General features: G+C 49.3%; 48 protein-coding genes, 2 tRNA genes and 2 pseudogenes (1 of these 52 only partly in view). 22 read left to right on the top strand and 30 right to left on the bottom strand.

Annotated features, from left to right (window positions below):
* Positions 1-3: 3 nt before the first annotated feature.
* Positions 4-79 (bottom strand) — tRNA-Gly (locus OGY83_RS01855).
* 196 nt (positions 80-275) lie between these two features.
* Positions 276-821, bottom strand: a complete 546-nt coding sequence (gene orn / locus OGY83_RS01850) for an oligoribonuclease (protein ID WP_286635074.1) — start codon at positions 819-821, stop codon at positions 276-278.
* A 105-nt stretch (positions 822-926) separates the two neighbouring features.
* Between orn and rsgA the strand changes: the two genes are divergently transcribed.
* The 3 genes from rsgA (at position 927) to mscM (ending at position 6,372) form a co-directional block, all read left to right on the top strand.
* Positions 927-1,979, top strand: a complete 1,053-nt coding sequence (gene rsgA, locus OGY83_RS01845) for a small ribosomal subunit biogenesis GTPase RsgA (protein ID WP_191227876.1) — start codon at positions 927-929, stop codon at positions 1,977-1,979.
* 92 nt (positions 1,980-2,071) lie between these two features.
* Positions 2,072-3,040 carry an archaetidylserine decarboxylase gene (gene asd / locus OGY83_RS01840; RefSeq protein WP_003830511.1) on the top strand — a complete coding sequence of 323 codons (969 nt, stop codon included), beginning with the start codon at positions 2,072-2,074 and terminating at the stop codon, positions 3,038-3,040.
* 17 nt (positions 3,041-3,057) lie between these two features.
* A complete protein-coding gene (mscM, locus tag OGY83_RS01835; protein ID WP_079939038.1) occupies positions 3,058-6,372 on the top strand; it encodes a miniconductance mechanosensitive channel MscM in 3,315 nt (1,104 codons plus the stop codon).
* 94 nt (positions 6,373-6,466) lie between these two features.
* On the opposite strand, the gene yjeM is transcribed toward mscM, so the two are convergent.
* Both yjeM and epmA read right to left on the bottom strand, forming a co-directional pair.
* Complete coding sequence (gene yjeM, locus OGY83_RS01830; RefSeq protein WP_286635071.1) at positions 6,467-7,969, bottom strand: glutamate/gamma-aminobutyrate family transporter YjeM; 1,503 nt, start codon at positions 7,967-7,969, stop codon at positions 6,467-6,469.
* Positions 7,970-8,183: 214 nt separating this feature from the next.
* Positions 8,184-9,161 (bottom strand): elongation factor P--(R)-beta-lysine ligase, encoded by a 978-nt coding sequence (gene epmA, locus OGY83_RS01825; protein ID WP_079939036.1) that lies wholly within the window; start codon positions 9,159-9,161, stop codon positions 8,184-8,186.
* Positions 9,162-9,485: 324 nt separating this feature from the next.
* Between epmA and frdA the strand changes: the two genes are divergently transcribed.
* The 4 genes from frdA to frdD are packed head-to-tail and all read left to right on the top strand — an operon-like array spanning position 9,486 to position 12,776.
* Positions 9,486-11,276 carry a fumarate reductase (quinol) flavoprotein subunit gene (gene frdA / locus OGY83_RS01820; protein ID WP_003830519.1) on the top strand — a complete coding sequence of 597 codons (1,791 nt, stop codon included), beginning with the start codon at positions 9,486-9,488 and terminating at the stop codon, positions 11,274-11,276.
* On the top strand, positions 11,269-12,003 hold the full coding sequence (gene frdB, locus OGY83_RS01815) for a fumarate reductase iron-sulfur protein (protein WP_079939035.1): 735 nt from the start codon (positions 11,269-11,271) through the stop codon (positions 12,001-12,003). The genes frdA and frdB overlap by 8 nt, the downstream gene beginning before the upstream one ends.
* Before the next feature lie 10 nt (positions 12,004-12,013).
* Positions 12,014-12,409, top strand: coding sequence for a fumarate reductase subunit FrdC (frdC, locus tag OGY83_RS01810; RefSeq protein ID WP_003025537.1), 396 nt, complete (start codon positions 12,014-12,016; stop codon positions 12,407-12,409).
* A 10-nt stretch (positions 12,410-12,419) separates the two neighbouring features.
* Positions 12,420-12,776, top strand: coding sequence for a fumarate reductase subunit FrdD (gene frdD, locus OGY83_RS01805; protein ID WP_003025535.1), 357 nt, complete (start codon positions 12,420-12,422; stop codon positions 12,774-12,776).
* Between the two features lie 41 nt (positions 12,777-12,817).
* On the opposite strand, the gene ampR is transcribed toward frdD, so the two are convergent.
* Complete coding sequence (ampR, locus tag OGY83_RS01800) at positions 12,818-13,693, bottom strand: LysR family transcriptional regulator AmpR (protein WP_286635079.1); 876 nt, start codon at positions 13,691-13,693, stop codon at positions 12,818-12,820.
* A 131-nt stretch (positions 13,694-13,824) separates the two neighbouring features.
* On the opposite strand from ampR, the gene blaCMY reads away from it, so the two are divergent.
* Positions 13,825-14,970, top strand: coding sequence for a CMY-2 family class C beta-lactamase (gene blaCMY / locus OGY83_RS01795; protein WP_286635070.1), 1,146 nt, complete (start codon positions 13,825-13,827; stop codon positions 14,968-14,970).
* 93 nt (positions 14,971-15,063) lie between these two features.
* Positions 15,064-15,597 carry a lipocalin family protein gene (locus tag OGY83_RS01790; RefSeq protein WP_001221666.1) on the top strand — a complete coding sequence of 178 codons (534 nt, stop codon included), beginning with the start codon at positions 15,064-15,066 and terminating at the stop codon, positions 15,595-15,597.
* Here the strand turns inward: OGY83_RS01790 and sugE are convergent.
* Positions 15,594-15,911 carry a quaternary ammonium compound efflux SMR transporter SugE gene (gene sugE, locus OGY83_RS01785; protein WP_000118520.1) on the bottom strand — a complete coding sequence of 106 codons (318 nt, stop codon included), beginning with the start codon at positions 15,909-15,911 and terminating at the stop codon, positions 15,594-15,596. The two genes, OGY83_RS01790 and sugE, sit on opposite strands and share 4 nt — an antisense overlap.
* A gap of 256 nt (positions 15,912-16,167) precedes the next feature.
* Between sugE and OGY83_RS01780 the strand changes: the two genes are divergently transcribed.
* Positions 16,168-16,767 (top strand): LuxR C-terminal-related transcriptional regulator, encoded by a 600-nt coding sequence (locus OGY83_RS01780; RefSeq protein ID WP_286635069.1) that lies wholly within the window; start codon positions 16,168-16,170, stop codon positions 16,765-16,767.
* A gap of 30 nt (positions 16,768-16,797) precedes the next feature.
* On the opposite strand, the gene ecnB is transcribed toward OGY83_RS01780, so the two are convergent.
* From ecnB to efp, 3 genes are all read right to left on the bottom strand, one after another.
* On the bottom strand, positions 16,798-16,944 hold the full coding sequence (gene ecnB / locus OGY83_RS01775; protein ID WP_016151395.1) for a lipoprotein toxin entericidin B: 147 nt from the start codon (positions 16,942-16,944) through the stop codon (positions 16,798-16,800).
* 107 nt (positions 16,945-17,051) lie between these two features.
* The gene (gene ecnA, locus OGY83_RS01770; RefSeq protein ID WP_003830568.1) at positions 17,052-17,186 is read right to left on the bottom strand and encodes a lipoprotein antitoxin entericidin A; all 135 of its coding nucleotides are present in this window, start codon (positions 17,184-17,186) and stop codon (positions 17,052-17,054) included.
* A 57-nt stretch (positions 17,187-17,243) separates the two neighbouring features.
* Positions 17,244-17,810 carry an elongation factor P gene (gene efp, locus OGY83_RS01765; RefSeq protein WP_003025478.1) on the bottom strand — a complete coding sequence of 189 codons (567 nt, stop codon included), beginning with the start codon at positions 17,808-17,810 and terminating at the stop codon, positions 17,244-17,246.
* A 41-nt stretch (positions 17,811-17,851) separates the two neighbouring features.
* Here efp and epmB point away from each other — a divergent pair, with 41 nt between their 5' ends.
* A complete protein-coding gene (gene epmB / locus OGY83_RS01760) occupies positions 17,852-18,880 on the top strand; it encodes an EF-P beta-lysylation protein EpmB (protein ID WP_286635067.1) in 1,029 nt (342 codons plus the stop codon).
* A gap of 183 nt (positions 18,881-19,063) precedes the next feature.
* Positions 19,064-19,927, top strand: a complete 864-nt coding sequence (gene yjeJ / locus OGY83_RS01755) for a YjeJ family protein (protein WP_286635065.1) — start codon at positions 19,064-19,066, stop codon at positions 19,925-19,927.
* A gap of 179 nt (positions 19,928-20,106) precedes the next feature.
* On the opposite strand, the gene OGY83_RS01750 is transcribed toward yjeJ, so the two are convergent.
* The 3 genes from OGY83_RS01750 to OGY83_RS01740 all read right to left on the bottom strand — a co-directional run bounded on the left by OGY83_RS01750 (position 20,107) and on the right by OGY83_RS01740 (position 22,693).
* The gene (locus OGY83_RS01750; protein ID WP_003025468.1) at positions 20,107-20,460 is read right to left on the bottom strand and encodes a DUF4156 domain-containing protein; all 354 of its coding nucleotides are present in this window, start codon (positions 20,458-20,460) and stop codon (positions 20,107-20,109) included.
* Positions 20,461-20,712: 252 nt separating this feature from the next.
* A complete protein-coding gene (gene groL / locus OGY83_RS01745) occupies positions 20,713-22,356 on the bottom strand; it encodes a chaperonin GroEL (RefSeq protein WP_003830576.1) in 1,644 nt (547 codons plus the stop codon).
* 43 nt (positions 22,357-22,399) lie between these two features.
* On the bottom strand, positions 22,400-22,693 hold the full coding sequence (locus OGY83_RS01740) for a co-chaperone GroES (RefSeq protein ID WP_000027827.1): 294 nt from the start codon (positions 22,691-22,693) through the stop codon (positions 22,400-22,402).
* Between the two features lie 275 nt (positions 22,694-22,968).
* Here OGY83_RS01740 and yjeH point away from each other — a divergent pair, with 275 nt between their 5' ends.
* Positions 22,969-24,234, top strand: a complete 1,266-nt coding sequence (yjeH, locus tag OGY83_RS01735; protein ID WP_286635063.1) for an L-methionine/branched-chain amino acid transporter — start codon at positions 22,969-22,971, stop codon at positions 24,232-24,234.
* Positions 24,235-24,283: 49 nt separating this feature from the next.
* Here the strand turns inward: yjeH and OGY83_RS01730 are convergent, their stop codons facing one another.
* Complete coding sequence (locus tag OGY83_RS01730; protein ID WP_286635062.1) at positions 24,284-24,760, bottom strand: FxsA family protein; 477 nt, start codon at positions 24,758-24,760, stop codon at positions 24,284-24,286.
* Between the two features lie 338 nt (positions 24,761-25,098).
* Here OGY83_RS01730 and aspA point away from each other — a divergent pair, with 338 nt between their 5' ends.
* From aspA to OGY83_RS01695, 7 genes are all read left to right on the top strand, one after another.
* Entirely contained in the window at positions 25,099-26,535 is a 1,437-nt protein-coding gene (aspA, locus tag OGY83_RS01725; RefSeq protein WP_048215096.1) for an aspartate ammonia-lyase, read from the top strand.
* 115 nt (positions 26,536-26,650) lie between these two features.
* Entirely contained in the window at positions 26,651-27,952 is a 1,302-nt protein-coding gene (dcuA, locus tag OGY83_RS01720; protein ID WP_003025449.1) for an anaerobic C4-dicarboxylate transporter DcuA, read from the top strand.
* A gap of 128 nt (positions 27,953-28,080) precedes the next feature.
* Positions 28,081-28,428, top strand: a complete 348-nt coding sequence (gene cutA, locus OGY83_RS01715) for a divalent cation tolerance protein CutA (protein ID WP_003025447.1) — start codon at positions 28,081-28,083, stop codon at positions 28,426-28,428.
* Positions 28,404-30,113 (top strand): protein-disulfide reductase DsbD, encoded by a 1,710-nt coding sequence (locus tag OGY83_RS01710; RefSeq protein ID WP_286635060.1) that lies wholly within the window; start codon positions 28,404-28,406, stop codon positions 30,111-30,113. The genes cutA and OGY83_RS01710 overlap by 25 nt, the downstream gene beginning before the upstream one ends.
* 36 nt (positions 30,114-30,149) lie before the next feature.
* Positions 30,150-30,725 (top strand): transcriptional regulator, encoded by a 576-nt coding sequence (locus OGY83_RS01705; protein WP_286635058.1) that lies wholly within the window; start codon positions 30,150-30,152, stop codon positions 30,723-30,725.
* 152 nt (positions 30,726-30,877) lie between these two features.
* A tRNA-Phe gene (locus OGY83_RS01700) sits at positions 30,878-30,953 on the top strand.
* A 197-nt stretch (positions 30,954-31,150) separates the two neighbouring features.
* Positions 31,151-32,413, top strand: coding sequence for a tyrosine-type recombinase/integrase (locus OGY83_RS01695; RefSeq protein WP_158122772.1), 1,263 nt, complete (start codon positions 31,151-31,153; stop codon positions 32,411-32,413).
* 96 nt (positions 32,414-32,509) lie between these two features.
* Here the strand turns inward: OGY83_RS01695 and OGY83_RS01690 are convergent, their stop codons facing one another.
* The 7 genes from OGY83_RS01690 to OGY83_RS01660 all read right to left on the bottom strand — a co-directional run bounded on the left by OGY83_RS01690 (position 32,510) and on the right by OGY83_RS01660 (position 39,648).
* Positions 32,510-34,183, bottom strand: coding sequence for a phosphoethanolamine transferase (locus OGY83_RS01690; protein ID WP_286635054.1), 1,674 nt, complete (start codon positions 34,181-34,183; stop codon positions 32,510-32,512).
* A gap of 65 nt (positions 34,184-34,248) precedes the next feature.
* Positions 34,249-34,446, bottom strand: a complete 198-nt coding sequence (locus OGY83_RS01685) for a hypothetical protein (protein ID WP_286635080.1) — start codon at positions 34,444-34,446, stop codon at positions 34,249-34,251.
* Positions 34,447-34,585: 139 nt separating this feature from the next.
* A complete protein-coding gene (locus OGY83_RS01680) occupies positions 34,586-34,852 on the bottom strand; it encodes a YkgJ family cysteine cluster protein (protein WP_000766272.1) in 267 nt (88 codons plus the stop codon).
* Entirely contained in the window at positions 34,849-36,420 is a 1,572-nt protein-coding gene (locus OGY83_RS01675) for a cobalamin adenosyltransferase (RefSeq protein WP_286635053.1), read from the bottom strand. Before OGY83_RS01675 ends, OGY83_RS01680 begins: the two co-directional genes overlap by 4 nt.
* A 46-nt stretch (positions 36,421-36,466) precedes the next feature.
* Entirely contained in the window at positions 36,467-37,546 is a 1,080-nt protein-coding gene (locus OGY83_RS01670; protein WP_286635052.1) for a chemotaxis protein, read from the bottom strand.
* Between the two features lie 48 nt (positions 37,547-37,594).
* Positions 37,595-38,491 carry a helix-turn-helix transcriptional regulator gene (locus OGY83_RS01665; protein ID WP_286635051.1) on the bottom strand — a complete coding sequence of 299 codons (897 nt, stop codon included), beginning with the start codon at positions 38,489-38,491 and terminating at the stop codon, positions 37,595-37,597.
* Between the two features lie 419 nt (positions 38,492-38,910).
* Complete coding sequence (locus OGY83_RS01660; protein ID WP_286635050.1) at positions 38,911-39,648, bottom strand: outer membrane protein; 738 nt, start codon at positions 39,646-39,648, stop codon at positions 38,911-38,913.
* A gap of 318 nt (positions 39,649-39,966) precedes the next feature.
* On the opposite strand from OGY83_RS01660, the pseudogene OGY83_RS01655 reads away from it, so the two are divergent.
* Both OGY83_RS01655 and OGY83_RS01650 read left to right on the top strand, forming a co-directional pair.
* Positions 39,967-40,440: pseudogene (locus OGY83_RS01655) on the top strand (H-NS family histone-like protein).
* A gap of 350 nt (positions 40,441-40,790) precedes the next feature.
* A complete protein-coding gene (locus OGY83_RS01650) occupies positions 40,791-41,999 on the top strand; it encodes an IS256-like element ISEc39 family transposase (protein WP_286635049.1) in 1,209 nt (402 codons plus the stop codon).
* 455 nt (positions 42,000-42,454) lie between these two features.
* On the opposite strand, the gene OGY83_RS01645 is transcribed toward OGY83_RS01650, so the two are convergent.
* The 10 genes and pseudogenes from OGY83_RS01645 to OGY83_RS01600 form a co-directional block, all read right to left on the bottom strand.
* Positions 42,455-42,778: a hypothetical protein gene (locus tag OGY83_RS01645; RefSeq protein WP_001406298.1), complete on the bottom strand. Its 324-nt coding sequence runs from the start codon at positions 42,776-42,778 to the stop codon at positions 42,455-42,457.
* 65 nt (positions 42,779-42,843) lie between these two features.
* Positions 42,844-43,488, bottom strand: a pseudogene (locus tag OGY83_RS01640) (hypothetical protein).
* 20 nt (positions 43,489-43,508) lie between these two features.
* A complete protein-coding gene (locus OGY83_RS01635) occupies positions 43,509-43,778 on the bottom strand; it encodes a PerC family transcriptional regulator (protein ID WP_286635078.1) in 270 nt (89 codons plus the stop codon).
* A 78-nt stretch (positions 43,779-43,856) separates the two neighbouring features.
* Positions 43,857-44,495 (bottom strand): IbrB-like domain-containing protein, encoded by a 639-nt coding sequence (locus tag OGY83_RS01630; protein WP_286635048.1) that lies wholly within the window; start codon positions 44,493-44,495, stop codon positions 43,857-43,859.
* The gene (locus OGY83_RS01625; protein ID WP_286635047.1) at positions 44,480-45,712 is read right to left on the bottom strand and encodes a phosphoadenosine phosphosulfate reductase; all 1,233 of its coding nucleotides are present in this window, start codon (positions 45,710-45,712) and stop codon (positions 44,480-44,482) included. Before OGY83_RS01625 ends, OGY83_RS01630 begins: the two co-directional genes overlap by 16 nt.
* 40 nt (positions 45,713-45,752) lie before the next feature.
* The gene (locus OGY83_RS01620) at positions 45,753-46,250 is read right to left on the bottom strand and encodes a hypothetical protein (RefSeq protein WP_286635046.1); all 498 of its coding nucleotides are present in this window, start codon (positions 46,248-46,250) and stop codon (positions 45,753-45,755) included.
* Positions 46,251-46,296: 46 nt separating this feature from the next.
* The gene (locus OGY83_RS01615; protein WP_286635045.1) at positions 46,297-46,584 is read right to left on the bottom strand and encodes a hypothetical protein; all 288 of its coding nucleotides are present in this window, start codon (positions 46,582-46,584) and stop codon (positions 46,297-46,299) included.
* Positions 46,585-46,586: 2 nt separating this feature from the next.
* The gene (locus tag OGY83_RS01610; protein WP_502873050.1) at positions 46,587-47,000 is read right to left on the bottom strand and encodes a KwaA family protein; all 414 of its coding nucleotides are present in this window, start codon (positions 46,998-47,000) and stop codon (positions 46,587-46,589) included.
* A gap of 361 nt (positions 47,001-47,361) precedes the next feature.
* A complete protein-coding gene (locus OGY83_RS01605) occupies positions 47,362-48,717 on the bottom strand; it encodes a VasL domain-containing protein (RefSeq protein ID WP_286635044.1) in 1,356 nt (451 codons plus the stop codon).
* A 54-nt stretch (positions 48,718-48,771) separates the two neighbouring features.
* A protein-coding gene (locus OGY83_RS01600; protein ID WP_021580253.1) for a hypothetical protein crosses the window boundary here: on the bottom strand, positions 48,772-48,791 show its 3' end. 286 nt of this gene lie beyond the right edge of the window; only the last 20 of its 306 coding nucleotides appear in the window; its start codon lies off the right edge, out of view; it ends in the stop codon at positions 48,772-48,774.

Raw genomic sequence — 48,791 nt, 5'->3', positions numbered from 1 at the left:
TTTTGGAGCGGGAAACGAGACTCGAACTCGCGACCCCGACCTTGGCAAGGTCGTGCTCTACCAACTGAGCTATTCCCGCAAATCTGTACTGCTTTTGTTGCTGTCGTAATTCGCATTTCTGCGTCGTTACGGGAGGCGCATTATACGAGAAATCCGTTTAGCTGCAACCCCCCTGAAAGCGTTTTTTTCGAAAATTCGTTCAAGTGATTAATTTACAATCAAGCTGAACAATTTAGCGTCAAAAACCCGGTGACGCAAGCCACCGGAGAACAAAATCAAAGATTAATAAAATGTTCGCGATAGTAAGCAAGCTCAGCAACAGATTCACGAATGTCGTCCATCGCCTGATGTGTTCCCTGCTTGGTGAAGCCCGCAAGGATTTCCGGCTTCCAACGACGCGCCAGTTCTTTGAGCGTGCTGACGTCCAGATAGCGATAATGGAAATACGCCTCCAGCTCCGGCATGTATTTAAACAGGAAACGACGATCCTGACCGATGCTGTTGCCACAGATAGGTGATTTCCCTTCCGGAACCCACTCTTTCAAAAAAGCCAGCGTGGCCAGTTCAGCTTCACGATCGCCCATGGTGCTCGCCTTCACGCGCTCCACCAGCCCGCTACCGGTATGTGTACGTACGTTCCAGTCATCCATTAATGCCAGCTGTTCGTCGGACTGGTGCACCGCAATTATCGGTCCTTCAGCCAGAATATTCAGGTTGGCATCCGTCACCAGCGTGGCGATCTCAATAATGCGATCGCGCTCGGGATCCAGACCTGTCATCTCCAGATCGATCCAAATCAGGTTGTTTTCATTGGCACTCATGCTATTTTCCACCCTTCAGCGTCACATTCAGTGTGACTACATTGATCTAAAATTGTGTGTATCATAAATGTTTTGCCCATCATGGGCGACCAGGAGCCAGTCCGATTGAGTAAGAATAAACTCTCCAAAGGCCAACAGCGCCGTGTGAACGCCAATCACCAGCGTCGTCTTAAAACGTCCACGGAGAAGCCTGACTACGACGACAACCTGTTTGGCGAAACCGCTGAAGGCATCGTAATTAGCCGTTTTGGCATGCATGCCGACGTAGAGTCAGCTGACGGTGAAATTCACCGCTGCAACATCCGCCGTACCATTCGCTCGCTGGTTACTGGCGATCGCGTAGTCTGGCGCCCGGGTAAAGCGGCAGCTGAAGGCGTGAATGTCAAAGGTATCGTTGAAGCGGTACACGATCGTACCTCGGTACTGACACGCCCCGACTTTTACGACGGGGTAAAACCTATTGCCGCCAACATCGACCAGATCGTTATTGTCTCAGCCATCTTACCCGAGCTGTCACTTAATATTATCGACCGGTATCTGGTAGCCTGCGAAACGCTACACGTTGAACCGATTATCGTGCTGAATAAGATCGATCTGCTGGATGATGAAGGCATGGCCTTCGTTAACGAACAGATGGATATCTATCGCAACATTGGCTATCGGGTGTTGATGGTATCCAGCCGCACTAAAGACGGCCTGAAACCGCTTGAAGAAGCATTAACCGATCGCATCAGCATCTTTGCCGGTCAGTCGGGCGTAGGTAAATCCAGCCTGCTCAATAATCTTCTCGGCCTGCAGGAAGAAATCCTGACCAACGATGTCTCCGACAACTCCGGCCTTGGACAGCACACTACCACGGCCTCTCGCCTGTATCATTTCCCGCACGGCGGCGACGTTATCGACTCCCCTGGTGTACGTGAGTTCGGACTGTGGCATCTGGAGCCGGAACAAATCACGCATGGCTTTGTCGAATTCCATGACTATCTGGGCCATTGCAAATACCGCGACTGCAAACATGATACCGATCCAGGCTGCGCTATCCGTGAGGCTGTAGAAAAAGGGGTCATAGCCGAAACCCGGTTTGAAAATTATCACCGCATCCTGGAAAGCATGGCGCAGGTAAAAACGCGTAAAAACTTTTCTGATACAGACAACTGACAACTAAGCTAAGCATCGCTAGAATCGTCCCCCTTTTTTCAGGATCCGGCCCACATGCCGGATCGGGAACAAATTATGGCCTGGAGGCTACCTTGTTAAACTCATTTAAGCTTTCGCTACAATACATTCTGCCGAAACTATGGCTCACTCGCCTGGCGGGTTGGGGTGCGAGCAAACGAGCGGGATGGCTGACCAAACTGGTTATCGATCTGTTCGTGAAATATTACAAGGTCGATATGAAAGAGGCGCAAAAGCCGGACACCGCCAGCTATCGCACCTTTAACGACTTCTTTGTTCGCCCACTGCGCGACGATGCACGTCCGATTAACACAGATCCAAACGTACTGGTCATGCCCGCTGACGGCGTGATCAACCAGTTAGGCAACATCGAAGAAGACAAACTGCTGCAGGCTAAAGGGCACAGCTATACCCTTGAAGCGCTGCTGGCAGGCAACTACCAGATGGCGGATAAATTCCGCAACGGTACGTTTGTAACCACTTACTTATCTCCACGCGATTACCACCGTGTACACATGCCGTGTAACGGTATCCTGCGTGAAATGATGTATGTGCCGGGCGATCTCTTCTCTGTAAACATCCTGACTGCGCAAAACGTACCGAACCTGTTTGCCCGCAACGAACGTGTAATCTGTCTGTTTGATACCGAATTTGGCCCGATGGTGCAGATTCTGGTCGGCGCGACCATCGTCGGCAGCATTGAAACCACATGGGCTGGCACCATTACCCCTCCGCGTGAAGGCGTTATCAAGCGCTGGACCTGGCCGGAAGGCGAAAGCGAAGGGTCGGTGGCGCTGCTGAAAGGTCAGGAAATGGGCCGCTTTAAGCTCGGTTCCACCGTCATCAATCTGTTCGCACCTGGCAAAGTTAACCTGGTTGAGCAGTTGCAGGATCTTTCTGTGACCAAAATCGGCCAACCAATGGCCATCTCGACCGAAACTTTCGTGACGCCAGAGGCAGAACCGGCCCCGCTGGCGAAAGAAGAGATCGAAGCAGAACACGACGCCAGCCCGCTGGTTGACGACAAAAAAGACGAAAGTTAAACATAGGAATCGCTGCTGTGCGCCTGATTATCACTTTTCTGATGGCCTGGTGCCTCAGCCTGGGGGCGTACGCTGCGACGGCCCCCGATGCCAAACAACTCACCCAGGAACTGGAGCAGGCAAAAGCGGCAAAACCCGCTCAGCCAGAAACCGTCGAGGCGCTCCAGTCCGCGCTGAATGCCCTTGAGGAGCGTAAAGGCTCTCTCGAGCGTGCCCAGCAATATCAGCAGGTTATTGATAACTTCCCCAAGCTGTCCGCAACGTTACGCGCGCAGCTTAGCAACCTGCGCGATGAACCGCGCAATGTGCCAACCGGGCTCACTACCGATGCGTTAAACCAGGAGATCCTCCAGGTTAGCAGCCAACTGCTGGAAAAGAGTCGTCAAGCCCAGCAGGAGCAGGATCGCGCCCGGGAAATCGCCGACTCGTTAAGCCAGCTTCCTCAACAGCAAACCGATGCCCGCCGCCAGCTCAATGAGCTTGAGCGACGCATTGGTACCGCCAACGGCAATTCCGCGCAGAATCAAGCGATGCAGGCTGAATCCGCCAAACTTAAAGCCCAGGTCGATGAACTGGAGCTGGCGCAGCTTTCCGCCAATAACCGTCAGGAACTGGCGCGTATGCGCTCCGAACTGGCGGAAAAACAGAGTCAACAACTCGACGCTTACCTGCAGGCTTTGCGCAATCAACTCAACAGTCAACGTCAGCGTGAAGCTGAGCGAGCGCTGGAAAGCACCGAACTGCTGGCGGAAAACAGCGCGGGACTGCCGGAAGGTATTGTCGACCAGTTCAAGGTAAACCGCGAGCTGTCTCAGGCCTTGAACCAGCAAGCACAGCGTATGGATCTGGTCGCTTCGCAGCAGCGTCAGGCCGCCAGTCAAACGCTGCAGGTGCGTCAGGCATTGAATACGCTGCGAGAGCAGTCTCAGTGGCTTGGGGTTTCAAATATGCTGGGAGAAGCGCTGCGAGCGCAGGTATCCCGTCTGCCGGAAATGCCCAAACCTCAGCAACTGGATACCGAAATGGCGCAGCTTCGCGTGCATCGCATGCGCTATGAGGACCTCCTCAACAAACAGCCGCAGCTGCGTCAGATTCATCAGGCCGATGGACAACCGCTGACCGCTGAACAGAGCAGCATCCTCAACGCCCAGCTACGCACCCAGCGTGAGCTGCTGAACTCATTGTTACAGGGCGGTGATACGCTGATCCTTGAGCTGACCAAGCTCAAAGTTTCCAACAGCCAACTGGAAGATGCGCTAAAAGAGGTCAATGAAGCGACGCACCGCTATCTGTTCTGGACGTCAGACGTTAGCCCTATCTCGCTCTCCTGGCCTGTCGACATCGTTCAGGATCTGCGGCGTCTGATCTCATTAGATACATTTAATCAGTTGGGCCAAGCCAGCATCATGATGCTGACCAGCAAAGAAACGCTGCTACCGCTGTTCGCGGCGTTGGTGTTAGTTGGCTTTAGCCTCTCTTCGCGCAAACACTTCACCCGTTTCCTTGAACGCTCGTCCGCGCGGGTCGGGAAAGTCACCCAGGACCATTTCTGGCTGACAATACGCACGGTATTCTGGTCAATACTCGTCGCTTCACCGTTGCCAGTGCTGTGGGCAACGCTCGGTTACGGATTGCAGGAAGCCTGGCCTTATCCGTTGGCTGTCGCGATCGGTGATGGCGTTACCGCCACGGTGCCCATGCTGTGGGCGGTAATGATCTGCGCCACCTTTGCACGCCCCAATGGTCTGTTCATTGCCCACTTTGGCTGGCCACGGAACCGCGTCGCGAAAGCCATGCACTATTACCTGATGAGCATCGGGCTGATTGTCCCGCTGATCATGGCGGTGATTATGTTTGATAACCTCAATGACCGGGAATTCTCCGCCTCACTGGGACGTCTGTGCTTTATTCTGATTTGCGGTGCGCTGGCGGTCGTAACCCTGAGCCTGAAACGCGCCGGGATACCGCTGTACCTCGATAAAGAGGGCAACAGCGATAACATGGTCAACAGCATGCTGTGGAATATGCTGATGGGCGCGCCGCTGATTGCTATTCTCGCTGCGGCAGTAGGTTATCTCGCCACGTCACAAGCGTTGTTGGCGCGCCTGGAAACGTCCGTGGCGATTTGGTTCTTATTACTGGTGGTTTATCACGTCATCCGCCGCTGGATGCTGATCCAGCGCCGCCGCCTGGCATTTGACCGCGCCAAGCATCGACGCGCTGAAATGCTGGCACAGCGCGCGCGGGGCGAAGAAGAACCACCGCATTCCACCAGCCTTGAAGGCGCGATTGACGTTGATGAAAGCGAAGTGGATTTGGATGCTATCAGCGCGCAATCGCTGCGCCTGGTGCGCTCAATCCTGATGCTTATCGCCCTGCTCTCGGTCATTGTACTGTGGTCAGAAATTCATTCCGCTTTCGGCTTCCTGGAAAACATCTCGTTGTGGGATGTGACCTCCACAGTGCAGGGTGTGGAAAGCTTAGAACCAATAACGCTGGGCGCGGTGCTTATCGCGATTCTGGTATTCATCATCACCACCCAGTTGGTGCGTAACCTACCCGCACTGCTGGAGCTGGCGCTGCTGCAACATCTGGATTTAACTCCCGGCACTGGTTACGCCATCACCACCATCACCAAGTATCTACTGATGCTGATTGGCGGTCTGGTTGGCTTCTCGATGATCGGTATTGAATGGTCCAAATTGCAATGGCTGGTGGCGGCTCTCGGTGTCGGTCTGGGCTTTGGTTTGCAGGAGATCTTCGCCAACTTTATTTCCGGCCTGATTATCCTGTTTGAAAAACCAATCCGCATTGGCGACACGGTGACGATTCGCGATCTTACCGGTAGCGTGACGAAAATTAATACCCGTGCCACCACTATCAGCGACTGGGACCGCAAAGAGATCATCGTGCCCAACAAAGCCTTTATCACCGAACAGTTTATCAACTGGTCGTTATCCGATTCCGTTACCCGTGTGGTGTTAACCATCCCGGCACCGTCGGAGGCTAACAGCGAGGAGGTTACGCAGATCCTGCTGACTGCCGCACACCGTTGCTCGCTGGTTATCGATAATCCGGCACCTGAAGTCTTCCTGGTTGACCTGCAGCAGGGGATTCAAATCTTCGAACTGCGTATTTATGCCGCTGAAATGGGGCATCGCATGCCGCTGCGCCATGAAATCCACCAGCTGATTCTGGCAGGCTTCCGCGAGCACGGTATTGATATGCCGTTCCCACCATTCCAGATGCGTCTGGAGAGCCTCGGCGGTAAGCAAACAGGGAGAACGCTAAGTTCTGCGGGCAGAGGCAGTCGCCCGGCGGGAAGTTTGTAGCGCATGATGTTGGCAAGAAATGCCGGATGGCGACCCGTTGGGTCTTATCCGGCCTACGAAGATGCTTCTTTGTAGGCCGGATTAGGCAGGTCGTTTATTCCACCGCCCACTCAGGCTCGTTAGCCATGCGGCGGCTGTAGTTCTGATAAATCGCCATCGCCAGCAGTGAGAAGAAGATCGGACCGCCGGTCATCCACAGTGCGCTGTTCCAGTCCCCGGCTTCAATCACCGGCTGGATGATGGTGAACACGTTAGCAAACGTCACCACCAGCACGACCACGCCCGTTGCCAGCAGCGTCGCCGCTCGGGTTTTAAAGACAACAAACGGCCTTTCCAGACCCGGACGGGATTTAAAGAACGGAAATGCCAGCGCCAGGAACAGATACGGCAGCGTCATTGAGACGTTCGCCATCAGCGTCAGTTTGTTATAGAACGCTGAAGCCGTATCGCCACCAAATGAAACCAACAGGATAAACAGGCTCACCAGCAGGCATTGTAACCACATTGCCGTCGTCGGCATCCCTACGGCATTCAGTTTGGTCATCGGTGCGGGCCACAACGCCTTCGGCGTGCCCTGAATAATCGCTTTCAGCGGTGAGTAGCTGAGGGTGAAAAAAGCGCCGGTATAGGCAAGGAACATGGAAAGCCCGGTAATACGTGCAAACCATACGCCCATCACCATTGCGGCATCAGGGGAAAGATGCAGCGCATTACCCAACGTCATTCCGAGGCTTTTCATCAGGATATAAGTAATATTCCCGAGGTTAACTGAGCTATTACTTAATACCTGTTGCCAGTTGGTGCTAACGCCCCATAAAAAGATGGCCAGTGAATAACCAACAGAAATGACAATAGCGGCAAAGACAATGCCTTTAGCAAAGTTCTTTTCTGGTTTTTCTGTTTTATCAACCAGTCCACCCACAGCTTCAATTCCGCCATAAGCAAAAATAGCAAACACAACAAATGACAACATAGCCAGCCCGGACTGATATCCCGGATTAGGCGAGGAGATGAAATTAATATCCTGTGCAAAGTGGCCACCAGTTAATAACAAAATAGCGACACTCACTAACAACAGAACTAAATTAAGACACATTACGGCAATTCCACCTACAGCCGTAATACGCGCAATCTTATTAATACCCCGGGAGGCTACGCAGGTCACCAGAATCATCCAGCCGACGGCGAGCAGTCCGACAACCTGCGTAGGCTCAAGCCCCGCGACACGCCATTGCTGCGTCATGTCTGCGCCAAACAAGAAGGTTGAAAAAGGTACCCAGACTTTCGCCGCAGTACTTACCATCCATATCACATAAGATGAAAACCACATAAACGTGCCGATAAACGCATAGCGCGGTCCAACGCTATTATTCATCCACGAATAGATTCCACCCTCTTCTTTCCGATAGGCAGAACCCATTTCCGCCATCATTAAAGCAAATGGAATAAAGAATAATAATGCAGAAAATATATACCACGGAATCGCGCTATACCCCATTAAATAGAACGCGGAGGGGCTATTAGCAAAACCGAAAACAGACGTAAATATCATGAGAATGAGACCTATCAGGCTCATCTTTTTTATTGTTTGGGTCATTAAACCATCCCTTACTCTGGCAAGCGTTTAACAAACGCCGCTCACCGGTTGGCACTGCTCTCTTTGCAGAGTTCAGCGATAAAAAAATCAACACAGAATTGATACCTAAACGATATCAAATATCCAGGTGTAAATTGTGGCTATTAGAGGGGAAATGAAAAAATATGCTACAAAGTGGCGATTAAGCCGCCACTTTGTATTGCAGAAGAATAAATTATGCGCGATCGACGGTGAATGCGATAACCTCGGCCAGGCTCTCTGCGCCCAGCGCCAGCATCACCAGACGGTCAACGCCCAGCGCCACGCCTGAGCAATCCGGCATGCCCACTTTCAGCGCTTCCAGCAGGTTGGTATCGATAGGTTGCTGCGGTAAGCCTCGTGCGGCTCGTTTGCGGTTATCCTGTTCAAACCGTTGCTGCTGTTCGCGCGCGTCGGTCAATTCATGGAAACCATTCGCCAGCTCAATACCTTTATAATAAACCTCGAAACGTTCAGCCACGCGGTGATCTTCGGTACTGATTTGCGCCAGTGATGCCTGGCTGGCCGGGAAATGATACACAAACGTCGGTTTGTCTTTACCAATATGCGGTTCAACGCCCATCGTAAACAGCAATTGCAGTAAGGTGTCCCGGTCTTCTTCGGTATCGGCAATATTGCTGAGATCCAATTTCGCCGCTGCTTCCCGCAGTTGGGTTTTATCCGCAGACAGCGGGTCTATCTCCAGATGACGCTGGAAGGCCTGCTGGTAAGAAAGGCTTTCCGCAGGTGAACAGTCCAACACCTGCTGGAGCAAATCATCCACTTCATTCATCAGGCGATACATATCGTAATGCGGACGATACCACTCAAGCATGGTGAATTCAGGGTTGTGATGACGCCCCATCTCTTCATTACGGAAGCTGCGGCACAATTGATACACCGGGCCGCATCCTGCCACCAGCAGGCGCTTCATATGGTATTCAGGGCTGGTCATTAAATAGAGATTCATTCCCTGGGAGTGTCCAGGGCCGACGAAACGCGTTTCGAACGGGAACAGATGGATGTCCGTTACCGTTGCCTGACTCATACAAGGGGTCTCAACCTCAAGCACGCCACGATCGGCAAAAAAGCGGCGAATCTCCGCTATAATTGCTGCACGTTTCAACAGATTGGGGATGGACGCGCTCGGCTGCCAGGTTGCCGTTTCGCTCATGGTTGTTTCTCCGATTTAAGACAAGGGCACGAAGTCTACTCGTATCGCGCTAACGAGACAAATTTCAGGCAGCAGTAATCAGCGCTGGCAATTGGATAAAAAAAGCGACATAGGGTGGTTTAGTAATTAAATTAATCAAATTCAATGATAATTCCCCCCTGTGACAAGCTAAAAAAATCGAACACGTCAAATTTCCCGCACATCCCTAAGACTATACTATTGTACCTATAAAGGAGCAGTGGAAACGCGTTCATAACCTGTTTGAAGCCGATGAAGCATCTGATTTCAGGCAGGGATGAAATAACAACAATCTGGAGGAATGTCGTGCAAACCTTTCAAGCCGATCTTGCCATTATAGGCGCCGGTGGCGCGGGATTACGTGCTGCAATTGCTGCCGCACAAGCAAATCCCAACGCTAAAATCGCACTGATCTCAAAAGTGTACCCAATGCGCAGCCATACCGTTGCTGCCGAAGGCGGCTCTGCTGCTGTCGCGCAGGATCATGACAGCTTTGACTACCATTTTCACGATACGGTAGCAGGCGGAGACTGGCTGTGTGAGCAGGATGTCGTGGATTACTTTGTCCACCACTGCCCAACTGAAATGACGCAACTGGAACAATGGGGCTGCCCATGGAGCCGTCGTGAAGACGGTAGCGTCAACGTACGTCGCTTCGGCGGCATGAAAATCGAGCGTACCTGGTTTGCCGCGGATAAGACCGGCTTCCACATGCTGCATACGCTGTTCCAAACATCTTTGCAGTTCCCGCAGATTCAGCGCTTTGACGAACACTTCGTTCTGGATATCCTGGTTGACGACGGTCATGCTCGCGGCCTGGTTGCCATGAACATGATGGAAGGCACGCTGGTGCAGATCCGTGCTAACGCTGTTGTTATGGCAACGGGCGGCGCAGGTCGTGTTTACCGTTACAACACCAACGGCGGCATCGTAACCGGCGACGGTATGGGCATGGCATTGAGCCACGGCGTTCCGCTGCGTGATATGGAATTCGTTCAGTATCACCCAACAGGTCTGCCAGGTTCCGGTATCCTGATGACGGAAGGTTGCCGTGGTGAAGGCGGTATTCTGGTCAACAAAAACGGCTACCGTTATCTGCAAGACTACGGCATGGGTCCGGAAACCCCGCTGGGCGAGCCAAAAAACAAATACATGGAACTTGGTCCGCGCGACAAAGTTTCTCAGGCGTTCTGGCACGAATGGCGCAAAGGCAACACCATTTCCACTCCGCGTGGCGATGTGGTTCACCTCGACCTGCGTCACCTCGGCGAGAAAAAACTGCTCGAACGTTTACCGTTCATCTGCGAACTGGCGAAAGCTTACGTGGGTGTCGATCCGGTTAAAGAACCGATCCCGGTACGTCCGACCGCGCACTACACCATGGGCGGTATCGAAACCGATCAGCACTGTGAAACCCGCATTAAAGGTCTGTTCGCTGTCGGCGAATGTTCCTCTGTTGGTCTGCATGGCGCTAACCGTCTGGGCTCTAACTCCCTGGCAGAACTGGTGGTCTTCGGTCGTATGGCCGGTGAGCAGGCAGCAGAACGCGCTGCAACGGCTGGCGCTGCAAACAGTGCCGCTCTTGATGCACAGGTTGCTGGCGTTGAAAAACGTCTGAAAGATCTGGTTAACCAGGAAGGTAACGAAAACTGGTCTAAGATCCGTGACGAAATGGGCCTGTCCATGGAAGAAGGTTGCGGTATCTACCGTACGCCGGAACTCATGCAGAAAACCGTTGATAAGCTGGCGGAACTGCAGGAACGCTTCAAGCGCGTACGTATCACTGATACCTCCAGCGTCTTCAACACCGACCTGCTGTATACCATCGAACTGGGTCACGGTCTGAACGTTGCTGAATGTATGGCGCACTCTGCTCTGGCGCGTAAAGAATCCCGCGGCGCGCACCAGCGTCTGGATGAAGGCTGCACCGAGCGTGACGATGTGAACTTCCTCAAACACACCCTCGCCTTCCGCGATGCTGACGGCACGACTCGCCTGGAATACAGCGACGTGAAAATCACCACTCTGCCACCGGCTAAACGTGTTTACGGTGGCGAAGCGGAAGCAGCCGATAAGAAGGAGAAGGCGAATGGCTGAGATGAAAAACCTGAAAGTTGAGGTGGTGCGCTATAACCCGGAAACCGATACCGCGCCGCACAGTGCTTTCTACGAAGTTCCTTATGATGAAACCACGTCACTGCTGGATGCGCTGGGCTACATCAAGGATAACCTGGCACCGGACCTGAGCTACCGCTGGTCCTGCCGTATGGCGATCTGCGGCTCCTGCGGCATGATGGTCAACAATGTACCGAAACTGGCGTGCAAAACCTTCCTGCGTGATTACACCAACGGCATGAAGATTGAAGCGCTGGGCAACTTCCCGATTGAGCGCGATCTGGTCGTCGACATGACGCACTTTATCGAAAGCCTGGAAGCGATCAAACCGTACATTATCGGTAACCCGCGTACACCGGATCAGGGTCCAAACACCCAGACTCCGGCGCAGATGGCGAAGTATCATCAGTTCTCCGGTTGCATCAACTGTGGTCTGTGCTATGCCGCGTGTCCGCAGTTCGGCCTGAACCCTGAGTTCATTGGACCGGCTGCGATTACGCTGGCGCATCGTTACAACGAAGATAGCCGCGACCACGGTAAGAAGGAGCGTATGGCTCAGTTGAACAGCCCGAACGGCGTGTGGACCTGTACTTTTGTGGGCTACTGCTCCGAAGTCTGCCCGAAACACGTCGATCCGGCTGCGGCCATTCAGCAGGGTAAAGTTGAAAGTTCAAAAGACTTTCTTATCGCTACCCTGAAACCACGCTAAGGAGTGCACGATGACGACTAAACGTAAAGCCTATGTGCGGCCAATGACGTCCACCTGGTGGAAAAAGCTGCCATTTTATCGTTTTTACATGCTGCGTGAAGGCACGGCAGTTCCGGCAGTCTGGTTCAGCATTGAACTGATTATCGGCCTGTTTGCACTCAAGCATGGTGCAGAGTCCTGGATGGGCTTTGTCGCCTTTTTGCAAAACCCGGTGGTGGTAATCCTTAACATTATCGCCCTGGCAGCAGCGCTGCTGCATACCAAAACCTGGTTTGAGCTGGCGCCAAAAGCAGCCAACATCATCGTAAAAGACGAAAAAATGGGGCCAGAGCCGATCATCAAAGGTCTCTGGGCAGTTACTGTGGTTGCGACAGTAGTCATACTGTTTGTTGCCCTGTTCTGGTAAGGAGTCCGGAATGATTAATCCAAATCCAAAACGCTCTGACGAACCCGTATTCTGGGGCCTGTTTGGTGCAGGCGGTATGTGGAGCGCAATCATTGCGCCGGTAATGATCCTGCTGGTAGGCATTATGCTGCCGCTGGGCTTTGTTCCTGATGCTTTCAGCTATGAACGCGTACTGGCATTCGCTCAGAGCTTCATCGGACGTGCGTTTCTGTTCCTGATGATCGTTCTGCCGCTGTGGTGTGGTTTACACCGTATGCACCACGCGATGCATGACCTGAAGATCCACGTGCCTGCTGGCAAATGGGTATTCTACGGACTGGCAGCTATCCTGACCGTTGTAACGGCGATTGGTATTCTGACCATCTAAGTACATGCGTTAATGATCAGGCCCGCCATTGGTGGGCCTTTTTATTTGTGCAGCACCCCGGTCAACCAACGGGAAAATTCACGCATCGCCGGTGTCTCCGGGCGCGATTGCAAACGCGTTATCCAGTAGCTTCCCAAATCAATCTGCGTTAAAAACGGCTGAACGATACGTTCACTGCTGAGTAAATGCGTGAACATTCTGACTGGTGCAATTGCCACACCAATCCCCGCCTGAGCGGCTTCCAGCATGGTGACGGACGAATCAAACACCATCACGTTGTGCGTCGGTGACGGAGGCGCCTCTCCGGCCGCCTGCATCCAAAGCGCCCATTCATCACGTCGATACGATCGCAATAATGGAAATTTCAGGATGTCCGCAGGTGCTTTAATCTGCGAAGCCAATGTTGGCGAGCACAGCGGAGACATCAGCGCACTACATAAATATTGCGCATCGGTATCGTGCCAGGCTCCCCCTCCGTAACGAATGGTATAATCCAGCCCTTCGGCAGCGGGATCCACGCGGTTATTATGGGTAGAAATATGCAAATCAATATGCGGGTAACTGCGCTTAAAACCGCCCAGTAAAGGAAACAGACACCCAACCGCAAAAGTCCCCACCACGCCAATTTTAAGTTTTTCCTGGGTCTGTTTGGTGGCAAAACGATCCAGCATCCCCGCCATACGATCGAAAGAGTCATTAAGTACAGGTAACAGACTTTCTCCCTCTGTCGTCAACATTAACCCACGAGAGCCCCGCACAAAAAGCTGACAATTTAGCTGCTGCTCCAGCGCTTTTACATGCTGACTGATGGCAGAATGCGTCACGTTGAGCTCAATCGCGGCGCGGGTAAAACTGAGATGTCTGGCCGCGGCTTCAAAAGCCCGCAGCGAGTTAAGAGGGATATAGCTACGCGTCATCATCCGGCCTGTTAGAAAAACTTATATCTGCTGCTAAATTTAACCGTTTGTCAACACGATGCAAATCAAACACACTGATTGCGTCTGACGGGCCCGGACACCCTTTCGCTTTTAATTACGGAACTGATTTCATGATGAAAAAATCGTTATGCTGCGCTCTGCTGCTGACAGCCTCTTTCTCCACGTTTGCCGCGGCAAAAACAGAACAACAGATTGCCGATATCGTTAATCACACCATCACCCCGTTGATGCAGGAGCAGGCTATTCCGGGTATGGCCGTTGCGGTTATCTACCAGGGTAAACCCTATTATTTCACCTGGGGTAAAGCCGATATCGCCAATAACCACCCAGTCACGCAGCAAACGCTGTTTGAGCTAGGGTCGGTCAGTAAGACGTTTAACGGCGTGTTGGGCGGCGACGCTATCGCCCGCGGTGAAATTAAGCTCAGCGATCCGGTCACGAAATACTGGCCAGAACTGACAGGCAAACAGTGGCAGGGTATCAGCCTGCTGCACTTAGCCACCTATACGGCAGGTGGCCTGCCGCTGCAGATCCCCGATGACGTTACGGATAAAGCCGCATTACTGCGCTTTTATCAAAACTGGCAGCCACAATGGACTCCGGGCACTAAGCGTCTTTACGCTAACTCCAGCATTGGTCTGTTTGGCGCGCTGGCGGTGAAACCCTCAGGTATGAGCTACGAAGAGGCGATGACCAGACGCGTCCTGCAACCATTAAAACTGGCGCATACCTGGATTACGGTTCCGCAAAGCGAACAAAAAGATTATGCCTGGGGCTATCGCGAAGGGAAGCCCGTACACGTTTCTCCGGGACAACTTGACGCCGAAGCCTATGGCGTGAAATCCAGCGTTATTGATATGGCCCGCTGGGTTCAGGCCAACATGGACGCCAGCCAGGTTCAGGAGAAAACACTCCAGCAGGGCATTGAGCTTGCGCAGTCTCGCTACTGGCGTATTGGCGATATGTACCAGGGATTAGGCTGGGAGATGCTGAACTGGCCGCTGAAAGCTGATTCGATCATCAACGGTAGCGACAGCAAAGTGGCATTAGCAGCGCTTCCCGCCGTTGAGGTAAACCCGCCCGCCCCCGCAGTGAAAGCCTCATGGGTACATAAAACGGGATCCACTGGTGGATTTGGCAGCTACGTTGCCTTCGTTCCAGAAAAAAACCTTGGCATCGTGATGCTGGCAAACAAAAGCTATCCTAACCCTGCCCGCGTCGATGCAGCCTGGCGTATTCTTGAAAAACTGCAATAACTGACAATGAGGCCCAGGATATTGGGCCTCCTTTCTTTCTCTTTTTTTCCTGTTGTCATCTACACTTAACAAAAATACAGCAAGGAAAATCCCATGCGCATTTTGCCCGTCGTTGCTGCAGTTACGGCTGCATTCCTGGTTGTCGCGTGTAGCTCCCCGACACCGCCGAAAGGCGTTACCGTGGTGAATAACTTTGATGCCAAACGTTATCTGGGCACCTGGTATGAAATAGCGCGTTTCGACCATCGTTTCGAGCGCGGGTTGGATAAAGTAACCGCAACGTACAGTTTGCGCGACGACGGCGGCATCAACGTGATCAATAAAGGCTATAACCCTGACAGGGAGATGTGGCAGAAAACGGAAGGGAAAGCCTATTTCACCGGAGATCCAAGCAGGGCCGCGCTTAAGGTTTCGTTCTTCGGCCCGTTCTATGGAGGGTATAACGTAATTGCACTCGACCGGGAATATCGTCACGCACTGGTTTGCGGTCCGGATCGCGACTACCTGTGGATCCTTTCACGGACCCCGACTATTTCAGATGAAATGAAACAGCAAATGTTAGCCATCGCGACCCGGGAAGGGTTTGAGGTGAATAAACTGATTTGGGTGAAACAGCCTGGCGCTTAGTGAGTACTCAGCTTCAGACCAATAATGCCAGCAACGATCAGCCCAAGGCTCAGCAAACGCGCCGGGCTGGCAGACTCACCCAGCAGTAAAATCCCTGTAATGGCCGCCCCAACAGCACCAATACCGGTCCAGACCGCATAAGCGGTTCCTACAGGTAATGTGCGCATTGCCCAGGAGAGCATGGCGATACTGACGATCATAGCCGCAATAGTGATGATGCTTGGCGTCAAACGCGTAAAACCGTGGGTGTATTTCAGGCCAATCGCCCAGACGACTTCGAGCAAACCTGCAATTAATAAAACGATCCAGGACATATCAGGCTCCAGAACAATGGGGCCGTCCCCGGTGAAAGAAGCGTTTGCAGGTCGTCCTACAAAGCTGATGTGTGAAATGGCATTTTTGCCCGGAAGAAAATGAATTTCAACCTTTTTATTCACTGCCTGCTAAAAGCAAGAATTAAGCATAATTAGCGGCGTAGTTCCCGCATTTGGCACTCATCGGAGTTCTCTATGATGAAGGGCTTTCTGAAACCAGAAAGTCGATTGCCCCTCTTCTGAATGCGAAACGTTTATGCTTAAAATTTTAGTGATTGACCGGTGCCACTTTACCCGCACAGGGATAGAGGCCTTGCTTAATCATTCTGGCAGGTTCAGCTCTTCATTTCTGGTATCAGGAATCAATAATCTCCTGTTAGCAAAAGAGCATATTTTGCAATGGAAACCGCATCTGGTGATCGCGGATTTATACAGTTTTATTAGCGAGACGCACTCCAGTCAGCCAATTAAACCTTTTTTTATGAGTTGTGGCGTCATCCCACTGATTTTACTGCAATCAGCAGACAGACAGCATGCCCCTATCGTGCCCTCTCAATCCGTCGCCCATTCGGTCTTAACCAAGCACACCACGCTGAACACACTCTCCCACACAATTCAGGAAGCGCTTCAGGTTCGCCCCGCATTAGAAATAGCCAAAAACGCCACGCCTTTGCTTACGCCGCAAGAGGAGAAAGTATTATCAATGTGGATGGATGGTGTGAGTAACAATGCCATTGCCGCCGCGCTCAGCATTCATGGCAAAACGGTCTACACCTATAAGCGGAATATCCGTATGAAACTGCATCTGGGGAACCGCTTCTCGCCGTTCCTTTCACTCCCTGGGAAGGGAGATTAACGGTACGACACGACGTCGTACCGTTCATGATTATTGCTGAGCTTTTGTCGCTGCACCAGAGATTGCGCTACCGCCTTCAGAGATATCCTGCCCAACACCTTTTGTTGTATTGCACGCAGTCAACACTGAAGAAAGAACCAACACAGAAAAGATCGCAGCAATTGTCTTCTTAACCATAACGTCTTCCTTTTCTAGCCAATATTGTTTGTGTATAGCTACTTAATAATAGACAAGATCTGGGAGTGTGATGGATAAACAACCGTTTTTAAGACTATATGAAAGGATTAGCTGGCGGCGTGAGAGATTGAATTGCCAAGATGTTTGATGTCTTCACCGAAGCCGCGCGCGGTATTGCAACCCGTCAGGAGGGTGCTGGTGAAAAGGAGTAGCATTACAAGACCGAGAAGACGTTTCATCATTCCTGCCCTGGAAAAAGTATGGCGCAGCAACCTGCGCCATAAGATCAAATGGAAGACTTATTTTACGCGAGAAACGTATTCGCCGGAGCGAGTATCCACTTTGATCACTTCGCCGATCTGTACGAACAGCGGAACTTTAACGACTGCGCCGGTGGACAGGGTAGCCGGTTTGCCGCCAGTACCAGCGGTATCGCCTTTCAGACCTGGGTCGGTTTCAACAACTTCCAGCTCAACGAAGTTCGGCGGAGTCACGGAGATCGGCTGACCGTTCCACAGGGTCACGATGCATTCAGCCTGGTCCAGCAGCCATTTAGCGTTATCGCCTACCGCTTTCTCGTCTGCAGCCAGCTGTTCGAAAGTGGTGTTATTCATAAAGTGCCAGAACTCACCGTCGCTATACAGGAAGGTCAGGTTCATGTCGGCTACGTCTGCGCCTTCAGCGGAGTCAGTAGACTTGAAGGTTTTCTCTACGCGAGTACCGGTCAGCAGGCGACGCAGCTTAACGCGCGCAAACGCCTGGCCTTTACCTGGTTTAACGAATTCGCTGGCTTCAACCGCATAAGGTTCGCCGTCCAACATGATTTTAAGACCAGCACGAAAATCGTTGCTATAGTACGTTGCCATAAGGCCCTCTGAAAATTGTTAACTGGTAGCTAAGCCACAAAATGGCGCATATTGTAACCCTAAATACCCCATCCAGAGAAGATTGGTTATCGCAACTTGCCGATGTTGTGACCGATCCCGATGAACTTCTGCATCTTTTGAACATAGACGCAGATGAAAAACTGTTGGCCGGACGCGACGCGAGACGGCTTTTCGCCCTGCGCGTGCCGCGCGCGTTTATTGCCCGCATGGAGAAAAGCAACCCGGACGATCCGCTTTTACGTCAGGTACTGACAGCCCAGGAAGAGTTTGTTGCCGCGCCAGGTTACTCGACCGATCCGCTGGAAGAACAGCACAGCGTGGTTCCCGGTCTGCTGCATAAATATCGCAATCGGGCACTGTTGCTGGTCAAAGGTGGTTGTGCGGTGAATTGTCGCTATTGCTTCCGTCGACACTTCCCATATGCCGAAAACCAAGGCAATAAGCGCAACTGGCAGGTCGCCCTCGACTACATTAACGCGCATCCTGAGCTGGATGAGATCATCTTCTCCGGTGGCGATCCGTTAATGGCCAAAGACCGCGAACTGGACTGGTTGCTCACGCAACTGGAAGCTATTCCGCACATTAAGCGTCTGCGTATTCACAGCCGTTTGCCGATTGTTATCCCGGCTCGCATTACAGAAGGACTGGTCGAGCGCTTTGCACACTCCTCCTTGCAGATTCTGCTGGTCAATCACATTAACCATGCCAATGAAGTTGATGAGACGTTTCGCCAGGCGATGAGCAGTCTGCGCGCCGCGGGCGTTACGCTACTCAACCAAAGCGTATTGCTGCGTGGTGTGAACGATAACGCACAAACGCTCGCCAACCTTAGCAACGCACTGTTTGATGCGGGTGTGATGCCCTATTACCTGCACGTGCTGGATAAAGTGCAGGGTGCCGCCCACTTTATGGTCAGCGATGATGAAGCGCGTCAAATTATGCGTGAACTGCTAACGCTGGTTTCCGGTTACATGGTCCCCAAACTGGCGCGAGAAATTGGCGGAGAGCCAAGTAAAACGCCGCTGGACCTGCAGTTACGCCAACAATAACCATTATTGAGTGTCCGATTCCGGACACTCTCCACGATTACTTATTATTTAAATCCCCGCAAGTGGAGTCACACTTTTAATCTGTGCTATTTTAATTAGCTCTGTTAAATTATTCATTCGTAGATTTTATCAATAGTTTCAAATGCAGAACATTAATAAATATATGGTTAGGGAGAACCTTTTATGGCTATAAGTATTAAGGGTATTAATACCGGCGTAATTCGCCAAAAGAATGAATTCATTGCTCTGGCGTTAAAGATAAAAGAGCCAAGAAATAAGGAATCGTTATTTTTCCTTTCTCCGCTCGGGCTAAGAGACTTGCTTATCGCCCTGGAAAGCAGGCTCTCTGCTAAACATCAGCTTAGCGAAAACGAGCGTGCGCAATATGAGAAAGAATGCGAAAAAGCCAGCAAAAAGATGCACGAGAACATTCCGTTAATTCAGGAAGATGAACTGAAAAATGCGGATATTAACCGTCGCATAAATTCACTGATGTTAGTGGATGATAAAGGGGAAAACTTAGCATTTTCTCTGACGCTGCATGACAGACAAACTCACGAATTACTGGTTAATGAATTACAGATTCAGGTGTTGGCGCATGCAATTATTCACGCAATAAATAATGCTGGCATGCGAGAGCTCGCGCTACGAATAACATCGCTGCTGGATTTCCTGCCGCTGTACGATGTTGATTGTCAGCAAAACGACAATCTGGAATACGACTCTTATACACAACCCGAATGGAAACATAACCTGTTTAATCATTATCTGGCGATTATTTACCGCTATAAGGATGACAAAGGGAATGCTCAGTTTTGTGGTTCGGTAGTAAAAACCCGCGCGCCTTCCGGCAGTAAAGAAGCCGAAGCCATTACTCGCCGCCTTCTCGACTTCAGCCCACGGCTGAAAAAACTTGCCGGTGTACCGTGCCAGGTGTTTGTCAGAACGTTGACGGGTGATAAGACACAAAAGCTCAATCAGGATCAGTGCCTGCGCGCGCTGCATCATTTACGCGTTCAGTCTGCACATAAGATTCAGAATGCCTGATGGCGCTACGCTTATCAGGCCTACGATTGCATGAGCCTGTCCAGGCCACTTTATTACACAAAAGCATTCAATCGGCATCGCGGCGGCAAGCGAAGAAAATCCCCAGGAGCATAGATAACTATGTGACTGGGGTTTCACAGCGCAGCCAACAAAGAGGCTGGTTGAAGGATGAAGTGTAATCAGTTAGGGCACTTATAAACCTGTCCAATCATCTCACTGGCGGTAGGAACAAAGCTGGACAGCATTCCCTGTGATGGGCTGCTGACACCATAAATCACGTTACCGCCCATTGCCGCAGCCTGGTTACGCAGATCGTTTGCTGCGCCACGCATTGAGCCGCCCTCTTCGCCGTGCTGGCCAGAAAGCCAGTTGCTTTGCTTACCGGTTGCAGTGCCTATCAATTGGCACTCTGCGCCAGGCTTGTCTTCAACAAAACGTACGCTTTGCCCGGCTGAACTCAGTTCGTTGCTGGAGCTACAACCCGCCATCAGTAGCGCGGCACCAACGATCCCTGCTAAATATTTCACGTGCATGTCATTCCCCATAATCAATTAGTTGGACGTTATGTCCGTAGCTGAATCATATACTAAAAAGATGACCAAAAGAAAAACCCCCGGACATTTCTGCCCGAGGGTTTCTCAATTCTGGGAGATGAGCACCCAAATCATTCTGGTTGCAGGAAGGCGGCCAGTTTGTTAATCCCCAGAAGCTTACTCAAGTAAGTGACTGGGGTTAGCAAACGCAGCCCACGCATCTGCAGCCTGAAGGATGCAGGGTGTGGGCAATTACATCATGCCGCCCATTCCACCCATACCACCCATACCGGCAGCACCTAAGTCTGGCGCATCGCCTTTCGGCAGGTCGGTAACCATGCACTCGGTGGTGATCATCAGACCCGCAACAGAAGCAGCGTACTGCAGAGCAGAACGAGTTACTTTGGTTGGATCCAGGATACCCATGTCGATCATGTTGCCGTATTCTTCAGTTGCAGCGTTGTAACCGTAGTTACCGTCACCGGCTTTCACGGTGTTAGCCACAACAGACGGCTCTTCGCCGCAGTTCAGTACGATTTGACGCAGTGGGGATTCCATTGCGCGCAGCGCAACTTTGATACCTACGTTCTGGTCTTCGTTCTGACCTTTCAGGCCGGCAATTTTAGACGCTACGCGAATCAGCGCAACACCACCACCAGCAACCACGCCTTCTTCTACCGCAGCACGGGTAGCGTGCAGGGCATCTTCAACGCGAGCTTTCTTCTCTTTCATTTCAACTTCAGTCGCAGCACCAACTTTGATAACCGCAACGCCGCCTGCCAGTTTCGCTACGCGCTCCTGCAGTTTTTCACGGTCATAGTCAGAAGTTGCTTCTTCGATCTGCTGACGAATCTGAGTCACGCGCCCCTGGATTGCAGCTTCGTCGCCCACGCCATCGATGATGGTGGTGGTGTCTTTGTTGATAACAACGCGTTTCGCCTGACCCAGATCTTCCAGAGTTGCTTTTTCCAGCTCCATACCGATCTCTTCAGAGATAACGGTACCACCGGTCAGGGTTGCGATATCCTGCAGCATTGCTTTACGACGATCGCCGAAGCCAGGTGCTTTAACCGCAGCGACTTTCACGATACCGCGCATGGTGTTAACAACCAGAGTTGCCAGCGCTTCGCCTTCAACATCTTCAGCGATGATCAGCAGCGGTTTGCCTGCTTTCGCTACAGCTTCCAGAACCGGCAGCATTTCGCGGATGTTGGAGATTTTCTTATCAGCCAGCAGGATGAACGGGCTTTCCAGTTCTACTGCGCCAGTTTCCGGCTTGTTGATGAAGTAAGGAGACAGGTAGCCACGGTCGAACTGCATACCTTCAACCACGTCCAGTTCGTCCTGCAGACCGGTACCGTCTTCAACGGTGATCACGCCTTCTTTACCGACTTTGTCCATCGCTTCAGCGATCAGTTTACCTACGGTTTCGTCGGAGTTAGCGGAGATAGTACCAACCTGAGCAATAGCTTTAGAGTCGGAGCACGGTACGGACAGTGCTTTCAGTTCTTCAACAGCAGCAGCGACAGCTTTGTCGATACCACGTTTCAGATCCATCGGGTTCATGCCCGCAGCAACGGCTTTCAGACCTTCAGTGATGATGGACTGAGCCAGTACGGTTGCGGTGGTGGTACCGTCACCTGCAGCGTCGTTCGCTTTAGAGGCAACTTCTTTCACCATCTGCGCACCCATGTTTTCGAACTTGTCTTCCAGTTCGATTTCACGTGCTACGGAAACACCATCTTTAGTGATGGTCGGTGCACCGAAAGATTTATCCAGAACTACGTTACGGCCTTTTGGACCGAGGGTAACTTTCACTGCATCTGCCAGTACGTTTACGCCGCGCAGCATTTTCACACGAGCGTCGTTACCGAATTTTACGTCTTTAGCTGCCATTTTCTCTTTCCCTTAAATTCGTATGTTCAGTGTCGTTCGCGGATTAGGCTTCAACAATTGCCAGGATGTCGCTTTCAGACATGATCAACACTTCTTCATTGTCGATCTTCTCAGATTTAACTCCGTAGCCATCGTTGAAAATAACGATATCGCCGACTTTCACGTCCAGCGGCTGTACGGTACCGTTGTCCAGGATGCGACCCTTACCGACAGCGATGATTTCGCCACGAGTTGATTTACCTGCTGCAGAACCAGTCAGTACGATGCCGCCAGCAGATTTTGATTCAACTTCTTTACGTTTGACGATCACACGATCATGTAACGGACGAATACTCATTGATAGCTCTCCTTTGAGAAAGTCTTTATCAGTTATGGGTGACGCCGGCCCGTAAACGGTTTCCCGGCTAGTGACCAGAGAGATGGGGATGGGGTTTTGTGCCTTCAAGGGGGCAAGCGAAAAAAATTTTTTATCAGCAGAAAATCCCGTCAAAACGCCGACGCGCCTCACATTTCATAACGATTTCAGCCACGTCGTCATAAGCAAATCTGATTGTGATACCATCAAAAATCTGCGCTGTAGCCCGGTCAATGGGCATAACCGGATAACAATTTATGAGCGGACTGAAACAAGAGCTGGGACTGGCTCAGGGCGTTGGCCTGTTGTCGACATCATTGTTAGGTACAGGCGTTTTTGCCGTCCCCGCGCTGGCCGCACTGGTTGCGGGCAACAACAGCCTGTGGGCATGGCCGGCGCTGATTGTTTTGGTCTTTCCCGTGGCGATTGTCTTCGCCGTACTGGGGCGTCATTTTCCCAGTGCAGGCGGTGTGGCACATTTTGTCGGCATGGCCTTTGGTTCACGTCTGGAGCGCGTCACCGGATGGTTATTTTTGTCGGTCATTCCTGTCGGTTTGCCTGCAGCATTGCATATCGCCGCCGGATTCGGTCAGGCGATGTTTGGCTGGCATGACGAGCAGCTTCTGCTGGCTGAGCTCGGTACGCTGGCATTGGTTTGGTACATCGGCTCCCGCGGCGCAAGCTCAAGCGCTAATCTGCAAACGGTCATTGCCGGATTGATTGTTGCCCTCATAGTCGCTATCTGGTGGGCAGGCGATCTGAAACCAGGCGAAATCCCCTTCCCTGCGATTACCGATATCGAGCTTCCCGGCCTGTTCGCCGCGCTGTCGGTGATGTTCTGGTGTTTTGTCGGCCTTGAAGCGTTTGCCCACCTGGCGTCTGAATTCAAAAACCCGGAACGAGACTTCCCACGCGCACTGATGATTGGCCTGCTGCTGGCAGGGTCTGTTTATTGGGCATGCACCGTCGTCGTTCTCCATTTTGGTGCCTACGGCGAGCAAATGGCGGCCGCAGCGTCGCTGCCAGAAATCGTCGTGCAACTGTTTGGTGTGCAGGCACTGTGGGTCGCCTGCATCATTGGTTATCTGGCCTGTTTTGCCAGCCTCAACATTTATATTCAAAGTTTCGCCCGACTGGTCTGGTCGCAAGCGCAGTATAAGCCGGAGAGTTATCTAGCTCGCCTGTCCCCCCGCCACCTTCCGCGCAATGCGCTAAACGCCGTATTGGGCTGCTGCGTAGTCAGTACTCTGTGCATCTATATGCTGCAAATCAATCTCGATGCGTTAATCGTCTACGCCAACGGCATCTTTATTATGATTTATTTGCTGTGCATGTTGGCGGGGTGTCGATTACTGAAAGGGCATTATCGCGCACTGGCGGTCATTGGAGGTCTGCTGTGCCTACTGCTACTGGCGATGGTCGGCTGGAAGAGTCTGTACACATTGATTATGCTGGCAGGGCTGTGGCTGTTTTTACCCCGCAGGCCGGAGAAGGCAACGTTGACGCCATCATCCAGCCTATAAATACTTTTGCCGGATGGCGCTAACGCTTATCCGGCCTTCATACTGATGCTTAATCCCGACGATCGTCTTTATGTTCGATGCTGTCGTGCTTGTCATCCTTGCGCTGAAATTCACCATCAAAAGTCTCACCGCCACCCGTTCCGGCGCTAAAACCACCACCAGGCATACGCGAAAAACGTAAATGTGGCAGCAGTTTCATCGTCAGATGTTTTTGCACCGGGGGTAATAAAAGAAGAAGACCGAGGAAATCGGTGAAAAAACCAGGCAGCACCAACAGCAGGCCAGCGATAATCAGCGATACACTTTTGATCATTTCTGCAGCCGGACTTTCACCAGCCGCCATTTTTTGTTGCATCAGTAAAAAGTTCTTAAATCCCTGATTACGAACCAGAGACATACCGATAACCGACGTAAAAATGACCAAAATCAGCGTCATCAGGACGCCCATCACATGGGCAACCTGGATAAAAATAGATATCTCTATGTAAATATAGAGAAAAATAGCAAGTAATGGTATCCAGCGCAAAGGGATCTCCTGTTAATAACAGCCGTTTTGTTCAACTTCTGTTCGAAAAATTATGTTAATCGCATCGATTTGATATTGTGGTGGTTAGCAAAATTTCAAGTGACTTGTACACTAATATTTGGGGTTAATCACAAAGGGGTGATCCATTTCACAGAATAATAAATAAGGGGTAAATTCCACGCTTTAAGTGATCCAGATTACGGTAGAAATCCTTAACCAGCATATGATCTCGGGTATCAGACCGATGCAGGGGATAATCGTCGGTCGGGAAACAATCGAAATCACATATATCCTGTGTGTTTAGTCAAATCATTGGCAGCTTGAAAAAGAAGGTTCACATGTTAAACAACATTCGTATCGAAGAAGACTTGTTGGGTACCAGGGAAGTTCCAGCGGACGCCTACTACGGTGTCCACACTCTGAGAGCGATTGAAAACTTCTACATTAGCAACAACAAAATCAGCGATATTCCTGAATTTGTTCGCGGTATGGTAATGGTTAAAAAGGCAGCGGCAATGGCCAACAAAGAGCTGCAAACCATTCCTAAGAGTGTGGCAAATGCCATCATCGCGGCGTGTGATGAAGTCCTGAATAACGGAAAATGCATGGATCAGTTCCCGGTAGACGTTTACCAGGGTGGTGCGGGTACCTCCGTCAACATGAACACCAACGAAGTTCTGGCCAATATCGGTCTGGAACTGATGGGTCACCAGAAAGGTGAATATCAGTACCTGAACCCGAACGACCACGTTAACAAATGTCAGTCTACCAACGACGCATATCCAACAGGCTTCCGTATCGCTGTATACGCATCCATCATCAAACTGATTGATGCACTGAACCAGCTGCGTGAAGGCTTCGAGAAAAAAGCTGTTGAATTCCAGGACATCCTGAAAATGGGTCGTACCCAGCTGCAGGATGCTGTACCGATGACCCTCGGTCAGGAATTCCATGCTTTTAGCGTACTGTTGAAAGAAGAAGTGAAAAACATTAGCCGTACCGCTGAGCTGCTGCTGGAAGTTAACCTCGGCGCGACAGCAATCGGTACTGGTCTGAACACACCGAAAGAGTACTCTCCGCTGGCAGTACAGAAACTGGCTGAAGTCACCGGCTTCGCCTGTGTTCCAGCAGAAGACCTGATTGAAGCAACTTCTGACTGTGGCGCATACGTTATGGTGCACGGCGCACTGAAACGTCTGGCAGTGAAGATGTCCAAAATCTGTAACGACCTGCGTTTGCTCTCCTCTGGTCCGCGTGCGGGTCTGAACGAGATCAACCTGCCGGAACTGCAGGCTGGTTCTTCTATCATGCCAGCTAAAGTGAACCCGGTTGTTCCGGAAGTCGTAAACCAGGTGTGCTTCAAAGTCATCGGTAACGACATCACTGTAACCATGGCATCTGAAGCTGGTCAGCTGCAGCTGAACGTAATGGAGCCGGTCATTGGTCAGGCAATGTTTGAATCCATTCACATTCTGAGCAACGCTTGCTACAACCTGCTGGAAAAATGCGTTAGTGGTATCACTGCTAACAAAGAAGTCTGTGAAGCGTTTGTATTCAACTCCATCGGCATCGTTACTTACCTCAACCCGTTCATCGGTCACCACAACGGCGACATCGTCGGTAAAATTTGTGCCGAAACCGGTAAGAGCGTACGTGAAGTTGTCCTGGAGCGCGGTCTGTTGACCGAGTCTGAACTGGACGATATCTTCTCTGCACAGAACCTGATGCACCCTGCTTATAAAGCAAAACGTTATACTGATGAAAGCGAACAGTAATCGTGTAGGGTAGTACCGGAGAAGGCACGTCATGATGACGTGCCTTTTTTCTTACTCGAAGTTACTTAAAAACAACAATTTAATATCAACTTGTTAAACAACAAGGAAGGCTAATATGATAGTTTTAGAACTTATCATCGTTTTGCTGGCAATCTTTTTAGGTGCCAGACTTGGGGGTATCGGTATTGGATTTGCAGGTGGGCTGGGTGTTCTGGTTCTCGCCGCTATCGGCGTAAAACCCGGTAATATCCCGTTCGATGTTATTTCCATCATCATGGCGGTTATCGCTGCCATTTCAGCTATGCAGATTGCAGGTGGTCTGGACTATCTGGTTCATCAAACTGAAAAACTGCTGCGTAAGAACCCGAAATACATCACGATCCTTGCACCTATCGTGACCTATTTCCTGACTATCTTCGCAGGTACCGGCAACATCTCTCTGGCAACGCTGCCGGTTATCGCTGAAGTTGCGAAGGAACAAGGGATCAAACCTTGCCGCCCGCTCTCTACCGCAGTGGTTTCTGCACAGATTGCAATTACGGCTTCTCCAATCTCCGCAGCCGTAGTTTACATGTCTTCTGTAATGGAAGGTCATGGCATCAGCTACATTCACCTGCTGTCCGTGGTCATTCCGTCCACCCTGCTGGCTGTTCTGGTTATGTCCTTCCTGATCACTGCACTGTTCAACTCCAAACTGTCTGACGACCCGATTTATCGTAAGCGTCTGGAAGAAGGCCTGGTTGAACTGCGCGGTGAAAGACAAGTTGAAATCAAAGCTGGTGCGAAAACCTCCGTTTGGTTGTTCCTGCTGGGCGTGGTTTGCGTCGTTGTATACGCCATCATCAACAGCCCAAGCCTTGGCCTGGTCGCTAAACCGCTGATGAACACCACCAACGCAATTCTGATCATCATGCTGAGCGTCGCAACGCTGACCACGATCGTCTGCCGCGTTGAAACTGACTCCATCCTGAACTCCAGCACCTTCAAAGCCGGTATGAGCGCCTGTATTTGTATCCTGGGTGTTGCATGGCTGGGTGATACCTTCGTATCTCACAACATTGACTGGATCAAAGATACTGCAGGTAGCGTAATTCAGGGTCATCCGTGGCTGCTGGCTGTCATCTTCTTCTTTGCTTCTGCGCTGCTGTACTCTCAGGCTGCAACCGCTAAAGCACTGATGCCGATGGCTCTGGCTCTGAACGTTTCCCCACTGACCGCTGTTGCGTCTTTCGCAGCTGTTTCTGGCCTGTTTATTCTGCCAACCTACCCAACTCTGGTTGCGGCAGTTCAGATGGATGACACCGGTACAACCCGCATCGGTAAATTCGTCTTTAACCATCCGTTCTTCATCCCAGGCACCCTGGGTGTAGTTCTGGCTGTCTGCTTCGGCTTCTTGCTGGGCAGCTTCATGCTGTAAGTTTTTCCTGCAGGGTGCCTGGGCACCCTGCAGTTCCTCCTCCCAGCCCCGCTTTAACTAACATCCTTCCCTCGTCCGTTGTATAGTGACCATTCTTTTGCTGGTTACTCTGTTCTTTCGAGGTGTTTATGCTTGATGTAAAGAGTCAGGATATTTCCATCCCCGATACCGTTGTGGTGCTCTGTACCGCCCCGGATGAAGCAACCGCCCAGGATCTCGCCGCCAAAGTGCTGGCGGAAAAACTGGCTGCCTGCGTGACCCTGCTACCCGGTGCGACCTCCCTCTACTATTGGGAGGGCAAACTGGAACAGGAATATGAAGTCCAGATGATTTTAAAAACCACCGTCACACACCAGCAAGCCCTTCTCGATTGCCTGAAGTCACATCATCCGTATCAAACGCCTGAACTTCTGGTTTTACCCGTCACTCACGGAGACTTTGATTACCGCTCATGGCTCAACGCATCCTTACGCTGATCCTGCTGCTGTGCAGCACATCTACCTTTGCCGGATTATTTGACGCGCCTGGCCGCTCGCAGTTTGTTTCTGCCGATCGGGCGTTTGTTTTTGATTTTCAGCAAAACCAACACGATCTGAACCTCACATGGCAGGTTAAAGATGGCTACTATCTGTATCGCAAACAGATAAGCATTACGCCATCTCAGGCCAATATTGCCGAGGTAAAACTGCCGCCAGGCGCCTGGCATGAAGATGAGTTTTACGGCAAAAGTGAGATTTACCGTAAACAGCTGACTGTCCCGATCACGGTCAATCAGGCTAAGTCTGGCGCAACATTAACGATCACATACCAGGGCTGCGCCGACGCCGGATTTTGCTATCCACCAGAAACAAAAACGGTGCCATTAAGTGAAGTGTCTGCTGGTTCCGCGACAGCCCCTGCGCCAGCCCCAGCCACTGCAGATCCGCAAGAGAAACCGCAGCCCACGGCCCAACTCCCCTTCTCCGCGCTGTGGGCATTGCTGATCGGAATTGGTATCGCATTTACGCCCTGCGTACTGCCGATGTATCCACTGATTTCCGGTATCGTACTGGGTGGCAAGCAACGCTTATCAACCGGACGGGCACTGCTGCTGACGTTTATCTACGTTCAAGGGATGGCGCTCACCTATACCGCGCTGGGTTTGGTTGTTGCAGCCGCCGGTTTACAGTTCCAGGCAGCGCTTCAGCATCCCTACGTCCTGATTGGCCTTGCCGTCATCTTTACGCTGCTGGCTCTGTCGATGTTTGGCCTGTTCACACTGCAACTGCCTTCATCGCTGCAAACGCGTCTCACGCTAATGAGTAACCGCCAGCAAGGCGGATCTCCCGGCAGCGTCTTTGCGATGGGGGCAATTGCTGGCCTCATCTGTTCTCCTTGCACAACGGCCCCGCTAAGCGCGATTTTGCTGTATATCGCTCAGAGCGGGAACATGTGGCTGGGAGGCGGCACACTGTATCTGTATGCGTTGGGGATGGGATTACCCCTGATGCTGATTACCGTATTTGGCAACCGCCTGCTGCCTAAAAGTGGCCCATGGATGGAACATGTCAAAACCGCTTTTGGCTTTGTCATTCTGGCGCTTCCCGTCTTCTTACTCGAACGTATCGTTGGCGACGAGTGGGGCGTTCGCTTATGGTCACTGTTAGGCGTCGCGTTCTTTGGCTGGGCGTTCATCACCAGCCTACAGGCAAAGCACGCCTGGATGCGTATCGTGCAGATTGTCCTGTTAGCCGCAGCACTGGTAAGCGTGCGTCCATTGCAGGACTGGGCGTTCGGCGCGCCGCATGCTCAAACCCAGACACACCTTAACTTCACGCCAGTGGCATCGGTGGATGCGTTAAATCAGGCACTGGCGCAAGCCAAAGGCAAGCCCGTGATGTTGGATCTGTATGCCGACTGGTGCGTAGCCTGTAAAGAGTTTGAGAAGTATACATTCAGCAATCCACAGGTTCAGCAAGCGCTAGGCGACACAGTGCTGTTGCAGGCGGATGTAACGGCAAACAATGCCCAGGATGTCGCTCTGCTAAAACATCTACAGGTTTTAGGTTTGCCGACTATCTTGTTCTTTGATGCCGAGGGGAAAGAGCACCCGGAAGCTCGGGTTACGGGCTTTATGGATGCCGCGACCTTCAGCGCACATTTGCGCGATCGCCAACCGTGAGCGACACTTGCAACAGGAAATACGGAGGAGAATACCGTGCAACGTGAAGATGTCCTGGGAGAAGCCCTGAAATTACTTGAGGTGCAAGGGATAGCCAATACCACGCTGGAAATGGTGGCCGAACGTATCGATTATCCTCTGGATGAACTGCAGCGCTTTTGGCCCGATAAAGAGGCCATTCTGTACGATGCGCTACGTTACCTCAGCCAGCGGGTGGATATCTGGCGGCGTCAGCTTTTGCTGGATGACACGCTGAGCGCTGAGCAGAAATTACTGGCGCGCTACACCGCGCTGTCCGAATGCGTGAGCAATAATCGCTATCCCGGCTGTCTGTTCATCGCCGCCTGTACGTTTTACCCTGATACCGGGCATCCGATCCATCAGTTAGCCGATCAGCAAAAAAAGGCAGCACATGACTTCACCCATGAACTGCTGACAACGCTGGAAGTTGACGACCCTGCAATGGTCGCCAAACAGATGGAACTGGTGCTGGAGGGCTGCCTGAGCCGCATGCTGGTTAATCGTAGCCATGCTGATGTCGAAACGGCACACCGTCTGGCTGAAGATATCCTGCGCTTTGCCCAGTGCCGAATGGGCGGTGCGCTAACCTAAGTGAGCATTATCTGTTTTCGTCGCTTCTGTCGGAAAGATTTGTGCAAACTTCAGGCACAACCATGCGGATTGCCGCAATATTAAGCGGTTGAACAATGTTTCCAGAAATTTGATTGACTGGCAGACGTGAATACGGTTTAATGCGCCCCGTTGCCCGGATAGCTCAGTCGGTAGAGCAGGGGATTGAAAATCCCCGTGTCCTTGGTTCGATTCCGAGTCCGGGCACCAAATTCATATCAACGGACCTCCACGGAGGTCCGTTTTTCGTTTCAGAACATCATGATTTAAGTGTTCTTCCTCCAAATCAATTCTACCGAACTCAACCAAATTCTCCCCACATCAACCTCATTGTGTGGGTATAATTGCGGGTATACCCCAGTTCGACAGAATTTGTACCCTCTTTAACGCATTCAGAAGGCTGAACTATGGCACTGACTGACGCAAAAATCCGGGCTGCAAAGCCCACTGACAAGGCTTATAAACTCACTGACGGGGCCGGCATGTTCCTGCTGATTCATCCTAATGGTTCCCGTTACTGGCGTCTCCGTTATCGTATTCTGGGTAAGGAGAAGACTCTGGCACTTGGTGTGTATCCAGAAGTTTCTCTCTCCGAAGCTCGTACAAAACGGGATGAGGCCCGAAAACTGATTTCAGAGGGGATTGACCCTTGCGAACAGAAAAGAGTTAAAAAAGTAGTCCCTGATTTACAGCTCTCTTTTGAACATATTGCACGACGCTGGCATGCCAGTAATAAACAATGGGCACAATCACACAGCGATAAAGTACTCAAAAGCCTCGAGACACACGTTTTCCCCTTTATCGGCAACCGGGATATCACAACACTCAATACCCCGGACCTTCTTATCCCTGTTCGTGCTGCAGAAGCAAAACAAATTTATGAAATCGCCAGTCGTCTGCAGCAAAGAATATCTGCTGTAATGCGTTACGCCGTACAGTCTGGCATCATCAGATATAACCCGGCTCTGGATATGGCTGGTGCATTGACCACGGTAAAACGCCAGCATCGCCCCGCTCTGAATCTTTCACGCCTGCCTGAACTTCTGTCGCGTATTGACGGTTATAAAGGCCAGCCTGTCACCCGGCTTGCCGTTATGCTGAATTTACTGGTTTTTATTCGTTCCAGTGAACTCAGATATGCCCGCTGGTCTGAAATTGATATTGACAATGCCATGTGGACTATTCCAGCCGAACGCGAACCTCTACCTGGCGTAAAATTCTCACACCGGGGCTCCAAGATGCGAACACCACATCTTGTGCCACTCAGCAAACAGGCTGTAGCCATACTGACAGAACTTCAGACATGGGCTGGTGAAAATGGTCTGATCTTTACGGGAGCACATGACCCGCGTAAACCAATCAGTGAAAATACTGTAAATAAAGCCCTGAGGGTGATGGGATATGACACAACCCGGGAAGTCTGTGGCCATGGATTCCGGGCGATGGCATGCAGTGCATTGATTGAATCAGGTTTGTGGTCCCGCGATGCAGTGGAACGTCAGATGAGTCATCAGGAGCGTAATGGTGTACGTGCTGCGTATATCCATAAAGCAGAACATCTGGAAGAACGTCGACTGATGCTACAGTGGTGGGCAGATTTTCTGGATGCGAACAGAGAACAATGTATCAGCCCGTTTGAATATGCAAAGATTAACAATCCATTAAAATAGTAATCATCCCGGGCTGCCAGCCCGGGAATTATTTTCTGAATATTTTTCTTTGTGAGTAACTGGAAAAAGGATAGCGAAGTAAATTACTTTAATGAATTATTCCAGAGGCTCATTAAAGTTCTTTCGTAATACTTTGTAGTCAAACACGTTATGGCTGGCATCAAAAACCACGGATTTTCCCTGCCAGCGGGTAATCACCTCCTCCGGTGTTTTCGGTTGATCCGGTCTGGTTACGCCCATCCATGCATTAATCAGATAATCATTATACGCAGTGGAAAAAACGCTGTTCTCCGTCTGGCGATCGACATGCTCTCCCAGTGCCGGGCTGTACCAGATAAACATCGGAACATGATAAGCCTGCTGGCTGGGTTTTATTCCACCATGAAAATAGGCATGCTCTTTTGTCGGGTCATACTCCAGGCCATGATCTGAAAAATACATGACGGATGCCCGACGCGTTTCCAGCATAGCGAAAACCTGTCCCAACAAACTGTCGGTATAATGAATGGAATTATCGTAACAGACTTCTTCTGTATCCAGCGGTTTAAACACGGCTTTATCTCTGGGCCAGTTACTGCAAACCGGTTCATGGCTGCCCGTCAGATGCAGAACAATCAGTTTCCTGCCTCCCGGATTACTGTTCAGTGCTTCAGCCAGGTGCGGGAGCAGTAACTCATCATAGCCTCTGACATAAATTCTGTTTCTGGCCCGCATGGCGATACTGGCCACAGCCGTTCCGTTCTGTCGGAAAGCTGACTGCGCACTGAGCCACCAGGTATCGAACCCCGCCTGATTCGCCATGTTGATAATATTATCGGGGTAATGGCGAACATCATGATGCAGCACGGTATCAGCAGATAATGCCAGCGGTACCGCAAGGGCGGTATAAGGTGCCCCGCTGATTGCCTGAGTGAACAGTTTCAGTCGTGATTTCTGTTTCTGAAGCTCTGGAGTGGTTGGGCGCGAATACCCGTAAATGGACATGTTATCAGTCCTTGCAGATTCACCAATCACCAGAACAAATACGTCAGTGTTGTTATCCGTAATCACCAGATCGTAGTGAGGTATGGTATCAGCAATCGTCATTAATCTCTGATGCTCCTTTGCGGCCAGTGCAAAATAGTTCAGATTAAAGAAAGGGGTATATGTGGCAAACCGGGAAGCGACTATGTAAGGATCAACTTCATTTATTTGATACTGTTTCTTCAACGCAAACTGAAAGGAAGAATATAACGTTACTGTAATTAACAATAAAAATGTAATTACCGTGACCTTTTCCGATGGTAATGAGGACGTTTTATTTATTGCTGAACAGAAGAACAATAAAAAGAGGATAATAAATGCGATAACATAAACAACATACATCCTGAACATTCTTATTACTTCATCAGGATCTGTCTGAAGGATACTGATTGCAAAACCATCATTAAATGTTGTACCGAATGTACACCATGAATACAAACTGATACTGATATCTGCCGCTGTCAGTAATGTGAACGAAAAGGCAAGAATAAAACGCAGCGTAAGCGATTTCATCGCCTTAATAATAAGAAGCGCCAGGGTGAAGAATAATATCCGGTAAATCAGATGCGCTCCTGAGGATACAAGGATATTAGAAAGGGTAAAGACAACCACTGATAACACGAGGCGCTTATCATTGCTAATCCGTGACCAGTGTATGAACGGAAGATTAATTTTCATAATAATTGAGTAAAAGCGATATTTCTGCCCGGCGCTGACCGTGAAACATACCGTGGCAGATGAATACATTTTTCTGAATAATCATAAAACGGGCATCATCCGCCGCCACAAATGTAGCGGCGTAAACAGGATCGTCATGATGTTTTCTTTCGTGACAGAAGAGAACGGCACATACCGCCCGCAATCATTATCAGCAGGAATAACATCCCCAGGACAACAATTACTCTTAATGCCGGATGACCCCGATCGGCGAGAAAAAATAACTCCATCCCGAAACCAATAACAAGCCAGGCCAGCGCCATTCCGACGAGCCCTTTTAACAGCAATCTCACGCTCCTCTCCTTCTGCATACTTAACGAAAATGCCTTACAATAACAGCAGCCGGGGAAGGCAACGCTGGCTGCTGAACGGTATGACATTTTACTGCTTTATGTTCTCTCAGTTTCTGTACTGACGCCGCCATTAATGGTATTACAGTTTATTCAGAATAAGGCAGGCGGCCTGGTTTAATGCAATAAACTCCTGCCAGCTGTACTGAGACTGATAATTCAGTAAATACTGGTCTTCAACCCGGCAAATCTGTGGGCGTTTATCATAAATTGCACACAGATGAGAATCAGTCTGATAGTGACGGCAAATACCGTCACCACGATCCAGACATTGCGTTTCACCAGCCCTGTTGACATGACGACAACAGGCCCCACACTGGTTACAGGGAAATGGAGGGTGTAATTTCATCGCTTATTTAACCAGTCGCGAACAGAAGCCACATTTCCTGACTCAAACGGCAACGCAATCCCTCGTCGGCTGACTTCTTCTCTCAGCAGAAGTCCGCGCTCTATCTCACTGTTTACGCTATCCAGATGAAGCGAAAAGTGATTTAACGCGGCAGCATCAACAGAAAATTCCAGCGCAGTAAGTTCTACAAGATAGCGATCAAGTTCAGCATTGACTGCCTGAAAGTATTCCAGTGACCGCCGGAACTTATCCTTAAATTTGTCCAGAAATGCCCACACCCGCTGCATAACCTCGCTGTATTCGAGATAATAATTCATCACCAGCCCGAGAATACCTGTCGTCAGCGCACCACAAAAGGCAGCAAGCTCTGAACCAAATGGAAAAATAAGGATCTGCGCCATCGCCTCATTTATCATCACCCCTCCGGCAACAGCCACACCTGCTGCTATCAGTTTAGTGACCGCTTTGGCTAACTGCCCCGGCGATAATCCCTCCGGGTTAAACACCAGGATTTTAAAGGCCTGAACGAGATTGTTCCACATTTCCCTGATAAGCCGGACAATCATTTTTTCCGTTGTCAGGAATATATTTAACAGCGTTGTGGTAATACCTGACAGTATCCCTCCGATGACTCCATCTTTAAAGGCAATTAAAAAAGAACTAAATTTTTCCTGTACTCGTTTCTGGCAGACACGTAATGCTGACGTTATTTCGGACAGGCATTTGCCGGCGCTGAATGAGTTCCGTTGCTGCCTGATAATATGCGGGATTCGTTCCCTCAGTTCGAACCAGATCTCGGCAAGAATAAGCCCCAGCATCTGTCGCGTCCCCATACGAAAACCGGAATTAAGTGAAGCACTGGCGACAGCAGTAGCAAACTTACTACTCAGGTAATAGCTCTGATTAATCGTGGCCTCATATTTTTCCCGGGCATATTTATCAGCCCTTTCCATACGCTCAGTATCTGCATCAGCTTTTTTTCTCAGACTTATCAGACGTTTCTTTTCCTTTTCTGTCAGCGTTGCCTGAGATTCAAGCTCTGCTATCTGCCTTAACGTATCTTCTCTGTTTTTCTGCAGTGTGCAAATAAACGCATCCATTGAATCTGCTTTCTTTGATTTATTGAGCGATTCATGAGTGAATGCCAGATTTGAAGCATCATTTGCCAGTTCTGCGCCATCCCGTTCAGCAAGAATCCTCCCCGGATCATCATGAATTTCTTTAGCGGAAATAATATGATCCAGATTTTTTTTATCGTCTGAAGCAAACACTTCGCCTGTATATGCATCAGTAAGAGTCCCTGCCTGATGTGCACGCTTTCCTTTCCGGTTCGTCGCGATGTAGTTCTCATGGCTGTGGTAATGATGAGAATCATAGTCGCCACGACCTTCATACCGCTGTCGCTCAACCTCCGTGGCATAAATGCCATTACGCACATTATGGATAGTGTCAACATCACCACCCTTACGATCATTTAACAACAGAAAATCCAGCCCGAATGATGTAACCAGGCTCTTCACCATGGTCTGATGTAACTCTTCTGTCCAGTCAAATTTTTCCACATTCATGTTATTTCACTTCTTGTAAAGCCGGGCTTTAACGCCCGGTAAATCATTAACTCCGGGATGAAAAATCATCAAATTTCACAACCGAACTGGCCAGTACATCATCCAGCTCATCCTTATTAATAACGTTCATTCCATTATCATCCGTTTCCATTTCAATAACGTTATCTTTTATCACTGCCTCACCATTTTCCTGTTTCCGCGGTTTAAACAGTGGTGTTGTAATAATATCCGTCATAATAGCGGCCAGTGAATATCCATGGTCAATAAGCACAATGACATCATCTGATACACTGATATCCTGTTGTGTTGTAATAACAGAATGCATGGATTTAAGTGGCTCAAAATAGTGTTTAATAAATACAGCATGCATTCTGTTCAGTGCAGCGAGAATTTCATCAACGTATTGATTAACTTTTGCAAAATGCTCCCGGGCCAGATTCATTTTCTTAACTGCCTGTTCAACATCGCAGGCACACTGATGGGCATTTTCAAGAGCTTTCGTCGCATGTCTGTCGTAAGCCCAGCCCGCAATGGCAATCAACGGTGCAGCCACTGCAGTGCCTAATACCATTGCGCCACCAGCCATTCCCATGCCCCCTGCAGCCAGTGAGCCCCCACCAATTGCCGCCATCGTCGCGTTATAAGCCGCGGCACCAGAAAGCGCTGCAATGGGTGTACCTGTGGAAGCCGCAGCAAATGCCATCACTCCGCTATACACAGCAAAACCCGCAGCAGCCCCGGAAACTCCGGCAGCAACGACCGTACTGAGATATTCTGTTGCTGAAATGGCCAGGTTATGAATCTTATTGATGTTATGTTGCGGGACACTCAGTTTCAGGTCTTTATTGCCCTCTTTTTCCAGACGCGCCAGGAGCTCAGCAGCAATCCTGTCGAACTCACTGAAATCTTTACCAATCTCAAGCTCTTTATTTCCGAGCGTTGTTAATTTTGATGATGTCTGAGCTTCAGCCTGCTCAAATTTTCCTTTATGCTCCTCGTAACGCTCTTTTGCTTTTTCGAGGATATCCTCTGCTTCTGACTTTTTTTGATATCCATCGTAAGCTTTTTTTCCGCCGAATGCCGCAGCGCCGGCAGCCACACCCAAAATAATAAAAGGTAACGCCATTCTTTTCCTCCTGTACAGATTGCTTTATCATCAGTCAACTGAAATATTTCAGGAAACATTCTCAGCAGTAAGATATTTTCCTAACATTGTTAACACGGCTTCTTTCAGCCATACTGGTTCAATAATTTCAACATTCGGTAGCCAGTATAAAATCAACGGGATAATTTGATTTTTATGTGCAGCCTTGCATGACAGCGTAATGCCATTGTCATGTTTGTGTAGCAATTGCTGGTAAGGAAGTAAATCCCGTCGCAAAAAATAATGGGCGATATTACTGTGAATGAACAACACTACATCAAATGTTTTGTCGCTCACCCACGGGTCACATGACTCACTTATCAGTGACTGTATTTTCTCACTCTTTGCAAACTTTTCTTTTTTTATATCCAGCCATTTTATTTTAGCTAATGAAAACGACTTTAACTTGTTCTTTTCAGTAGCCAGCAAATACCATATACTTCTCTGATTAGTTAATTTATAAGGATGAACGATTCTGGTCTTACCGGCATATGTAATCTGACAAACATTACTGTTGCGGATCGCTTTTTCAAGAACACCAAGATATTTCCTTAAATCATCCCTGATGGTGTGCTCAGGGTTATGAAACTGAACACGAATATGCTCTTCGGTTGCCCTGTTTTCTAATTTCTGCCAGAAACCTTCATCCCGCTCAGGAAAAATCGCATCAGTATCCAGTAACCTGGCCAGAGATTTGTGCAGTGATTCTTTGCTCTGGTTTCCTGCTCTTGTTGAAATAAGCCGGTATTTTCCATCGCCACAGGCTTCAATAAAGGGAGAAAGCATATTCAGATCACGATATGCTGTTCGCTCAGTGATATTGTATTTTTTCATCAAATTATGGCGACTGACCACGCCATAATTCTGTAATTCAACAAGGATATCAATCAAACGCTCCGCTGAGCGATTTCTCGTTGAGTCAGCCATAAATCACTGCACCTGTAGTATTACTCTTGTGTAAGTGAATTATATAAATACCCCTGACATCATTTGTCAGTTCCACAAAACTACGCCCTCCGGCAACAGATTTTTATTTGATTATGTTCAAAATTTAAACCAGATGTCCGGGGGCCTCCTTCGTAATACTGTTTATTGTTTCCGGAAGGGCTGATATGGCAAAAAACAACGTATCCCAACAACAGTCCTTTTTCATTTAACAGACTGACAACCATACTGCGCGCTACCTGCCCCCTGTAAAAAATCAACGAAAGTAATATTTTTGCTCTATTTATATTTCATTCATCTGAAATTATTAGTTGCCAGAGGGAGAATATCATCAGGATATCTGTTATTGATTTGTCATACCTGCACTTTACTGTGCTCCAAAGCGCAGGCAGAAATGGCTGTCAGAAGTTATATGTTGCACCTAACATAAACTCGTTACTTCTGACATCAACAGAGGATTTATATTTAGCACCATCCTCATCTTTATAAGTCAGAGTGGAATCCCCTGCATCCAGATACCGGTAGCTGAGGTCAAGGCTGAAATCCTGCGTCACATCGTATTTAACACCGGCACCCAGGCTCCATGCCAGGTTGTTTTCGTATTTTGACGCTGAAGCTGAATAAACTTCACTGCCTGCCGGGCTGTTATCGGTATATATGTACGAAGTTTTATGATGAACCCGTGCATAACCCAGACCAGCAGATATCCATGGCGTGAATGCACTGCTGTTTCTGAAATCATAATACGCATTCAGCATCAGCGTGTTTACACTGAGCTTGTTCTGTGCATCATCAAACTCGGCACCACCGGCACTTTCCCAATAACTCAGACGATATTTTGATTCAGCGTTACCGCGACCATAAAACTCCACTTCAGTACGCACCGGCACATTGTAGTACTGATAAAAATCGTATCCCACCGCAAGGCCTGCGCCAAAAACCGTATCACTTTTGTCACCGCCTTTGTATTTATCCGCCCACGCCCCTTCACCATCAACGAAACGTTGGTCTGAAAGTGACATAACAGAAGCACCAACTTTACCGGTCACATAAAAGCCTGTTTTGCTCTCATCAGCCAGAGCCTGAGCCGAAAACATGCCTGCCATTGCAAGCGCTGAAACCGCAATAACCTTTTTCATTTCAATCATCTCCGTTGGTTCTTACCCTACCCGACAGATAGGGTTGCTTATTTTAAAACCATGAAAAAGATAGGGTAAAATGGTTACAACCGATCGATGCGATCATATCGATCGGTAAAATCGATCGATGTTGATGAGGGTTTTCGTTTCGAATCAACAAAATGGTAATGATGGAGCCAGGACTGAAATGCTGTGTCCCAAAAGCCCGGAAGGTTTGCATTACAACTGCACCACAGTACAAAATGTCAGACACAGTAAAAAAGACCGGGTAATCAACCCACCAGAGAAAACACGTTTATTGCAAAAGAGAGGAGAATTATGTGCAAACTGACTAAAGAAGAAGAATACAGCATCATCAGTCGGACAATGACGAATATTCGTTCACTGCGTACGTATGTACGCGAACTTGATTTTGAGCAATTACTCGACATGCAGGAAAAGCTCAACTCTGTTATTGAAGAACGCCGTGAAGATGCTGAACGAAAAGCGGCTGAACGTAAGGAACTGGAAGCTAAATACCAACAGGCAGTTTAATACATTACTTCTTTGGGGCTTGACCCGGAAGTATACCTGGTTCCAGTTTCTGCTATTGCGGGGACAACGGAAACCAAACAAAAACCCAAAGGCGGTGTGAGAAAAGCGAAATATATCTTTGAGGATGAGAACGGCGAAACCAGGACGTGGTCTGGTAACGGTAAAATACCACTTGCTTTGCGGAAACAGGTTAATGGAGATTGTACCCTGGAAACTTTCCTCATTAAAAACCCCAATCAACATGAACAAAGTGAATAAAGTTTTCATGTAGCAAAGGTAGCCAACTCAAATTACGGTACAATGATTACAGTTCTGTTCCCCCTGCCAGAACTATTACTTTCAGGGAGATTTACCTTCGATAGATGAGCGACTCCTGTCGTCAGATATTATCATTCAGTCCGAAAACCCGCAGCCGGGCATGAGGAAACTGACGACAGGAAATGAGCCAGAGCAGTATCCATGCAAGTAGACAGCGGGTCAGAATCTGAATCAGCCCGGAGTCATTCCCGGGGCAGTACTTCACGACCTGACGCAATTGAGACTGTAATTAAAATTGTGTAATTGCCTGTTTTTGATATGTTCACTCCAACAACGGAGACAGGCAAACGATGGACGAAAAGAAACTTAAAGCCCTTGCGGCTGAACTGGCCAAAGGCCTTAAAACCGAAGCCGACCTCAACCAGTTTTCACGCATGTTGACAAAGCTTACCGTCAAAACGGCGCTCAATGCAGAACTGACTGACCATCTCGGTCATGAGAAAAATGCTCCTAAATCAGGCTCTAATACCCGTAATGGCTACTCGTCAAAAACGGTATTGTACGATGATGGCGAGATCGAACTTAACACGCCGCGTGACCGTGAAAATACCTTCGAACCGCAACTAATTAAGAAGCATCAGACACGCATCACCCAGATGGACAGCCAGATTTTGTCCCTGTATGCCAAAGGCATGACTACGCGGGAAATCGTTGCCACGTTCAAAGAAATGTACGACGCCGATGTCTCGCCCACGCTGATATCCAAAGTGACCGATGCGGTTAAAGAACAGGTCTCTGAATGGCAAAATCGACCGTTGGATGCACTGTATCCCATTGTTTATCTTGACTGTATTGTGGTTAAGGTTCGTCACGGCGGGAGTGTCATTAACAAAGCGGTGTTCCTCGCGCTGGGCATCAATACCGACGGTCAGAAAGAGCTGCTGGGTATGTGGCTGGCAGAAAATGAAGGTGCAAAGTTCTGGCTGGGTGTACTGACTGAGCTGAAAAATCGTGGCCTTCAGGACATCCTGATTGCCTGCGTGGACGGCCTGAAAGGCTTCCCGGAAGCGATAAATAGCGTGTACCCGCAGACGCATATTCAGCTCTGCATCATCCATATGGTGCGCAACAGCCTGAAATTCGTGTCGTGGAAGGATTACAAAGCCGTCACCAGCGGGCTGAAAGCGGTATATCAGGCCCCGACAGAGGAAGCGGCGTTGATGGCGTTGGATAAGTTTGCAGGCGTCTGGGATGAAAAATACCCGCAAATCAGCAAGAGCTGGCGCACACACTGGGAAAATCTCAACACCTTCTTCGGTTACCCACCGGATATCCGCAAGGCCATCTACACGACGAATGCCATCGAATCGCTGAACAGCGTCATTCGGCAGGCGATAAAGAAGCGCAAGGTGTTCCCAACGGACGACTCGGTGCGAAAAGTGATTTATCTGGCGATACAGTCGGCGTCAAAAAAATGGAGTATGCCAATCCAGAACTGGCGGCTGGCAATGAGCCGTTTTATTATCGAGTTTGGTGACCGCCTTAGCGAGCACCTTTAATACGGCGGCAGTTACACAGAATTATTTACAGGGGCACGCAATTACCCGACTCAGCACTTCAGAGCTAACCTCCGGCACCTGCCTGGCGATCGCCCCTGTACAACAAAATAAATCAACCATCGTCAGACGTGCGCTGCCAGTGACTCGCCTGAAAAATGCGTCAATATGAGTTTGCCGGAACGATACGACTGGCAGGATGCCAATCAATGATCGGAAGCATGCCAGGTCGTGATCGATTCCGATGCCATTTTGCACCTTCAGAATTTGAGCCTGCTACAGTTGTTCCTGATAAGGATCTGGATAAATATGACGAGTATTTACCAGAGTCTTTGCTTGCGAAAGGGTACGGGGTAAAGGCGTATGATATAGAAAGAACGAGCATCTGGCTGCTGAAACACCTTCAGTGGACTGGATATATAGTCAGGGTATAAATGCTTATTTATACCCTTATTTTTTTACTTACCTGTGGACTTACTTGGCTTTAGTCCTGGAGTATTGCCAGGAGTATCTTTATTATCGCGTCGGCGTTGATCCGGTTTTCCTGTCGACTTAGCAATTGGTTTTGGACCAGGTTTAAGACCCATGATAGTTATCCTTCGAGATGTAAGAGGAATACCCTCAACATTGGTATATTCTATACTGAGAAATTTTTCAATGGAAATATTCAACGATCGAATGATTAACTCGATATTGTGAACAATGTCTTCTTTTGGTACAGAGCGAACCGTTAGATTACGCGTATTTTTATGGAAGGAGATCATCCAATAACGATTACTCACCTATCTCCTTCATGGTAATACACACCGGTTTTATTAATATATAGAAAATATTACTCCGGCATGTTTTATCTTTTTGAAGTCAGGACATTCACCAGATCACTTAAAACTCTCTTTTGTTCTTCATCCTGAAGATATTAAATCCGGAATTTAATATCTTCTGCAACCCGTCTTGTATCGGATTCATTAAGTATTTTTGTTATTCGCTGTCTCTGATGTTCAGGCTGGTCTTCCATATTTCGTAAAACCAGATGAAATAATATATCATAAAGTGCGCAATGCCATGAATAACCATCATTGGTTAAAATAAGCTCCCAAACCCGCTCCTGCTCGGCAATAAGCTGCAGAACAAAGGACTCAACCTGTTCTGTTTGTTCGGGGGCAACACGGTATAGCGGAGCAATCACAGCAAAAGACAGTTCATTTAACCAGGATTCCGCTTCCTTCTCGCTCCTGAACGATGGACAGTTTTGTATTCTTCGTTCGTATTCACGGGTAATCTGCTCCAGAATATCCTCCGGCGGTGTCAGCCACTTATTCCTGAGCAATACACTGGTTGATGAATGACAGCTGGCTATTTCAGCAATAATTTCACGTAATGTCTCCGGGCTGAACTTCTTCAGCTGATTGTAGTGCTCCCGGGTAAAACCATGTTCATCGCATAAAAGTTGCCATGTCATTGATATACTGTTTGCCATTCCTTGCTTCATCATTAATACCTGTTACCTGAATATCAACAAACCGGTGTACCTTTTCTGAATACCTCCCCGGACGGACTGGCAATCCCCATTCGCCTCAGCGTGGCATCTGCAGCTTTCGCCACCTCGCTGATATCCAGCTTTTCAGGTAGCGGCGGGGACGATATCTGCGCCAGGCAATAATTCCTGCGCAACAACAACCACTCCCGTTGTGCTTCTGTACATTCAACATTTCCCATAACAAAAAGCCAGCGGACGGAAGCTCTGCGCCAGCAACCCGCCGCCTCCAGCTTCTGTGCAACCATGTCTTCCACGACTTCCGGGGTACTCTTTTTCCTGCTCAAAACATCAACTCACTGAAATAATACTCATATCTGACGGTCTCAGCGAACCGTCCATGCCGGGCTGAAATCCTCTTCCTGAAACAATTCCGTCAGTCCGCTAATCTGTTTCAGCCTGAGAACTTCATCCTTGTCCATACCCAGCTCCGTACCAATGCGTTCATCTGGCCAGCCCAGGCGTGAAAGATCCCTGACAATATCAGACATTGAGGTTATCTGATGTTTGCCCCTGGCCCGGTTATGTCGAATGGTCGCCGCAATACGTGAAGCCTGTCCCTTTCTTTCCGGATTAATACAGGTCACTGGAAGCCAGCCCTTCAGACGTTTTCCCGTACCTGCTTCCCTGCCCAGTAATTGACGATGAAAACCATCCACGACCAGATAATGCTCCTTCTCTTCCGAGACAACCACAGGCTGCGTGAACCCATCCTGCTCCAGTGAATGTTTCAGCAGTTTCTTCTCACCCGGCGCCATGACATTGGGGTTATAATCGTTGGCCACCACCTCATCTGCTTTCACCCACAGCACACAGTCCACAGGCTCCTGTGCAAATGGACTGACCTCATGAAGCACCCTGCGCAGATGATTCAGAGCCTGTATGGCCTCTTCTTCTGGTCGTTCCTGGCTGAAGTACTGACGAATCATGTTGCTCAGTATCTCCGGTGTCACAGAATCCCCCATTCCTTCCTCCTTTCTTTCATACGCTGCAGATAACGTTCATAGTGCCGGGGTTTGTTCGGACTGAAGGAGAGGCTCCGGCACCAGAAATCATTCTTTATGAGAGTTTTACAGATACGTCGCCAGGACGGGATATCCCGGCTCCCCAGGTCATTTTCCTGTTCATCCGGGATGTCATCCGGGAAGCCCCGCGTCTGATACCAGCGCAGGTAGACAGCTATTTTGTTACGGTAATGTTCTGCCGTTCTTTCCGGCATCACATCCAGCAGAAACATCGCATAGCTGCGCCAGGTATGATGGGCTGGTTTTGATATGCGCTTACGCAGGGCAAAATAGGCACCGCTTTCATTGGCATAAAGTGCCCCGCTGGCAGCCCCTGACACCCGCTCACACATCCTGGCCCAGGTTTCCGGCTCCAGAACATGGTAAAGCCACAGCCCCTTACGTTGTTCAGGACCAAAAGGTTCACAAACACGCATGTTACGTAACGGCACGCCGGCACGGTACATCAGGTCATACAGAGGATTGTAGATGGCACAGGTTCTGGCGTTATATATCCAGATATCGCGGGCTTTCCAGTCATATAACGGATACATGGTGTAGTAAAACCCTTCAGGCGATGCCGTGGTCCATGGTTTATCATCGGCATATCTCAGTTTGCGCTGAGACACCAGTCCCATAAAGCGATTGAGCGATTCATCCGCACGGACACCAGTCAGCACTGCCACTCCACACCGGTTACCGGCAAACCAGGAAGAAAATGCCGGAACAAATTCTTCAAAAGTCATGGCATACCGGTAAAAGGGAAAATACGCCATATCCGTAATAGCCTCTTCAGGTGCCTGGCGAACCCACTCCACACCTGGCTCCCAGCATATCCACTCCGGCTGAAACTGAGAGACACCGTTTACCGTAGTCAGGGGGAGTGCCACCCAGTAAAAGGTTTCCGTCACATCATGGTACATTTCCCGCATCTTCTGAATATGTTCAATGGTGCACTGGTACTGAGTCTCCCAGTCAATGAACAGTACAGAGAAACGACGTTTTTTCCTGCGGGCCACATCAGCCACAAGATGGAAAAGCACGGTGGAATCCTTTCCACCTGAAAAAGACAGGCAGACCGATGGAAATGTTTCAAAAATCCACTCAATGCGGGCGGTTGCTGCGCGCAGAACATTAGTACAAAGCCAAATTTTGTCTGTCATTAAATGATCATGCATTGCTGAACAATATTATCTGCATCCCTTGATATAAAACAATTCATAATTTTTGTATCGAGTTGGCCAATATTTTTTCATTACCAAATCGAGTTGTATAATATCTCTCTTCGATTCCATACAGCAAAAGTTTAAGCTCTTCGTCACAAGAAATTTCGAAACAGCCAGTGCCATCATCAAACTTTAATTTTTCAGAGCAATAATAATTTATATAAGTTAGCATATTCCCCCTATCACTTACATCCATTTGGTTTAACGTATCCATCGCTAACGCTATTCTTTTTCTGTTTGGTTTTGAAACATTACATGCTTTATATTCACCAGAGAGAACAATAAACGACTCCCCCAGAAACTGTTCAACATCCTGTTCTGTTGCCTCTTTATAAAGAGTATCGATACCATTAAACATGGAAGAAATGGCTGACAAGGATTTAAATATAAGCGTATCTTTTGCAGCAAGATATACTGCATCCGGGGTCTGGTTAACAACCAGACGATTCTTCCCGCTCTCTACCTTTGCTCTATCACCAAGTTCGATCATTTTTTTCTTGAGATATAATGATGGTGTTACCTTCTGAAAATAAAAGTCACCACTTTGAAATGAAAAAAATAAATGCTATCTTTGAAAAATATTTTTTAGGCAATTCATCATAATTTTTTGAATCAAACTCATCTTTCAAAAAGGATGGGCAGTATTCCCGTTTACTAAATTCACTGAGACTAAACCAGGAATCTTCATCAAGATTATGATCCGGTGCATACGGAACCAATGAACACACTGACAGATCAACCCTTTCAAAAAGGGTATGATCTGAGACAATCTTAAAATATGGTTTTTTCCTGAGACCTTTTGCTTTAACAAATACATTATCCATTTTTATTTCCTTTCGATAAAGGTATAGTTATTAATCCTGAAAGCCATGGGCACTACAATATCTTGCGGTACTTTATACCTATAAGGACTGATAAGAAAAATCGACGCTCCTGTTTTTGTCTTAATATTATAAAACTCATACCTGAAAACAAGAAACAAAGGATTGAAATATAAGGCCTGAGATAAAAATGTAAAAATAAACAGCACTCCATAAACAAAGAACAACGCCACCCAGTTATTTATACTCAGGGCAACAAAAAAGTACCCCAGATAACTCGGTAAAAAAGAGTTATTCGCATGCTCAACTGAAATTACCTCACCTTTTTTAAACTCATCTTTTCCCAGCACAGCACTAAGCACAAGGCTGACTTTAGTCAAAACAACTGGTATTAAAAAATAAAAAAGATACGACCCTATCTGAGGAATACCACTTAACCACTATAAACTCTGTTCATGCTGAAAAAAGTAAAACAACGTATATTTCTTTTGCACCAAAAATATGATTATCAACAAAGAGGTGGCATTGAATGTAAGCAGCAATCTAAAAAGGATATTAATTATCATGATATCTGGTTCCTGGACATCTAAAAATCATGCGTCATATCACACAATTTGCATTATGAATAACCATAACAATATAGCTCAGTTATTGCTACCCAAGCCCAGTATTTAAATAACTATACTATCAATGCGTAAAACCACATTAATGCTCCGCTGAAGAAGAGAAGCACTATACTCTGCAGTGCCTTTAGAAAATTATTCTCCAAAAGATGGAATATCACTTCATGTCCCCTTGCGTCAAAACCCAGTAACGACTCACCAGCTCGACAAGACCATTTTCCACCTTTTTTTGCTGCTGTTCACTGCTATTCTGGTTACGGACTTCATCATAGCGACGTAACTGCTCTTCTGCCGGGAAATGCCGGTTAAAAGCCTGCATGATGCCAAACACCTCTGTTTTCAGTTCACTGACCGTCATGTATTTTCCCCGCTGTTCATCCAGACGGTTCAGGCGCTCAGCCAGTTGCTGTAAGCGGGTCATGCCTTCGTTCCAGCCCGTCATCGCCTCTTCCGGGAGCGCACGGCTCCTTACACTCTTCTGCCAGTTATCCACCATTTCCTGAACACGGGGATTATCGGGGAAAAGTACCCTCAGTTGCTGCAGCAACTGCGCACTGCGCTGCAGGTTGTATGCCGGGGGTAATTCTGTCAGTCGCGTTATCTGCTGACCGGAAAGGGTTATCCACTCTGACGCATGATTTAACAGTGAGGGTGTTCTGCTGAGCTGTGTCATCTGGTCTGCTGAAAGCACATCCGGTGGTGGTGTCAGCAGCGCCCTGAGTTGCTGCTCCGCCGGTGATGGCTGTGTCAGAAACTGCCATCCCGGAATGGCCACGCTTACAGCCAGCAATGCCGCACAGACACCAGCCACAAACGGTTTCAGAAACGTGGGCGGGGATTTCTGAAGGGAGGATGTGGGCTCTGCTTTTGTTTCAGAAACTACGTACACCAGACGGGAATGTGGCATAGCCTCATGTCCCTGTACGTCCGGAGCATCAGACCGGAGTGCCTGAGCCGGAAGGATTACCGGAGACGATACTTCACCCTGCACAGGCTGGTTCTCCAGGCGGGTGATATATCCCTTCACCATGGCTTCCGGTAAAGCCACTTTGCTGCTCTGTTTAAGTTCGTGCCGGGCCAGTGTGTCACTCAGTGCCTTCAGGAATGTTTCGGTCTGATACAGCAGGGGCAGGTTGTCACGGTTATCCGGAGGCATAGCCCGGAGCGTTTTTTGCAGACGGTTGAACAGACCGGTAATAATTTCCAGCCGGGCGTGTATATTCAGCGGCCACATCACTGACCAGTTATGCCGGGTCAGCACCACAATCAGAGCCAGTCCTTCATTCAGGCCACTTAACCCTGTTGTATGCATCCGGGCGATGGTGTACCAGGATGCCGTCTGTAATTCCACGCCATTGTGTTCATACAGACGCAGGCAGAGTGTTTCCACGTAACGCCAGTCCACATCCGGGCGTGCCGGGTGGGTCAGTTTGCTGATTTCATCGCGCAGGGCAGCATAATCCGGTAATGACCGGGGGTCACCACCGGTTTTCAGTTTCACTTCAGAAGTCATCGGCAGATTCGGTGTTGCTGTATTAAATCATGATTAACAGTGACGAAAAGAACATCAGTGTGATACCGGTACCC

Origin of the sequence: Citrobacter sp. Cpo090 (genome assembly GCF_030332665.1) — a bacterium.
GTDB classification, from domain to species: Bacteria; Pseudomonadota; Gammaproteobacteria; order Enterobacterales; family Enterobacteriaceae; genus Citrobacter; species Citrobacter portucalensis.
The sequence above is the reverse complement of the archived record's forward strand: the minus strand, read 5'-3'. Positions and strand labels throughout refer to the sequence as shown.

What these genes read in the sequence shown, in the direction of transcription:
- orn (WP_286635074.1), bottom strand. Translation starts at nt 821, where the DNA reads ATGAGTGCCAATGAAAACAACCTGATTTGGATCGATCTGGAGATGACA.
- yjeM (WP_286635071.1), bottom strand. Translation starts at nt 7,969, where the DNA reads ATGACCCAAACAATAAAAAAGATGAGCCTGATAGGTCTCATTCTCATG.
- epmA (WP_079939036.1), bottom strand. Translation starts at nt 9,161, where the DNA reads ATGAGCGAAACGGCAACCTGGCAGCCGAGCGCGTCCATCCCCAATCTG.
- frdB (WP_079939035.1), top strand. Translation starts at nt 11,269, where the DNA reads ATGGCTGAGATGAAAAACCTGAAAGTTGAGGTGGTGCGCTATAACCCG.
- frdC (WP_003025537.1), top strand. Translation starts at nt 12,014, where the DNA reads ATGACGACTAAACGTAAAGCCTATGTGCGGCCAATGACGTCCACCTGG.
- frdD (WP_003025535.1), top strand. Translation starts at nt 12,420, where the DNA reads ATGATTAATCCAAATCCAAAACGCTCTGACGAACCCGTATTCTGGGGC.
- ampR (WP_286635079.1), bottom strand. Translation starts at nt 13,693, where the DNA reads ATGACGCGTAGCTATATCCCTCTTAACTCGCTGCGGGCTTTTGAAGCC.
- blaCMY (WP_286635070.1), top strand. Translation starts at nt 13,825, where the DNA reads ATGATGAAAAAATCGTTATGCTGCGCTCTGCTGCTGACAGCCTCTTTC.
- OGY83_RS01790 (WP_001221666.1), top strand. Translation starts at nt 15,064, where the DNA reads ATGCGCATTTTGCCCGTCGTTGCTGCAGTTACGGCTGCATTCCTGGTT.
- sugE (WP_000118520.1), bottom strand. Translation starts at nt 15,911, where the DNA reads ATGTCCTGGATCGTTTTATTAATTGCAGGTTTGCTCGAAGTCGTCTGG.
- OGY83_RS01780 (WP_286635069.1), top strand. Translation starts at nt 16,168, where the DNA reads ATGCTTAAAATTTTAGTGATTGACCGGTGCCACTTTACCCGCACAGGG.
- ecnB (WP_016151395.1), bottom strand. Translation starts at nt 16,944, where the DNA reads ATGGTTAAGAAGACAATTGCTGCGATCTTTTCTGTGTTGGTTCTTTCT.
- ecnA (WP_003830568.1), bottom strand. Translation starts at nt 17,186, where the DNA reads ATGATGAAACGTCTTCTCGGTCTTGTAATGCTACTCCTTTTCACCAGC.
- efp (WP_003025478.1), bottom strand. Translation starts at nt 17,810, where the DNA reads ATGGCAACGTACTATAGCAACGATTTTCGTGCTGGTCTTAAAATCATG.
- epmB (WP_286635067.1), top strand. Translation starts at nt 17,852, where the DNA reads ATGGCGCATATTGTAACCCTAAATACCCCATCCAGAGAAGATTGGTTA.
- yjeJ (WP_286635065.1), top strand. Translation starts at nt 19,064, where the DNA reads ATGGCTATAAGTATTAAGGGTATTAATACCGGCGTAATTCGCCAAAAG.
- OGY83_RS01750 (WP_003025468.1), bottom strand. Translation starts at nt 20,460, where the DNA reads ATGCACGTGAAATATTTAGCAGGGATCGTTGGTGCCGCGCTACTGATG.
- groL (WP_003830576.1), bottom strand. Translation starts at nt 22,356, where the DNA reads ATGGCAGCTAAAGACGTAAAATTCGGTAACGACGCTCGTGTGAAAATG.
- OGY83_RS01740 (WP_000027827.1), bottom strand. Translation starts at nt 22,693, where the DNA reads ATGAGTATTCGTCCGTTACATGATCGTGTGATCGTCAAACGTAAAGAA.
- yjeH (WP_286635063.1), top strand. Translation starts at nt 22,969, where the DNA reads ATGAGCGGACTGAAACAAGAGCTGGGACTGGCTCAGGGCGTTGGCCTG.
- aspA (WP_048215096.1), top strand. Translation starts at nt 25,099, where the DNA reads ATGTTAAACAACATTCGTATCGAAGAAGACTTGTTGGGTACCAGGGAA.
- dcuA (WP_003025449.1), top strand. Translation starts at nt 26,651, where the DNA reads ATGATAGTTTTAGAACTTATCATCGTTTTGCTGGCAATCTTTTTAGGT.
- cutA (WP_003025447.1), top strand. Translation starts at nt 28,081, where the DNA reads ATGCTTGATGTAAAGAGTCAGGATATTTCCATCCCCGATACCGTTGTG.
- OGY83_RS01710 (WP_286635060.1), top strand. Translation starts at nt 28,404, where the DNA reads ATGGCTCAACGCATCCTTACGCTGATCCTGCTGCTGTGCAGCACATCT.
- OGY83_RS01695 (WP_158122772.1), top strand. Translation starts at nt 31,151, where the DNA reads ATGGCACTGACTGACGCAAAAATCCGGGCTGCAAAGCCCACTGACAAG.
- OGY83_RS01690 (WP_286635054.1), bottom strand. Translation starts at nt 34,183, where the DNA reads ATGTATTCATCTGCCACGGTATGTTTCACGGTCAGCGCCGGGCAGAAA.
- OGY83_RS01680 (WP_000766272.1), bottom strand. Translation starts at nt 34,852, where the DNA reads ATGAAATTACACCCTCCATTTCCCTGTAACCAGTGTGGGGCCTGTTGT.
- OGY83_RS01675 (WP_286635053.1), bottom strand. Translation starts at nt 36,420, where the DNA reads ATGAATGTGGAAAAATTTGACTGGACAGAAGAGTTACATCAGACCATG.
- OGY83_RS01670 (WP_286635052.1), bottom strand. Translation starts at nt 37,546, where the DNA reads ATGGCGTTACCTTTTATTATTTTGGGTGTGGCTGCCGGCGCTGCGGCA.
- OGY83_RS01665 (WP_286635051.1), bottom strand. Translation starts at nt 38,491, where the DNA reads ATGGCTGACTCAACGAGAAATCGCTCAGCGGAGCGTTTGATTGATATC.
- OGY83_RS01660 (WP_286635050.1), bottom strand. Translation starts at nt 39,648, where the DNA reads ATGAAAAAGGTTATTGCGGTTTCAGCGCTTGCAATGGCAGGCATGTTT.
- OGY83_RS01650 (WP_286635049.1), top strand. Translation starts at nt 40,791, where the DNA reads ATGGACGAAAAGAAACTTAAAGCCCTTGCGGCTGAACTGGCCAAAGGC.
- OGY83_RS01635 (WP_286635078.1), bottom strand. Translation starts at nt 43,778, where the DNA reads ATGGTTGCACAGAAGCTGGAGGCGGCGGGTTGCTGGCGCAGAGCTTCC.
- OGY83_RS01630 (WP_286635048.1), bottom strand. Translation starts at nt 44,495, where the DNA reads ATGGGGGATTCTGTGACACCGGAGATACTGAGCAACATGATTCGTCAG.
- OGY83_RS01625 (WP_286635047.1), bottom strand. Translation starts at nt 45,712, where the DNA reads ATGCATGATCATTTAATGACAGACAAAATTTGGCTTTGTACTAATGTT.
- OGY83_RS01620 (WP_286635046.1), bottom strand. Translation starts at nt 46,250, where the DNA reads ATGATCGAACTTGGTGATAGAGCAAAGGTAGAGAGCGGGAAGAATCGT.
- OGY83_RS01615 (WP_286635045.1), bottom strand. Translation starts at nt 46,584, where the DNA reads ATGGATAATGTATTTGTTAAAGCAAAAGGTCTCAGGAAAAAACCATAT.
- OGY83_RS01605 (WP_286635044.1), bottom strand. Translation starts at nt 48,717, where the DNA reads ATGACTTCTGAAGTGAAACTGAAAACCGGTGGTGACCCCCGGTCATTA.